The following is a 57,671-nucleotide window of genomic DNA, read 5'->3' as shown; positions in this document are numbered from 1 at the left end:
ATGTCTACTAACGGTGTCGTTATTTGGGGAAGCCAGGTGGAGAATAAAGCGGAACAAGAAGTAATAGCAGGTATTAAAGGAGAATTAATAAATGTCATTCCAGACAGTGTAGTGTCAGATATTTCTTTATCAACTATAGCAGCACAAGGGGCAAACATTTCATGGGAATCCTCACATCCTAATGTTATTTCTACGGAAGGAACTGTACAAAGACCGCCATTCGGATCAGAAAATATCGAAGTAGATTTAACGGCAACTATTACATTAGGAGATATAACAGACCATGTTACTATACAAACGACTGTTCTCGCTGAGGAAGAGGGTGGTTTAGTAGCCTTATATAACTTTAATGAAGGACCAGATGATAACACAGGCAATCAAGCAGATGCCATTATCACAGGAGACCGCATCGATAACACAGGTGGCGACATATCCTTTGTGGAAGGTGTCGAAGGTCAAGCAGCTCAATTTAATGGCGAGTCAGGATTGAAATTGGCAGATGGATTGATTTCGAATGACAGTTACTCGGTTTCTCTATGGGTTTATCCGAAAGAAGTGACAGCATTTACAACAACATTTTTTGGAGCTAGAGAAACAGAAAATTGGATAAGTTTGGTCCCGAATGGAGATGGCGTGACCAAAGTTTGGGCGCATAATGGTACTGATTGGTATGATGCAAATGCGGATACAATGATTCCAGAAGGTGAGTGGACGCATCTAACATTTACAGCCGATCAAGGAAAAGCAACATTGTATATTAACGGGGAAGAGAAGTTTGTTGGGGAAGATTTTCCAAATATTTTCACAACTTCTAAAGCTACCTTCGCATTAGGTGTGAATTACTGGGATATGCCATTTCAAGGGTTAATGGACGAAGTGCGTGTTTATGATGGAATAGCACTGTCATTAGAGAAAGTGCAAGAATTATATGAGAATCCTAGTGAAGAGGATGAAGAACAACCTGGAAAGAGTGAAGATGGTGAAGAAATAAAGGAAGATAAACCAGCGGACGAAGAGGCGGGTGAAGAAGGAACTGAAGATAATGAGGCGCTAGAAAAAGGTGATAATGAAGAGGAAATCATAGATACTGAAGAAGAAACAATTGAAAAAAACAACGAAAACAATCAAGATCAAACAGAAGATGGTAATGTTTTACCTAATACTGCCACTAACCAATTTAATTGGATTTTGCTAGGACTGTTTTTAATTTTGCTAGGTGGAAGTGTATTTATAATAAAGAAAAATAGAAGTTGAATTTTATTAGAAGTAAACCTCTGTTAATTATAAGAAGAGGTTTTTCTTTTTAATTAATATTATTATTAATTAAAAAGAAAATTAACTACTTTTGTTAACAAAAATGTATTGAAAAATGACTTCTAATTGTGTATACTGAAATCAGAAATAACTCATACGTACAAATTTGAAATGCGATTAAGTGAGTATTATAATTAATTTTTTATTTAATTGAAGTCACATACAAAAGGAGAATGAAAATGTAAGCGGTTGATAATATGGTCATTAGTTAATTTCTATTTAAAAAGAAAGATTAAAGGGAGGATTTAAAATGAAAAAGGGTATTGTCTTTGTATTAATTTCATTAGTGTTGCTTTTGACTGCGTGTGGAGAGGATGAAAATACAATTGAATTTTGGACACCATTAACTGGGGATGATGGCGCATACATGGATCAGTTGGTGGATGATTATAATGATACTGATCCGGAATTTCCGGTGAAACATGTTGTTACTTCTGATATGTATACCAAAATGTATACGGTTTTAAACTCTGGAAGTGGTATTCCTGATCTATCTATTATTCATGCTGATCGTGTACCAAGTTTTGTGAATCAAGATTTATTAGAACCGATGACAAACGTAATGGAGCAAGAATCTGGATTAACGGCAGAGAATTATCTTGAAGAGGCTTGGACAGCAGGGGTTGTTGACGATACACAATACACTGTTCCACTAGATATTCATGGGAGTGCCATGTATTATAACGAAGATTTATTAGCAAAGTATGGTGTTGAGCATTGGTTAGATGATAATGTTGTTACATTTGATGAAATGCTTTCTTTACAAGGTGAACTAGATGAAGGTGACTATGTATTAAACGATGCTTTATTAAGTTGGGTTTTATTAGCGCAAATTCAAAACTTGGGTGGAGACATTCAGGAAAATGGCGAACCAGCAGTGAATACAGATGTAATGAAACAATCTATAGAAGCGGTGAAAGAGCTTAACGATGCTGGATTGATGACGCCATATGGTGAGGATGGGTATTTGATGTTTCAATCAGGAAATGTTCTGTTCTCAACAGATGGTACATGGAGTTCTACAGGACATGCTCAAGTAGAAAATTTGAATTTTGGTGTTACCAACATTTATGCATTTGAGCCAAATTCTTTCCATAATAGAGCATCAGCGCATTTATTTTCTATGTTAACAAATGAAGAAAGAACAGATGAGAAAGAATCTGGAATTGCAAGTTTTCTAGAGTATATTCGTGAAAACTCTATAGAATGGGCAGAAGCTGGTCAGATTGTAGCGAGTACAGATGTGATAGAAGAACCAGAATATGATGAATTTATGCAAGCTTTCTTTACTTCTACCCCAGAGGAAGAAGAGTCGCTTTATATTTACACATATGAACATTATCCATATATACAAGAAGCAATGGATTCCTATGTAGCAGATTTGGTGCACGGTGAAATGAATATTGATGAAGGTCTTTCAGAAATGCAAAGTTTTGTAGAGGATAAAGTGGCGGAAGGTTCGTTAGATATTGAAAACGCTGAAGAAGAGGAAGAAGAATAAATATAAAAGGTAATGTATTAATATCTTGTTACTTAGTATATTACCTTTTAAAAGAGGAGGTCAGCTAAATGAAAGACAGAGGTAATTTAACTCCTATTTATTTCGTCGGACCACATATTATATTATTTCTGGTGTTTATTTTGATACCATCTGTATTTGGTATCTATGCTTCTTTTACAAGTTGGAATTTAGTAAGTGATCCCCAATGGATTGGATTAGATAATTATAGAACTATTTTGGCGGATAGTGATTCTACTTTTTATAGTCAGTTTTTTAATGGGATGAAAAACACACTAATATTTGTAGCGCTGAGCGTGCCATTACTTATTATCATTCCTTTGGCGATTGCAGTGGCTTTAGAGCATAAAGAATTAAAATTTGCAAGCTTATTTCAAACGTTAGTTTATATACCTGGACTTGTTTCCATTTCAGCCGCAGCTTTAATCTGGTCGTTAATTTTTAATAAGCAATTAGGTGTTGCTAATAATTTATTAGGGTCCGAAGTTGTGTGGTCTGCAAATCAACCATACGCTTGGATAATCATCATTATCATAACCGTTTGGGCAGGAATCGGAGGGAACATGATCATTTATCGAGCTGGAATTAATGGAGTATCACAAGATTTATATGAATCAGCTGAGATAGATGGTGCTGGTCCAGTAAGGAAATTTTGGAGTATTACATTACCATCGATTAAATTTCCTTTAATCTATACAATGGTTATGACGACAGCTGGAGCATTTAATGTGTTCGCTCAACCATTAATGATGACAGATGGAGGTCCTCGCCAAAGTACAACCGTCCTAATGATGTATATTCGTGATTTAGCATTTAGTCATGGTGAGTCTATAGCAGGGCTAGCATCAGCAATGGCGGTCATGCTTGGTTTAGTTATTCTAGTTATCTCAGCCATCCAATATTATATTATGAATCGAAATGCAACTACGTAATATAAAATAAATGGAAATATAATGGTAGGGGTGAAATGATGAAAAAAAAGATCCACTTTTCTAAATATATAGCCTATATATTCTTAATTTTGGTAAGTGCTATTTGGACCATTCCGGTATTGTTTGGTATCAGTACATCATTTCGTTCACAAACAGATGTAGTGAACGAGGGGTTTAGATTGTTACCTGTTAATTGGATTATCGAAAATTATGTCAATATACTAGAAAATACATCTACAGCTCCAATTTTACAGTGGTTATGGAATTCTGTTTTTATTGCTGTTATGCATACACTTTTAGTAGTTGTTGTAATATCAATAACAGGTTATGGCTATTCACGGATGAAATTTAAAGGGCGAGATTTATTATTCTTTACGTTATTAGGAATTTCTTTCTTTCCTAATGTTGTGAATTTGATCCCTTCTTATAGAATAATTGATGTATTAGGCTGGGTGAATACTCCGTGGGCTATGATCGTTCCTGGGCTCGCTGGGATGGGAAATATTTTTCTGGTACGGCAGTTTATGAAAGGAATTCCCATGGAGTTAGATGAGTCAGCAAGGGTTGATGGGGCAAGTGACTTTAAAATATTTTCTAAAATCATATTACCTTTAATTAAACCAGTATTAATTGTCTGTGGTTTATTCTCTTTTGTAGGGTCTTGGAATGACTTTTTATGGCCTGTCATTGTATATACAGATGTTGAAAAAATGCCAGTAACAGCTGGTTTGTTGCTTCTGCAAGATGTATATGGAAACTATCGTATGATAGGACAATTAATGGGTTCAGCTATTTTAGCAATTATTCCAACTTTACTGTTATTCTTTTTTGCACAGAAGTATTTCGTTTCAGCGATTAATTTAAACTCAGGAATAAAAGGGTAAAAAGAAACGAGGTGAATTCTATGAAAAGAGGTATAGAGCGTAAACTATTAATTGCAGGATCTATTTGGAATCTGGTAACAGCTTTGTTAACTATCTTTAGTTACAATTCTTGGTTTAATAGAGAAGGGGAAAAAGTTTTATTAAATTCAGATTCGAATACGATGATTGCGGGATCTCAAATGGTTAATAATATTTCCAGTATTATCTTTCTTTTTGGATTATTCGTGTTAATTGGAGCATTGGTAAATTTTATAATAGCGGTCAAATTAAAAGATAATGAAATTCAATATAAGCTAATGTCTTGGATTGGCATTTGGTCAGCTATTCAACTTTTGTCGATGGATGTTCTTGGTTTCTTAATATATATGATAGCCTTTGTTATTTATATATCAAAAAATAAAGCTATTAAATTAACAAACAAAGAACTTAAAAGTGCATAAGGCAATAGTCAATTAAAAATTGTTTATGATATAAGGGTTTTCCAATGCATGATTGAATAAAGCAATTCCCTCCATGAATTGTAAAATGAATGAACATTCAAAATAGATGGTGACTAACATCTATAAATATGAAAAAGGGACCATGTAGAATTGAGTGGGATAAAACTATTTATCAATCTGTTCTGCAAGATCTATTTTAAGATGACAGAATAACTATATATTATTTTCAAAAAATTATATTTATCGATTTTGGTTAATGAATATGTATATTAAATTAAATTAAAATAAACAATAATATATTGAAAAACATTATTTCATTCGATATAATGAATTCAAACACTAAACTTATACGGACAAATTAATGAATTTTTTATGTGATGTATGTATAAGTAAATGAAAGGGTGCATCAAATGGTAAAAGAAACCGTAAAAGCAAAAATAGTAGTGGATAAGGAATCTCAAATATCAGAGATTGACAAACGAATCTATGGCTCCTTTATTGAACACTTAGGCAGGGCGGTTTATGGTGGTATCTATGAACCAGAACATCCTAGCGCTGATGAAAACGGATTTCGTCAGGATGTACTAGATTTAGTTAAAGAATTACAAGTGCCGATTGTTCGATATCCAGGTGGAAATATGGTATCTGCTTATAACTGGGAAGATGGAGTAGGACCTAGAGAAGAGCGTCCAAGTCGTTTGGAATTGGCTTGGCGTGTAACGGAGACCAATCAAATGGGAACTAATGAGTTTGTGGATTGGGCAAAAGCAGCAAATTCGGATGTGATGATGGCTGTCAACTTGGGGACAAGAGGGATAGACGCTGCCCGTAATTTATTAGAGTATTGTAATCATCCAGGTGGAACTTATTGGAGTGATCTGCGAAAATCGCATGGTTATGAGCAGCCACACCAAATTAAGACATGGTGTCTAGGAAATGAAATGGATGGTCCTTGGCAAGTCGGACAGAAAACGGCTCATGAATATGGACGTTTGGCTTATGAAACGGCGAAAGCCATGCGATTAGTGGATCCAGAGATTGAATTGGTGACATGTGGTAGTTCAAATTCAGATATGCCAACGTTCCCAAGCTGGGAAGCAGAAACATTGGAACATACTTATGAAGTAGCGGATTATATTTCATTGCACCAGTATTATGGTAACCGTAGTGGAGACACCGCTAATTATTTAGCGAAATCAATGGATATGGAAAACTTTATTGAAACGGTTGTTGCGACTTGTGATTATATCAAGGCAAAAAAACGTAGTAAGAAGAAAATGCACTTAAGTTTTGACGAATGGAATGTTTGGTTTCACTCGAATGAACAAGATAAAGAAATTGAGCCATGGACAGTTGCACCACCTCAACTGGAAGATGTATACACCTTTGAGGATGCCCTTCTAGTTGGTAGTATGTTGAACACTATGCTTCGTCATTCAGATCGTGTCAAGGTTGCTTGTATGGCGCAATTAGTAAACGTAATTGCTCCAATCATGACGGAAAATGGTGGCGCAGTATGGAAGCAAACTATCTTTTATCCATACTATTATACGTCGGTATATGGCCGTGGCGTTGCGCTTCAACCGCTGGTAAGTTCTCCAAAGTATGATAGTAAAGATTTTACGGACGTACCTTACCTAGACACAGCAGTAGTGCACAACGAAGAGAAAGAAGAAGTGGTTGTATTTGCGACCAACCGGCATCTAAGCCTTCCTCTTGAAGTAAATATCGATGCTCGTTCCTTTGAAGGATATGAGGTAGTAGAGCATGTCGTATTGGAAAACGAAGATGTCAAGGCAATCAATATCGCTGGGCAAGAAAATGTGAAGCCGCATGCTAATGGAGAATCCAAAATGGACAATGGCAACCTCGTATCTATTTTCCCGAAATGCTCTTGGAACATGGTACGCTTGCAGAAAAAATAGAATCTATGTACTTAGATGGAGAAATACTTATATATTTCTCCATCTGCCTTATAATTAATGATTGAATTCCTCCTTAATAAAAGGCATGATAATAATTAGCTAGTCAAATTTATGAGTAGGAGGAGTTCAAACCTTGGAAAAACAGAAGAACTGGGCAGGAAACCTTATCTATCAAGCAAGGCAATGGCATGAGCCTGCTAGTATAGAAGAAATACAAGCAATTGTTCGTCAAGCAAATAAAGTTAGAGTAGTCGGATCGCGTCATTCCTTTAATGAGATTGCCGATTCTGAAGACGCCATTATTTCATTGGTTCGATTCAACCGCATACTTTCCTTGGATAGACAACAACAAACGGTCACGATAGAAGGTGGAGTCAGATATGGCGAGTTAAGCGCCTTTTTGCAGGATCAGGGGTTTGCCTTATCTAATATGGCTTCACTGCCGCATATTTCTGTAGTCGGAGCGTGTGCAACGGCTACGCATGGATCAGGTGATCGGAATCAGTGTTTGTCTAGTAGTGTGAAGGCGATGAGTGTGATTACGGCGGATGGTGAATTGGTGAACTTCTTCAGAGATAAGCATAAAGAGGAATGGAATGGTGTTGTTGTCAGCCTTGGAGCTCTTGGCGTAGTTACGGAATTGACACTGGATATTGTCCCAAGTTATCAAGTCAGTCAGTATGTATTTGAGCATTTGTCTTTTTCTGAATTAGAGCAGCATGTTGATGATATATTTTCAAGCGCTTACAGTGTGAGTTTGTTTACTACTTGGCAAGAGGATGAGATCAACCAGGTGTGGCTTAAACAAATATGCAGCGAAGACGAATCTTCAGATGTACGTACAGATTTATATGGCGCTTCCTCTGCAAAAAAGAATTCTCATCCAATTATGGGGGTAAATGCTGTTAATTGCACCGAGCAAATGGGGGTGCCAGGACCTTGGTTTGATCGGCTTCCACATTTTCGTCTTGATTTTATGCCGAGCAGTGGGAGTGAGCTACAGTCGGAATATTTGATTCCGCGAGAATATGCGTTAGAAGCCATACAAGCGCTTCGTACCATGCGGCATGAGATTGCCCCTTTGCTACATACGAATGAGTTTCGGACTGTGGCTAAGGATGATCTATGGTTAAGCCCGAGTTATCAACAAGATGTAATGGGGATTCATCTGACTTGGAAAGACAAATGGGAAGACGTACAGCGAGTTCTTCCACAAATCGAAGCAGTGTTGAAACCTTTTCAGGCACGACCGCACTGGGGTAAGTTATTTACGATGCCAAAAGAGCGAGTGCAGTCTTTTTATGAAAAGTTACCAGCATTTAGACAATTATTGCAAGCGTATGATCCAAAAGGAAAATTCAGAAATGCATTTATAAACACCTATATTTTTTAATGAAGCATAGGAGGCTAAATATGTCTAACAAAGTTATCATTAATACAGACGCAGCGAAAGGAAAGATTAATAAAAATATTTATGGTCATTTTGCCGAGCACTTAGGACGCTGTATCTATGAAGGGTTCTGGGTAGGTGAAGATTCGGATATTCCGAATACAAACGGGATTCGGAATGATGTGGTAGAGGCACTGCGTCAATTGCATATTCCTGTTCTACGCTGGCCAGGGGGCTGTTTTGCCGACGAATATCATTGGAAAGATGGTATCGGCCCTCGCGAGAATAGAAAAAAGATGGTGAACACGCATTGGGGTGGTGTCACGGAAAATAATCATTTCGGTACCCATGAGTTTATGATGTTGTGTGATATGCTTGGTGCCGAGCCCTACATCAATGGAAATGTTGGTAGTGGCACTGTACAGGAGATGTCGGAGTGGGTCGAATATTTAACCTTTGATGGTGACTCACCAATGGCCAATCTTCGCCGGGAAAATGGCAGAGATGATGCATGGCAGGTAAAATATTTTGGTGTTGGTAATGAGAATTGGGGTTGTGGCGGAAATATGCGTCCAGAGTATTACGCCGATTTATACCGCCAGTTTCAAACGTATGTTAGAAATTATGGAGACAATCGTATCTTCCGGATAGCCGGAGGAGCTAATGTAGACGATTACTACTGGACCGAAGTATTGATGCGTGAGGCGTCCCATATGATGGATGGTCTTAGCTTACACTATTATGTTCATCCTGGTGGGTTCTGGGGCAAAGGACCGGCGACAGGTTTTGATGAAGCTGCTTGGGATATTACGATGCAGAAGACCTTATTTATGGAAGAATTGATTGAAAAGCATAGTACGATTATGGATAAATATGATCCGGAACAGCGAATTGCCATGATTATTGATGAGTGGGGAGCTTGGTATGATGTCGAGCCTGGCACTAATCCTGGATTCCTTTATCAGCAGAATACGATTCGCGATGCGCTGGTAGCAGGGGTGCACTTGAATATTTTTAATCAGCATAGCGATCGTGTGCAAATGACGAATATTGCCCAAACGATCAATGTAATTCAGTCCGTAATTTTAACGGATAAAGAGAAATTGCTCTTGACACCGACGTATCATGTCTTTGAAATGTATAAGGCGCATCAGGATGCCGAGCGTTTAGATCTCCATTTGGAGTCTGATTCTATTTCGTTAGGGGATCAGAACATACCGCAATTGTCAGCGTCTGCTTCTAAGGCAGAGGATGGGACTATTACAATCACCCTTTGTAACTTGGATAAGCGTGAGCCAGCAGATATCGTACTTGATTTACGCGGAGAAATGTTGTCAGATGTGTCAGGTCGAATTATTACGGCAGATGAAATAGATGCTCATAATACCTTTGATCAGCCGGATAAGGTGAAGCCGAAGATGTTTGAGCAGGTGGAGTTAAAGGAAAATAAACTCTCGCTTGTACTGCCAGCTAAATCAGTCGTGGCGTTGACGGTTAGCTAGAGATATATAAATAAAAAAGGATAGAGGCTGGACATGCAGGGCTTCTATCCTTTTTTTGCATCGTATTATTCCACCATAGACAATAATATCTTTTCCATTTCTTCCTTCGTTAAGATACCAGCATGAATGATCACTTCGTACTCTAGTTCTGGAATAACTACTTTCATTCCTTGTACATTTCCGGTGTCCATTTCTTGGTCATCATATCCATGAGTGAATGTGTAGCCATGAAGCACATAGATATCTATATGTTCATACCATGTTAGTTCATCTTCTTTCTTTGGATCGGTCTTCTCTGTACGTGTATAAAATCCCATTTCTCCATCTGTTTGTAAATAATCCAAAAATACGGTAGGATCTTCGTCAAAGTGTGCTTCCTCTGTATAGATCTCTTCTCGTATCAACTCATAACCTTTTGGTACATAGGTGGGATGGTGAAGGGGATAATCAACCATCGACTGCGCTTCTTCCAATGTATAAGTTGTTAAATCAGCTAGCCCATATGGAATTTCAATTTCAAGATATCGACAATCGTATTTTCTTCATCACTCTCATCGTTTTGAATTTTGCAGCTCCTCTCCTCATTATTTATTTCATGTATTAGACCATTGACTCGAATATTTGGCTTTAAAAAATAAAGAATATTGTTGTTCAAAAAGAACGCTTGTAGACTAAAGTCACCATATTTAAGAAATTGGTAGTACGCAACTATTGCATGGTCAGGATCTTTCTGCCATTATCATAGTCTCTATTTTTGTAACACCGTCAGAAAATGTAGTATGATAAGATTAAATCGGATCACGAAAGGAAGCGATTACAATGTCATTAAAAGTAGGCGTTCAATTATTCTCTGTGCGTCAGTCGCTGCAAGAATCCCCATTACAAACGTTAGAAGACATTGCGAAGGCAGGCTATAAGTATATCGAGGCTGCGAATCATAATGCCCAAACGGATGATGGGGTCGGTTTTAATTTAACGGCAAAGGAAATGAGGCAGGCGCTGGATCAGTTTGGTTTAGAAATCGTCGGCTGTCATGTGAACCCGCTGGACTTAGACAGGCTGCCGGCGGTATTGGATTACCATCAGGAATTAGGAAATACACAGATCGGCTGTGATATTGAGTTCTTCCCTTATCAGGATAAGGATTATGTGCTCCGCCGCTGTGAATTGTTCAATAAGGTTGGCGAGATGTGTAAGCAACGAGGTATGCGTTATTATTACCATAATCATTATCAAGAATTTCAACAGTTTGGTGATCAGACCGTCTATGATATCATTATGGAAAATACCAATCCGGAACTGGTTTTTGCGGAAATGGATACCTACTGGATTGCTAGGGCAGGACAAGATCCATTGGAGCTCATTCAGAAGTATAAGGATCGTTTGGTGCTTTTACATCAAAAAGATTTCCCTGAACGTGCTTCACAACCGCTCAATATGTATGATGGGGTGATAGATCCTAATCAGGAAATTAACTTTGGCCTATTCGATGAAACGGTGGATCCGCAATGTTTTACCGAGATCGGGACAGGTGTGCTTCCCATTCAAGCTATTATTGATACGGCTAATACAGCGCCAAACCTTGATTATATTTTGTTGGAGCAAGATCATACCAGTCTGGATGAGATCGAATCGATTCAGAAGAGTATGAAGGCTTTTCAAAAATATACGGGGGTAACCTGGAAATAACAAAGTGAATAAACGAGGTGGAAACATGAAAAAGATTATATATTTTGATTGCTTTTCTGGTATCAGTGGGGACATGACGATTGCTGCCCTATTAGATACTGGCTGGTCGTTGGAGTGGCTGGAAGAGCAATTACAGGCCCTTTCCTTAGATGGAGAGTACCAATTGACGCTGGAAACCGTAGTCAAGAATGGGATCAGCAGTAAGAAGTTTGAGGTGCATTATCATGATCACTCGCATGCACACGATCATACGGAACAGCACTCGCATGCGCACGATCATGAACACGATCATCACTCACATACTCATGCAGATGGACACAGCCATACACATCATCATCACGGCCACCATCATCGTACATACAAAGACATTGTTAAATTGATAAAGGAAAGTGAACTAAATGATAACGTCAAAGCCTTATCGTTGGAAATGTTTCGCCTGATTGGTGAGGCAGAGGCAAAAATTCATGGCGTGAGCTTAGATACAGTCCATTTCCATGAAGTGGGTGCGATCGATTCGATTATCGATATTGTCGGTACAGCGATTATTATTGACGCCCTTGAAATAGAAAAGATAGTGTTTTCTTCGATACCAGTTGGTTCTGGGAGCATTCATATTGATCATGGTATTTATCCAGTGCCTGCGCCAGCCACATTAGAGGTGTTGAAAGGGGTGCCGTTAGCGGAATCTTCGGTTAAGGGTGAACTAACGACACCAACCGGCGCGGCAATTGTCCAGGCCTTGGTCGATGAATTTGCTGAGACACCTGTTATGAAAGTAGACAAGATTGGTTACGGAGCAGGTACGAAGACATTTAAGGATCATCCGAATGTGTTGCGGGTGTTGATTGGGGAAATGACAGAAGGATGAGAAGCCTTGAATAAGGAGTTACAGCAATTTTATTTGGAGCTGACTGGCAAGATAATACTAATGCCAAATTTACGTGAATTAGCGATGGAAAGCTAGTGTATAAAAAGTGATTCTTTGCTGTGCCATTAGTTAGAAAAACAACGAGGTGATCAACATGCATCCACCAAACCATGAGCATACCGATAGGAATATGGTAAAAGTAGAAGTGAATTTAGATGACACGCCTGGAGAGTGGCTTGGTTATGTAATGGACAGGCTGTTTGCGTCTGGAGCAAATGACGTGTATTACACACCGATTTATATGAAAAAAAATCGACCAGCTGTACAATTACAACTGCTTTGCGATAAGGAATTACTAGAGACAATGAAAGAAATCCTACTGAAAGAGACAACCACTCTGGGTATTCGTTATTATCCGCTAAGTGTTTATCGTATGGAAAGAGAGACAAGACAGGTAGAGACCAAATGGGGAGTGGTTCGGGTAAAGCAGGGACTGTATAATGGGGAATTATTAAAGGAATCTCCGGAATATGAAGATTGCCGCAAATTGGCAGAAATAAATCAAATTCCATTAAAAATGGTCTATCAAGCTGTATGGAGTCAGCTCCATTAAACACCTTTGATCGTGAGCGGATTCGTAACATCCCGCAAGAAGCGGGGGATAACAAATCGTAACCATAAATGGAGGGATAAAGACAGCTCTCATTTATAGAAGTCTCGCTTTATCACAGCGTTAAGAGACAGTAAGTTTCCCGATGTGTTGAGAGGTAGGGACGTAGCTATGCGGGAAACCAACAGTCTCTAAACCTCCTGATAAGTCTTGCTATCGTACAGAAGGCAAAAACCGCCTAACTGTACGAAGTCTCGCTTTATCTGACAGCAGCTGTACTGTTACGTTCCACTAATTCAGGGTGGAGTACAGGGGTTTTAATAGGCTGATCAGACTCTATTCGTTGAATGATCGCCTCGACGATTTCTTCTGCTAATACGTCGACAGGTACACCAATGCAAGTCATAGGCACCTCCATCGTTTCCATCTGCGGGATATTATCATAACTAATTAAGGAAACTTTTTCGGGAACCTGCATATCTTTTTCCTGCAGGGCACGTAAAATACCACCACTGATATCATAACTACCTCCTATAATAGCAGTAGGGGGTTTTTTCCATTTTTCAAAACGATTAACGGCTGTATAACCGTTTACCCAATCCAATCCTTGGGTATCTATGCAGGTCGGTTGAAGTTGCATGGATGTCATAGCTTTGCGATAACCAGCTGTCTTTTCTAACTGTAAGGTATCACTGGTTTTGACATGTCCGATATAGGCAATATCACGATGCCCTAATTGGTACAAGTAATGAACAGCTTCTTGCATAGCTTGTTCGTGATTAGCATCAATGACAGGATAGCTGACACTGTTTTTCTTTTCCACGCCATAGGCGACAAGCGGAATGTCATCCTCAGGGATGGTATGCTCCGATTCTGCAAATAAGATCATTCCATCCACTTGAAATTTTTTAAAGGTTTCTTTGGCCACTTCAAGTGGATCGACGGAAAGGATCATCGAGTAGCGAGTAGCTGCAAATGCCTGACTAATATTGGTTACTAATGTAGCAAGGACGATTCGTTCAATCGTTGGCCAGATTAATCCTACCACATCTGTTTTTTTGCGCACCAATTGTTTGGCAGCCAGATTTGGTTTATATCCCATTTGTTCAGCAGTGCGCAAAATTTTTTGTTTGGTTATTTCCTTTACCAGCGGACTGTCATTCAACGCCTTGGATACTGTGGAATAACTCACATTCGCCTGTTTGGCAATATCTTTGATTGTTACATTCATCATACATCACCTTTAGCTTTCATTTCCGTTATCATTTTATGGTTGAGTTCTATTGATAAATAGTATATCATAAAAATAACAACGTTGTTATAAAAAAGTACAACGTAATTGAAAACGGTAACAAGAAAGGGGAGTAAGATGGAAAACTTTCAATCTATTGTTGAGTTATTAACAGCAGGCAAACGCCCAGCTACTACGGAAGAAGTGCAAGTATACGAACGATCACTGGAAAAGGTAGGGAACACCTCAGTCGTTATGGTAAAAAAAGACATTGAGAAGTATTTGGTGGCTGCTGGGAGTGGTGATTTATTGAAGGCATTGCAAGGAGACTCTGTTGGAGAGGGGAAGGTATGCCCGTTAACCCATGAAAATGCACAGGTATTAAATCAATTTTTCACTTATACTAAACCACAGGCATTTGGTACGGAGGTTGCTACGATGGGGTTAGGTGACCGTTTAGGAGTAGCTTCGCCTGGTCATATCGAGACGGTACAAGGACATCAGGTGAAACCGATTTTGGCCCAGCAGAGTATTCGAGAATTAACCTTATTACACCGTACAATGGCAGACATTTTAGATGCAGCGACATTTGCTGTGTTTCAAGAGGGCTATAAAAACGGATATGGAGCTGATGCCGACCATATTAAAAAAGAAGAGGATATTACCTATGCTTTGGAATTAGGGTTCTCTTTCCTTACCTTGGATTGTTCCGAACAAATCCGTAATGACGTGGAAGACATGGTTTTAGAAGATATTCATAAGGAATTTGCCAATCTGCCCGTTGATCGCAAAGAGTATTTTACCAGCCACTATTTAAATAAATCGTTTGCGGTACAAGGGATAGACATTTCCTTTGATGAAGATCGTTTGTATAAGAATATGTTAGTATACGGTGCAGCCATTGATTTTATGGAGCATGTATTTCATCAATACATAGCTACGGCAGATCAGACGATTGACTTTGAGATTTCGATTGATGAGACAGAAACTGTTACGTCACCAGAAGCTCACTTTTTTGTCGCCGAAGAATTACGTAGACGAGGGGTCACCGTGCAAAGTCTGGCACCAAGATTTTGTGGAGAATTCCAAAAAGGTATCGATTATATTGGAGATTTAGAGCAGTTTGAGAAAGAATTGCAAGAGCATGCAGCGATTGCGAAACATTTCGGTTACAAGTTGAGTATTCATTCTGGCAGCGACAAATTCAGCGCGTTCCCGATCATTGGCAAGTATACCGAAGGCTTGTTGCATATCAAGACGGCAGGAACGAACTGGTTAGAGGCGGTAAGAGTCATTGCACAGTTGAATCCTGAGTTATACCGTCGTATGCACCGTTATGCAGAAGACCATTTTGAAGAAACATTGCAATACTACCATGTCACACCAGACTTAAGCAGCATCGCAGATTTAGATAGTACGTCAGATCAAGATCTGTCTGCCTATATGGATCACGATGCCGCCAGACAGTTGTTTCATGTGACATATGGCATCCTGTTAACAGCCAAAGACCACTCAGGAGAGGATCTGTTTCGCGAAGAATTTTTTACGACGTTAATGAAAAATGAAGATGCCTATCGTCAAGGATTAGTTCGTCACATTGGACGACATCTTGATTTGTTAAATATATAATTTTTATAGAAAGCAGGGATACAATGAAGGCATTTATGGACGAAAATTTTGTATTGCACAACGCAACCGCAGAGCACCTATATCATCAATACGCAAAAGATTTACCGATTATTGACTATCATTGTCATTTGAGTCCGCAAGAAATATATGAAAATACCCAATTTGAGAATATCACTCAGGTTTGGTTATATGGCGATCATTATAAATGGCGGGCGATGCGTGCCAATGGTGTGGAAGAAAAATATGTGACGGGTGACGCTTCGGATTATGATAAATTTCTAGCTTGGGCTAGGACGGTGCCACAATTAATAGGTAACCCACTTTATCATTGGACCCACTTGGAGTTGAAGCGTTACTTTGGCGTGGAGGAGTCTTTAAATGAAAGCACGGCGCCGAGTATTTGGAAGAAGGTGAATGAACAACTAACCAGCGGAGACTGGAATGTCCGCGATTTTATCGTGAATTCAGGGGTAGAAGTAGTTTGTACAACCGATGACCCCACGGATTCTTTAGCGTATCACCAGAAGATTGCCGATGATCCGTCGTTCCAAGTCAAGGTATTACCAAGTTATCGTCCGGATAAAGGTTTAGAGATCAACCAGGATGGATTCCAAGATTGGGTGAAAGAGCTGGAAGCAGCAGCAAACTTATCGATTACACAATTCACTGACTTGCTCCAGGCGTTGCAACAACGGATTGATTTCTTCCATGAACACGGCGGACGTGTCTCGGACCATGCCTTAAATACCGTCGTATACGAAGAGGCAACAGAAGAGGAAGTAGCGGTTATTTTTGCTAAAGCATGGAATGGTGAAAAAGTTTCCGAGCAAGAGGAAAAACAATATAAGTCGTATTTGCTCACCTTTTTAGGCAAAGCATACCATGAAAAAGGCTGGGTAATGCAATATCATATGAATGCTCACCGGAATAATAACCAGCGTATGTTTGAAAAGATTGGTCCGGATACAGGCTTCGATTCGATGAATGATCAGTTATTGGCTCAGTCGTTAGTAAGATTACTAGATTCACTAGAACGGTCTGATTCGTTACCAAAAACCATTCTATATTCCTTAAACCCTCGGGATAATGTGACGATTGCTACGATTATTGGTAGTTTCCAAGGCGGCGGAATACCAGGGAAAATACAGCTAGGTACTGCTTGGTGGTTTAACGACACTAGATTAGGGATGATAAACCAAATGGAGACGTTGGCTGATATTGGTGTGTTTAGTCAGTTTGTTGGAATGCTGACTGATTCCAGAAGCTTTTTATCGTATACACGCCATGAATATTTCCGCCGGATTATGTGTAATTTGGTCGGTGAATGGGTGGAAAATGGTGAATATCCGAATGATGAGGAGACATTGGCCAAGATTGTCAGGGATATTTCGTATTATAACGCAAAAGAATATTTTCCTTTTTAAAATTTGGTGAGAAGCTGTCCTAGCCACAATGAGGCTAGGACAGCTTTTAAGTTTTACCCTTCGATAACGTTAAGATGAAACTTACGCTGGCGTGGTCCATCAAATTCACAAAAGTAGATTCCTTGCCAAGTGCCTAGCAATAACTGTCCATCAGTTATGATGATGGTTTGGTTATGTCCCACTGTGCTTACTTTTAAATGGGCTGCTGTATTGCCTTCCATGTGTAAATCTTCTGGATGCTCCCATGGATAGACTTCACGCAATCGTCTGAGAAAATCGGTTTTGACATCGGGATCGGCATTTTCATTAACGGTGATTCCAGCAGTGGTGTGAAGGGAAGAGACAATCACTATCCCATCATTGATCTCTTGCTCACGTACATAACGTTGCACTTCTGCTGTGATATCAATCATCTCATCATGATGTTTGGTGCGTAACGGAAAAGTTTGTTCCATATCTATCATCCTTTGTAAAAAGTAGTGTTATTATTATTCTACTAGAAATCAAAAGTATGTTAAAATTTTATGGAGTACTTTTTAAGAGAGGATGCGATAGATATGGTAAAGGCAATTCATACAGATAGGGCACCGCAAGCAATTGGTCCTTATTCACAGGCAATAGACGCGGGAGATTTGTTATTTGTTTCTGGACAGATTCCGCTCGATCCCGAAACGATGGAAGTAGTGGAGGGTGATATTGCGACTCAAACCGATCAAGTGATGAAAAACTTAGAAGCCATCTTAACCGAGGCGGGAGCTTCTTTCTCACAAGTGGTGAAGTTCACGATTTATATCACCAATATGGCGGATTTTGCAACTATTAATGAGGCGTATGCCAAATTTCTGCAAGAACCATACCCAGCTCGTGCGACTGTAGAAGTAAGCCAGCTGCCAAAAGGTGTGGGCGTGGAAATGGATGCCATTGTGAAAAAATAATAGATCCATTGTGTGTACTAGCCCTTGCCAGTTGATGGATGGTTGAAGGGCTAGTTTTTGTTTCGCTCATTATCTAGTTCTTGTTGGAGCATGCTAATCTCGGTAATAGATAACCCTGTGCTTTCGGAAATGAGGCCGATTTCTAGACCTTGTCGAAGCAATTGGCGGGCAATTTCAGAGACAGTAGCTTTTTGTGTTTGTTGCTCCAGTTTGTTTCTTTGGTCAGTTACCGTCTCTTGTTTCTGATCTATCAATTCTTGCTTCTGTTTTAATGCTTCTTGCTTTTGTTTAAGCCGGTCTTCTCTTTGTACAATCTTATCTTCTCTTTGTTCGATCCTATCTTCTTTTTGTACGATCTTATCTTCTCTTTGTTCAATCCTATCTTCTCTTTGCACGACCTTCTTTTCTCTTTGTTTAATCTGCTCTTCTCTTTGGCGGATCTGTTCGGCTTTTCGCTCCATGCTGCGTTGACGCGATTGTTCATCGAGGAGGTTCTTGAGTCTGGCTTCATACCTTAACCTTTGCTCCTCCGTCTGGCTTAACTCATTCCAGTTGTCCATGGCGTCTTGTAATGTTTGATCATTCATTGCCAATTCCTCCAATTCTTGAAAGATATCTTCATGAAATTTATTACGCCGCTTATCTACGGACCCAAGCAATAACAGCCACCGTGTTAGGGGATCTTCTTTCGGGTCCAGTGCTTTTTCTTCCCAAGCTTTGATTAATTTCGGCATTTCAACAAAATGACATTCGATTAAATCGGTTAATGGTATGTGCATGCGACGTTCGAGTAGCTGATATACAGTATGATAATCAGGTACATCTTCAAATAAGTTGAAATTCATAATGTTAATGGTGAGGACTGGTTGCAATACATCATATTCCTGCGCTTTCGTTAGAGGTTGTTCGTAGATTCGAGCCCAATAATATAACGTACGTTTAACCATATTATACTGATTAGCAAACTGTATTTCTACATTAATCTTCTCATTATTTGCGGTTTCAATCAATAAATCGAGGCGTGCTGCTTTATCATTTTCATATTCTCGGGAAATTTCTACGTTTTTAAATGTTAGACTTTGAATCGGGCCTTTACCTGATTTCAACAAAAAACCATTCAAAAAACTGCGAGTGATTTCTTTATTTTTCTCGCTGCCAAAAAGTTGTTTGAAGGCGTAATCAACCTTTAGGTCCATTAATTCATGTTCACCCATCTGATAGAGCGATTGATAATATTGCCTTTCTTCATAATTGTCAAGGTCTTCAGTTATCATTTGATTAGTGGTTGAGAGTAAATGATAAGAAGTCGTTTGCGAGGTAGAAAGCATGGGAGCACTCCTTTTCATGTAATGGGGTAAGTTACTAAGGTGAAATTCTAATAACATAATACCAAACATTTGTTCTTTAGTCAAGTCTATCGACGCTAAAAGGTAAAATAATATGTAGCCTATATAAGTTCAACTTATATATTATGTAATCATACCGCTTCTTTTCAAAATAAATATGTGGAAAAACGAAAGAAAATAACGAATAATCCTTTCCTTTGAACATAAAATCAAGCATAATGTATCTGTAAGTATCATGACGAAAAGGAGAAAAACAATGAAGAAAATAACATGGATGCTTATTGCCATAATGTTTATTGGACTAGTCTTCTCCCCAGCTGTGTTAGCAAGTACAGGAAACAATGGGGATGTAATTGATGAGAAAAATGGTAAACCAAAGCTGGTTCTTGGTGAAGCTTTATCAGATCAGGATAAGGACAAGGTCAGAACAACCTTAAATGCAACTGATCCAGAACAAGTGGATGAATATATCGTAACAGCGCAAGACTTAGTGAACTTTATTGGTGGAGATCCAAGCTCTAATATGTATTCCTCTGCCCTGATTACTCGGAAAAATGAAGGGCATGGAGTAGTGGTTAATATCGTCACACCAGATAATATCACTCAGGTGACCAATGAAATGTATGCCAATGCTTTATTAACCGCTGGAGTGGAGAATGCCCTTGTCGAGGTAGCTTCACCGCTTAGGGTGACAGGTCATTCCGCACTTACAGGTATCTATAAGGCATTTAATGTGGAAGGGGAAGCATTAGATGAAGAGCGCATGGAAGTGGCCAATGAAGAATTAGATGTGGCAACCGATTTGTCAGAAGAGTCGGGCATCGACCAAGAAAAGGTCACCCAGCTATTAAGTGAGATTAAGCAGCAAATAGCGGAACAAAACCCAGCGACAAAAGAAGATGTGGAGCGAATCGTAAGTGAACAGTTGGAACAACTAAATATCGAATTGAGTCCGGAAGACCGCGAGATGTTGACCAATCTTTTTGAAAAAATGCGTAATCTGGATATTGATTTCGGAAAGGTTAGCGAACAACTAGAAGGTATTATTGGTGACATAAAAGGCAAGCTGGATGAAGTGACAGGAACTGATACAGAAGGATTCTGGCAAGAAGTAAAGAATTTCTTTGAGGGATTATTGGATTCGATTAAGGGACTGTTTAACTAATTTAGCTGGAAGGACCCGTCAATGTTACGCTGATGGGTCCTTCGCTATTGTTGTTGTTCTTTTTCTTCTTTTTGTTCCTCATTTATAATCTCTCCTCGTTCATTCCGATCCGCTTCGGCATTCTTCTTCATTCGTTCTACCTCTTGTTTTAACTCATCTTCTACCGTTGTATCCGACATCTTTACTTGGGCACGATAAGCTGCACGAATAATAACATGACCTGCGACAGGAGCGGTTAAGAAAACAAAGACGATTCCTAGTAACAGTCTCACACTATAGAAACCTTGTTCCGCTGCAATATGAATAAATGCTCCAAGCAATGTGAGTAATACTGCTAAAGTAGAACTTTTGGTTCCAGCATGGGATCTGGTGTAAACGTCCGGAAAACGAATAATCCCAATAGCACTAATCAGAGCCATGATCGCACCAGCTAAAACAAGAAAGGCAGCAATAAACTCAATCGTTCCTCCGATAGTCAATGATCGTCCCCCTCTCAATATATTTGGAGAAGGCAATCGTACTAATAAATGCCAGAATAGCCAATATCAGAATGACCTCAAGGAAGGCGGTTGTTCCGTACATAACGGACACAATCGCAATACAAGAGACAAGCATCACACCAATCATATCCAAGGCCACAATCCGATCAGGCAGGCTGGGGCCGATAATAATGCGGACTGTACTGATAGCAATAGCCAATCCATAGATGGTAAGAGCAGCAGTAAGCATCCATTCGATCATTATCTTGTCACCTCCAGAATCGCTTTTTCAAAGTTTTTTAGCGAGCGAATCAACATTTCTTTTGATTGTTCCACGTCCATGGCATGAATATAAAAACCATCCCCCTCATGGGTTACCTCTACTACTACAGAACCTGGTGTCAGCATCAGGAGCAGGGCCAAGGCCGTTATTTCCCAGTCTCCTCTTAAGTCTGTTTCGTATTTGAACAGTCCAGGTTTGATATTAATTTTCGGGCGTAAAATATGACCAACTACCAGTTTTGTTGACAGTATTAATTCACGACTATAAATGAGAAGCAGCTTCACAAGAGCAAAGAATTTTGCTAAATAAAAACGTTGGCCAAAAAAGCGATGCATTAAAAAGACAATCACAATCCCTACTAGGTACCCTGCAACGAAGGTAGTAAAACGTAATTCTTCTTCATCGCTAATTAAAGTCCATAATAAGGCGATAAACATATTGATTAGAAATTGAGCAGGCATAGGTTATTCACATCCTTTACTTGTCCGTTAAAATAGCGTCGATGTACCGTTGCGGTTCTGTTAACACTTCTGCGGCATCCTGAATATATAGCGATATACTCTCACTGCCTAATCCAAGGGCAATCGTACCAACCGTCAGGATTGCACAAGGAATCAGCCACCCTTTTTTCATGGGTATTTCTTCGTCGGTACTGATCATGGTTTCTCCCCAAAAACTGGTGAGGAACACTCGCATTAGTGAATACAAGACGAAAATACTGGAAAGGAAGGCTAGAGCTAGTAAAATGTAAGATTCTGCTTGTAATGTCCCTTCGCCAATTAATACTTTCCCGATAAAACCACTTAACGGGGGGATTCCGGCAAGAGACAGAGTAACAATGAAGAACATCCAGCCCATCACGGGGTAGTTTCTGATCAAGCCACTCATTTGATCGATCTTGGTTTCTTTGGTAACGGCAATCATCATCCCAGCTAAAAGAAATAATAAAGCCTTGACCAGCATATCGTGTACCAAATAGTACAATGCTCCCTCGATTGCCACTTGAGTTGAGATAGATAAACCGACGAGAATAAATCCAACCGCAATGACCACGTTATAGGAAGCAATAAGGCGGATGTCCTTATAAGCAATTGCCCCAACGCTGCCACCGATCAATGTAAGAGCAGCTAATACGCCGATGATAGTATGGGTGATCGCTGGCTCATGATAAAATAATAATGTAAACGTACGGAACATGGCGTAGATACCGACTTTTGTTAACAATGCCCCGAATAAGGCAGCGATAGCAGGAGACGGGATGGCATAAGAGCCGGGTAACCAGAAATAAAGAAATAATCCAGCCTTAAGGGCAAACACCGTAAGAAATACTGTGGCAATCACCGTAATAATAGGTGTTTGTCCCTGCTCTGCTATACGCTCTGATAGATGTGCAAAGTTGAGTGTCCCCATGCTTCCATAGAGATAACCAATCGCTATTAAGAAAATCCAAGAGGAAATCACGTTAATGATCACATATTTCATCGACTCCCTTAATTGTCCTTTTCTACCACCAAAGGCTATCAATACATAGGAGGCTAACAGCATAATTTCAAAACAGACAAATAAATTAAATAAATCGCCAGTTAAAAAAGACCCATTAATTCCAGCTGTAAGTAATTGGATAAAGGAATAGAAAAACATGCGTTCAAACGCTGGCTCTATTGAAGAAAAGGCATAAATAAGACAGACCACTGTAACGATACTGGCTGTTAACACCAATATCATAGAAAAGGAATCAGCAACAAATAAAATACCAAAGGGAGGTTCCCAGCCGCCAAAATCAAGCCGCAGAATACCTTGATCTTGAATTTGTTGTAATAAGTACAGGCTGATGCCGATATTTGCTGCCATGATTAGCAAGCTAATTCCACGTTGCAGGCGAATATATCGACGTACAAATAGAAAGATGATCGCTGCCAAGATGGGGAGCATCATTGGCATTGCAATTAAATTATTCATTAGGGTCCCCCCGTAACTCATCTAGTTTGTCCGTTCCATTCTCTTGATAAGTTCGATAAGCTAATACGAGTGCGACTGCTGTGACGGCAAAGCCAATCACGATCGAGGTTAGAATCAGTGCTTGCGGCAGAGCATCTACAGGGCTTCCTTCTCCTTCACCAAGTATAGGAATACTGCCATTTTTTAACCCTGATACAGAAATAATCAGTAAGTGCGCTGCATGGGTAAGCATAGCAGTACCGATAATAACCCGTATCAAACTTTTCGATAATAATAAATAGGTGGCGACGGTGACTAAGACGCCTGCGAGGATGGTTACTAATGTTTCCATGATTGTTCATCCTTACTAATGTTTAATATAATCGTAACAACAACACCGACTACGACGAGGGCAACGCCTGCTTCAAACAGCATCACTGTTGAAAGTTCCGTTTCTCCGAAAAAAGGGAGTTGAAAATAACCAAAGGTTTGACTAAGAAAGTTTTTGCCAAATAATAAGGAACCAAACCCTGTCCCAACCGAAAGCAGAGCACCAAAGGCTGCTACCAGTTTAAAATCAACGGGGATCGCTTTGCGAATGGTTTCGATATCAAATGAAATAAACATGAGGACAAAGGCGGAGGCCAGCACGAGTCCTCCAACAAATCCTCCACCAGGATTATGGTGTCCGGCTAAGAATAAATAAACTGACAAGGTAAGGATAATAAAGGTGACCAGCTTGGTAACAGTACGCAAAATAACATTATTAATGCGGTATCTAGTCATTATCCTCACTCTCCTTCTTTTGTTTTAATTGAATAAATACGTATACACCAATGCCTGCGATAAGTAATACAATGATTTCCAGCATCGTATCTAAGGCTCGAAAGTCTCCTAGGATGGCATTGACAATATTGTTGGCACCAGCGAGCTCATAAGCATCCTCGAAGTAGGTAGATATCGAAGCAAATGAAGCATTTCCTTGAACGGCTAAGGCAACCACAGTAAATACGGCGCCGACACCGATAGAAATGATCAGGTGAGCTATGTTTGTACGCCGTTTATTGTTCTCTTTCTCCCATTCGGGCAAAAAGAAGTAAGCTACTAAAAACAAGACTGTAGTGATGGTTTCTACTACCGTTTGCGTCAATGCCAAATCAGGTGCGCGAAACAGAACGAACAGGATGACAACACCGAAACCGAGCGTGCTGTTTAAAGCGATAGCGGTTAAGCGTGATTTAGCAAACAAAATCGACACAGCAGCGGCCATCATTGCCAAGGAGACAATCCATTCAAAAGTCGAAATAGGGGCGTTGGCAGGCAAAGTAAAGCTATAAGCCCCTGTATAGATCATCGTTCCCCCAATCGCCAACACAAAAAATAAGAAAATGTATAGCAAATAATCACGTAAATATCGAGTCATATACAAATTGGTTAGCGAAGTCGAGGTGTTTTCCGCCTGTTCTAAAAGTTTTCCATACAGCACACTCAAGGATAGATGTTTGGGTAGTAAGTTGTATATACCAGCCCAATGTTTTTTAGTGGAAAATAGTAGCAGCCCCAACACGATCACACCGATTGTCATCCAGAGCTCTGTTCCAAATCCATGCCAAGCCGAAATTTCCTCCCCTAGTGGCTCTCCCTGAATGGCTAAATTAGGAAAAAGCCCGTGCATAGCAGGGGTTAATAAATATTCTCCCAGCACGTTAGGGAAGAAGAAGATTGCAATCACAAGGCTTACCAATAGAAGTGGCGAAAGAAGCATACCCATTTTTGGTTCGTGGGCAGGGTTTTCCAATCGTTCTTCTCGATATGGCCCACAGAATGTCTTCGTAATCAAAATCGCTGAATAAATAAACGTAAATATACTAGCGATCCAGGCGATAATCGGCAGCCAAATCCCCCATGTGTCTAAAGAAAAGAAAGAAGCGTCCTGAATATCTAACACAGCAGTGAAAAACATCTCTTTACTTAAGAAGCCGTTAAACGGTGGCAGTCCAGCCATCGATAAGCTTCCGATTAGGGCAATCGTAAAGGTAATGGGCATGAGGGGCATCAGCCCACCTAATCGACGAATATCACGTGTGCCAACACTGTGGTCCACAATGCCCACCATCATAAACAAGGCTCCTTTGAAGGTGGAATGGTTGACTAAATGAAACAGAGCAGCAAAAGAAGCACTGGTATAAACAACAGACTCTGTTCCAAAACCCAAATAGAGAGCAGCTGAGCCGATTCCAAACATGCTCATAATCATCCCGAGCTGACTGATGGTTGAATAAGCAAGTAATGCCTTGAGATCGGTCTGTCTAACGGCATTGAACGAACCCCAGAATAGTGTGAACAGCCCTACTGAGGTAACCATCCAAAACCAAATTGCTTCACCTCCAAATAGTGGCGTAAAACGAGCTACTAAGTAAATTCCTGCCTTGACCATTGTCGCGGAATGGAGATAGGCACTGACAGGTGTTGGTGCTTCCATCGCATCCGGGAGCCAAATATGAAAGGGAAATTGAGCGGATTTGGTAAAGGCTCCTAAGAGAATAAGGAGCATGGCCGGGATAAATAAAGGTTGCTCATTCAATATAGGAGCCATATCGATCATTTCACGAATGCGCCAGGTTTCTGCGATAAAACCAAGCATTAAGAACCCTACTAACATGGAAATACCACCGGTCACGGTAATCAGCAGTGACTTCCTTGCTCCATCTCTTGAGCGTTTACGTTGATACCAGAAGGCAATCAGCAGGAAGGAGGAGATACTGGTTAATTCCCAAAAAACATAGAGGCCAAGAATATTATCAGATACAACGACACCAAGCATCGCTCCCATAAAAAGCATGAGATACGTATAGAAATGCCCTAGTGACTCTTTCGGAGATAAATAATAGATAGAGTACAGAATAACTAATGCTCCAACTCCCGATATCAACAGGGCAAAGGTCAAGCTTAACCCATCTATATATGCCGTTATATTAATCCCATAACTAGGAATCCATGTAAGAGTGGCTTCTAGTATAGCACCATTGGCAATATCAGGAACGAGTAGAATAAAAAAGATAAACAAGCAAATAGGTGCAATAATAGCAAACCAGCCTGTATGAATGCGTCTTACATAACGCGAGAGAAAAGGTAATAGAACGGCTGTAATAAAAGGAATAAATATCGCCAATAATAAGATAGACAATATAGGAGAACCTCCAATCAAAAAAACTGCAAATGGTAGCATAATAAAATCGATCTTTTAATTTGAAATTTTCGGATGAATGGTACACAGTTAGTGTAAGGATTACGTGCTTAAGTGTATCTAAAGAGGATGTTCAAGAAGTCCGACAATGGAATAATCCGCTGGCGAAGTTTGAACACGCACTTAAAGGAAACATGAATGGAAACCCTTTTTATATAGTGGAAAAACAACATTACTTTTCAACAACATTTTTCATCTCATCGTAACTGTTCGTAGCTCAGACAAAGGTAGATATGGAGAATAGCTTACCATGGTTTATTATACAAGAAAAAAGATATCAATGCATGTATGACGCAACGATATGGAACGAATTTTATCAAATGTAGGCGATTTCAATTCGGTGAAGGGAAAGGGTTGCAACAATTTCCAAAAAGGTACTATACTTAATATAAAATACGTGTTAGAATAATACAGTTTTCAGCATAAATGAAATTGGTTTACTAGACAGTCGAAAATACCTCGGCATCGCTCAGATAAGATGAGGGGTTACTGTCTTTTGTATATAAACAGTAGAATTTTTTTGGTGAGGTTTCATTATTGGTGGGTGAAATGATCGGAATAGAAAGGTGAGTTGTGGATATGAAAAAGGTAAAAAGCTGTATGGATGAAAGCATATTGGTCTGTGTATACTATGGTCCTAATGGAGAACGTTTGATTAAGCGTGGTCACAAACTAGCACAAATTATGGATTGTCCTTTATATGTATTAACGGTAGACAACCTGCCATACGATGCCTTTGATCCAGATAAGTCAGAGTATGTTGATAAGTGGAAAGAGCTTTGCGATGAGTTAGATGTAGATGCGTTTATTATCCGTGACAACGAAAAACGTTCCTCAGTAAAAGTAATCAAAGAAGTAGCCCATCAGTATAACATTACCCAGATTATATTAGGACAAAGCCCGCAAAGGCGTTGGGAAGAGATTACTAAGGGGTCTTTTGTAAATGTATTGTTGAAAGAATTGACGTTTATCGATCTGCATATTGTCTCCTTAGAAAGGTCTTTAAAGGGAGTGGATAACATACCATATGAAAAAGGGGTGCGAGGTTTCTTACGAGAAGAGGAAGAGACAGGGAGATACCTTTTGAGCTTCACCCGTTCTAAACATAACCTTTATGAAGGAATTTTTTATAAGGAAGTCGGCACCGATTTCAATAATGGTATATTTAAGTTTATTGATGATCATGGTAAAATGAAGAAAGTACACGTGACAGAAGATATATGTACGGGGAAACCAGATGCCCCTCCTAATGTAAAAAATATACGATAGCAGGCTCCCCTTTTGAAAAGCGGGAGCCTTGCTTGTCCAATAAATTCGTTAGGGTTTAATAAATGAAAAAGAAGTCATTTTGTGCTAATCTAGTGGGCAAACAAGAGAAAATAAGGAGTAAGCTTGATGCTTGTTAGGAAATATAAGATCACAACATCTGTAAAGAGCCATGGAGGTGGAATCAATGGCAGAGGAAAGCAATCAACAGGATCGGCAGCAGGAAGAACAGCGAGTAAGTGAAGTAGTTCGTGAAATTTCAAGAAAGATAACGGAATTAGAAGGAAGAAAAAAAGACCTTAAAGAAGATGTCATTGATATTAGACGCGATTTCTGGGAAGATGTCACGGTGAATATCGAAGAAATGGATGATAAAATCGAAACAGAAGCGAGTATCAAACAACAGGCTGAATTTTTGTCAGAGCGAGAGCGCAGCCATGGACAGGTTAGTGAACGCCTGGATATATTAGAACGGTTGAAAAACAAACCATACTTTGGCCGTATTGATTTTAAAGAATCTGGTCAAGAAGAGGGAGAACCAATCTATATTGGTTTGGCCTCCGTGCTTGATAAAGAAGAGAATCATTTCCTAGTGTATGATTGGCGTGCTCCGATTTCGAGTATGTACTATGATTTTCCACCTGGGCCGGCAAATTATGACACAATAGATGATAATATTTCCGGGGAAATAACTCTAAAACGACAATATATGATCCAACAAGGAAAACTAAAGGGAATGTTCGATACAGGATTAACAATTGGTGATCACTTATTACAATCCGTTCTTGGGGACCAAGCCAACACCAAAATGAAAAGCATTGTCTCCACTATTCAACGAGAACAAAATCAGATTATTCGAAATGAGAAGGCAAGAGTGCTGATAGTGCAAGGAGTGGCTGGGAGTGGTAAGACATCCGCTGCCCTGCAACGAGTAGCCTATTTGTTATATCGTTATCGGGAGACACTTACATCGGAGCAAATTGTTTTATTTTCACCCAATCCTTTATTTAATAGCTATGTGGCCACGGTTTTACCGGAGCTTGGTGAGGACAATATGCAGCAAATGACGTTCTATCAATATCTGCATCGTCAGTTAGATAATCACTTTACCTTAGAAACCCCTTTTGAACAAATGGAGTTTTATTTACAGAAAAACAGGGATTATTACCAAGCACGTGTGGAGGCTATGCATTATAAGGCAAGTATGGATTACAAACGTTTAATCGATATTTTTCTGGAACGGCTTTCTCACCATGGTTTGAAATTCCGCAATATTTCCTTTCGTGGTGAGACCATTATTCCAAAGTCGCTGCTTGCCAAATATTTTTATAAGACGGAAGACACACTATCTATTTCCGAACGAATGGAAAAGGTCGCCCATTGGATTCTTGTACAGTTGAAGAAAGTTGAACAGCAAGAACGGGAGAAAGATTGGGTCTTAGAAGAAACGGAACTACTAGAAAAAGAAGATTATATGGATGTCCATCAGACTCTGCAAGAAGAGAACAGTTTCTCGGAAAATAGTTTTGATGATTATGACCGAGAAGAAGCATTGTTGAGAAAACGAGTGGTAGCTGACAAGTTACGTCCTTTACGTAAGAAAATAAAACAGCTTGCTTTTGTGGATACCTTGCAAACTTTCCGCCAATTGTTCACTAATGGAGAGTGGGCCGAGGAAGCCGGCTTGGTGCTGCCTCCTGATTGGAAGGATATTTGTGTCTTAACTGATCAATATTTGCAGAGGAAATATCTCACTTGGGAGGACGCCCCTGCTTTTATTTATTTTCAAAAAAGTATATTAGGGTTTGACGCGCAGCGAACGATTCAACACTTGTTTATTGATGAAGCACAAGACTACACGCCATTTCAATTTGCTTTAATGAAGAAGATGTTTCCGGTCAGCCGGATGACTTTGCTTGGTGATATTAACCAAGCGATCTATGCACATGCACTGCGGGAAGAAACACTTTTGTCGGAGAGATGGCAGGAGAAGCATGAGAGAATTGTGTTAACACGTAGCTATCGCTCAACGGCACCCATTGTTGAGTTTACCAAATCTTTCGTAGAGAACGGGGATTTAATCGAGCCTTTTGAACGAGATGGTGACAAACCTATTTTTATCGAAGTAGAGCAGCAAAAAATGCTGGATCAGAAGTTAATCGAGCAAATCGAAACATATCAAGCAGAAGGTCATGAGACTATTGCCATTATCGGCAAGACGATGGCAGAGTGTGAGAAGTTGTACCAACGTTATCATCGTTTGATAAATGTGCATTTGATGACACAAACGGCACATACTTTTGAAAAGGGTATTGTGATTATTCCAACCTATTTAGCGAAAGGAATCGAATTTGATGCCGTCATTATAGCGGACGCCTCAAATGACAATTATCAAGATGAATTAGAACGTCATCTATTTTATACGGCTTGTACAAGGGCAATGCACCAGTTAGCATTGTTTACTATCAAGGAGCCAACCAAATTCCTCAAGGATGTATCGCACAGATTGTACAGTCACTATAAAATTCATCAAATTGGCGCAAAGGCGGATCGTTAATCATCAATGTTTGATCAAATAGGAAAAAGGGAATGGTGTGGTAGTAGTATTCCACCTGTGAGGTGTTTTCCCAGGTGGTACATAAGAGATGATCAAAAGGAGGAAGGCGTTTTGGCTTTGAATTTACAATCGACAACTACTTTGCATAATGGTGTGAACATGCCATGGTTTGGTTTAGGCGTGTTTAAAGTGCAAGATGGCGAAGAGGTTTACAATTCTGTGAAATGGGCGCTGGAGCATGGCTATAAAAGTATTGATACGGCGGCTATTTATAGAAATGAAGAAGGGGTAGGTAAGGCAATCAAAGATTCGGGTACCCCAAGAGAAGAGTTGTTTATTACCTCAAAGCTGTGGAATGGAGATCAAGGCTATGAGGAAACATTCCAAGCTTATCAAGCGAGTTTAGATCGATTAGGATTAAATTATCTGGACTTATACCTTATTCACTGGCCAGTACCAGAACAAGACAAGTATAGAGAATCATGGCAGGCGATGGAGGAACTATATAATGATGGGAAAATAAGAGCGATCGGTGTAAGTAATTTTAAGGAACACCATCTTGATAGACTGTTGGAAAAAGCAGAAATTACACCAATGGTTAATCAAGTGGAGTATCATCCACATTTACAGCAAAAAAGCCTGCATGACTATTGTAAGAAGCATAACATTCAGTTAGAGGCGTGGTCTCCGTTAAAACAAGGGGAACTATTAACGGATGAAACATTGACGGAGATTGCAGAACGACATGGGAAATCCACGGCACAAATTATTTTACGTTGGGACTTACAGCAAGAAGTAATTACGATTCCGAAGTCGGTGAAACAACAGCGTATTCATGATAATGCGGATGTATTTGATTTTGAGTTAACCAATGCTGAAATGAAATTGATTGCCGACATGAATAAAGACGATCGGGTTGGGGCGGACCCAGATGAAATGAACAACCGGTAGATGAGGCTTCGGGAGGGATTTCTTGATGAACAGGAAATTGAATAAATCTGTGAATGACCGTGTCCTATTTGGTGTTTGTGGGGGAATTGCCGATTTTTTCGGCATCACTCCTTTGCCCGTTCGAATTATTTTCCTTCTTACTTTAGGAGGGTCTTTCTGGGTTTATGTTGTATTGTCCTACATTTTGGACGATGCTCCTACCTTGTAACGAGAAGGTTGATGACTGCTTGCAATCATAGCAGTCATCAACCTTTTTTCTTAGCAGATAAACATAACATTCTTGATATGATAGAATATGGTACGATTTTGATTATAAGCTATGATGAGTACCGATAAGTTAGATTTTAGAAATATTGTCCTCCTATAAGCATGTTGAAGAGCAACATTATATAGAGAAGTAGCGTACATTGTACATAAGTAATCTAATGATGTCATCCAATATCGGACGTTTTATTATCGAAACGGGATCATGCCCTTATCTTATTTATGGATTGTTTATTTCATTACCGAGTTTTTGAAAATATCCCCAAGATATTGCTTTATCTCTATTAAAAAACATCTAAATGATGAAAGTGAGTGAACGCTAATGAACAAGCCGGTAAAAATTCTTGTTACCTTCACGATAGCTGTTGCAATAAATCTAGCACTTACCTTAACGGTATTTGCTGAAAATGAGATGAGTGATCTACATATTGAAGTAGAACTACAGGAAGATGGTTCGGGTATTGTGACCGAACACCGTCAGATGAATATGAATGAGGGTACGGAACTTTTCATTAATATGGCCAATCTTGATGGATCAGAGGTAACGGACTTTTCTGTTGATGGATTTGAAGAAGAAACTAATTGGAATTCCGATGCTTCACAAGAAGAAAAGGCTGGAAAATATGGGGTGCTATCTACAAACGAACGCACGGAATTAGTTTGGGGAATTGGCGAATACGGGGAAAATACATATACGGTGACTTATACCTTATCTGATCTTGTTCGTAATGTAGAAGACGGACAAGCGATGCTTTGGAACTTTGATACCTTTTCAGATATCCCTGCCCAACAGTTGACGGTTGAAATTTCTGGTTTTCAACCATTCACACAGGAAATGGTAGATTTCTGGGGATTTGGGTTTGAGGGGGATATGCACCTTGTAGATGATCGGATTATATGGGAATCACATGGAGAGGTCGATGGAAATGTGATTGTGTTAACCCAATTTCCACCTGGTGTCTTTCAAGTACAACAAACAGAAGACATCACTTTATCCGAACAACGAGAAGAAGCAATGGATGGATCCGTTTATAATGCAAGTGATGAGTCCTCTTCCGCTTTCATCATTGCGGGTATCATTATTGGCTTGTTTCTATTGGTGGCTATCGCTATTATTTTCATGGGCATTAAAACAAATCAAGCGAAAAGAGAGGCTGGTGCCATGAAGTCTCTCCAAAAACGGATCGCAGAAAATAAAAATAAAACTTATGAAAAAGTCCCTTATACCGGAGAAGACTATGCCGGTTTGAGCGTCCTTTTAGGGGATTTGCAACTCGGTCATTTTGAAGATATCGTTCAAGCTTATTTGTTGAAATGGTCGATGAATGAGCAAATCTTGATGGAAGCAGAAGAGGTAAGCAAGTTTTTTGGGGAAAAATATCGCACGACACTTTCTATTCATGATGTGGAAAAGCAACGGAATAAATATCCAATATCCTTTAGGGGAATAGTGGAACAAATAGAAGAAGGAACATACAGTGAAACGTATGAAACAGGTCTGTGGACCATGTTTTTAGATGTTGCGGATGCGAATGGCGTTATTACGGATGATGTCATCCAAAAATGGGGTAAAAAACATGCAGATGAAGTCAGTACGTTTGCTGATTATCTCAAAGACTATTCAGAAGCTTATCTGGAGCGGCAGGGATTATTTTCGTTTGAAGAAATAAAACCGCTTGGAATAAAGCAAGCGGTCATCGTCCCAAGTGATGAAGGAGATAGGCTAGCGAATCGTTTACTACAGTTTGGGAATTATTTGCGTGAATCAGATATCAATCAATTCACAGCTGTTTCTGAGCCACTCTCCTTGCAAGATATGATGTTATGGAGTGTATTATTTGGCAAAAGTGATAATATGTCCAAAAAACTAGAAGGTTTTGTTCTTGAAGACATGTCCCAAGAAGATGGGATGTATCGTTATTACTGGATGTGCACTTACTTGACTCGTACAGGTCTGTCTACAGGACTAGCTCACGGTGGATTCAATGCTAACACCTCATCTGTAGCTGCTTCCGGCGGCGGTGGTGCTACAGGTATCGGTGGCGGTGGTGGTGCCGGTGGAGGAGGCGGTGGCGGAGCACGCTAAGCGAAAACGTTTTGCCTCCACATATACAGTGCAGAAGCTCAAACAAACTGCTGTTTGAGCTTCTTTTCGTGTCTCACTGTTGCGCAATCTAGTGAAGCGAATGTCTGGAAGCCCCTCCGTTTTTAAGCGAACACTCTGCGCTTTTCGTTATTTAGATGGAAGTGTCTGATTGACAAGTGAGGTGTGCTTCACACGTGACAGTAGTAACAGACCAATCAATGCCCCGGTAATACTGCTGACAAGAAAGCCGGGCAGAAAGGCCAGTACTCCCACTGAAGTTCCCATCACAAGCTTGGCAAAAGGGACGCATAATAGCGAGCCAATAATGCCTGTTCCGAACATTTCACCCCCTCCAGCCAGCCACTTCTTATGTCCCCATCGATAAAGATAGCCCGCTAATAAGGCGCCAACCATTCCTCCTGGAAATGCCAATAATGTACCAATACCTAATAGATTTCGTAATAATCCAATCGTAAAGGCAATGACAACAGCTGGTATAGGACCAAGCATGACGGCTGCCATGACATTAACGGCATGCTGTACTGGATAGGCTTTTGCCACCCCTGTTGGGAACCAGAGAAATTGCGACCCCAGTGTGCCAATTGCAATGAGCACCGCCATTATCGTGAGTAAATGTGTTCGATTCATTTCTTTTCCTCCTTTGTTTTTTTGCACGCAAGGAAGGAAAAAGCCAGATTCTTATGATAAAAAGAACCTGGCTAAATAACCTACTTCCCTCCGCTGGTTATCAACCAGATCAGGTTCATAGAGTTAAAAGGCTTGATCGCGCCTTTCTCTCAGCCTATACTGATAGGCACCCCTAGTAGTGCATGCATATGTAATTGTATGTCATTGTACCAAAGATAGCGCAAAAGTCAATTTTTCACAAAGTTATTGTCCATGTATATAGCAACATTCCTTTTCATTATCGCAAAAATAAATTTATATAAAAGGGTTGTAAAACGCTTTCTAATGATTTATACTTTCACTAAATCGATTTACTAAACCGATTTAGTGATTAAAAGCTAGTTAGAGGGGTATGCGTATGAAAAGGATAACCATTGCAGATGTAGCTAAATTAGCCGGGGTATCAAAAAGTACTGTCTCCCAATATCTTAATCACCGTTTTGATTATATGGGAGCGGATACTAAACAAAAAATAGAAAAAGCGATCCAGCAATTAAACTATAAACCGAATATGGTCGCACGTAGTTTGAAACAAAAATCTTCTACGACAATTGGGGTGATTGTGGCTAATATCCTTCATGTATTTTCTACTCAGGTGATTCGGGCGATTGAAGATTTCTGTCAGGAAAAAGGTTTTCATGTGATTGTCTGTAATGCCGATGATCAGCCAGAGAAAGAGAAGAAATATATCGAGATGCTGCGGGCAAAGCAAGTGGACGGTGTGATTGCCTTCCCAACTGGCGATAACGTGGAGCTTTATCAAAAACTGCTGGAAGAAGATTATCCCGTTGTTTTAATGGATCGAATTATTCCATCTCTGGATATTCCATCGATTTTATTGGACAATCGAACAGCTGCCCAGTTGGCTGTCGCTGAAATCGTTCAGCAGGGCTTTCAACGGCCAGCAGTTGTCAGTTCACCACTTACAGCCGCAATTACTCCTCGAATAGAGAGGGTAGAGTCTTTCCAGCGGAGCTTACAGGAACATGGATTGGAGCTATTACCTTCTTACAAGGTAAGTGGAAAAATGGTGGATTTAACCAACAAGTTAGCTGAACTGTTTCAAAATGAACAACCCCCAGATGTTTTGTTTGCGATTAATGACCGTGTGCTACATGAGGTATTAACGTTCATTAAACAGCAAGGATTAAGGATACCAGAGGAGGTAGCGGTGATAAGTATTGACGACGTGTCCTTTGCCAATTTCTATAACCCACCGTTAACCACGATTTCTCAGCCTGCCTTTGACATGGGGAAGAAAGCGGCAGAAATACTGTTTGAATGTATGGTTGATCAAAAGGAGGAAAAGCTGCAAGTTTATCGTTTTCCACCAACCTTAAATAAACGAGAATCCTGTTGAGAAAGGGTGTTACCATGAAAAATATATCAACTACCATTGTAAACGAAGTGCGAGAGGTGCTTGATCATGTCAAGGAAACAGAGATGATCCAATTAGCAGAGGCCATCCAGTCTGCCAAACGAATCTTTATTGCCGGAACAGGTCGATCAGGGTTAGTGGGAAAAATGTTCGGCATGCGTTTAATGCATAGTGAATATCCGGTATTTATTGTAGGAGAAACGATTACGCCGAGCTTAGGTTCCCAAGACTTGTTGTTGGTTATTTCCGGTTCGGGTGGTACCGCTAGTTTACTTCAATATGCACAAAAAGCAAAAGAGATTGACGCCAAAGTAGCCTTGGTCACCACCAATCCAGATTCAACGATTGGACAACGAAGCGATGTAACGGTACAGATCCCAGCGGCAACGAAGAAACGCTTGGCGTCAGAACCTGAAACTATTCAACCATTAGGCAGTTCATTCGATCAGTCCGCTCATCTGTTATTAGATGCGATTATCGTCTATTTATTAGAAACCTATCCAGCTGCTCGTGATGAGGCAAGCTTACGTCAGCAGCACACCAATTTAGAGTAGAGGAGAGAAAATTATGTCTATTATCGAAGGAATTAAGCAAGAGAAGGTGGTTGCCGTCATTAGAAAGACAACGAAAGAAAATATAGTACCTATTTTGGAAGCGTTGGCAGAAGGTGGCGTACATCATGTGGAAATTACGGCAGAAACCCCGCAAGTAAACCAAATTATTGAAAAGGCAGTACGAGAAGCAGATCCAGCCATGAAAGTTGGGGCAGGAACCGTACTAGACCCGGAAACAGCCAGATCTGTCATCATGGCAGGGGCGGCTTTTGTTGTCTCCCCGACGTGGAATGTCGATACACTACGATTATGTCAGCGTTATGGAATCGAACATATCCCAGGGGTGCTGACACCTACAGAAATTTCTGTTGCCTGTGAACATGGGGCACGTATGGTGAAGATATTTCCAGCTGATTCTGTAGGCCCGTCCTATATCAAAAATATCCGTGGGCCTCTGCCGCACGTATCGGCAATGGTTACCGGCGGAATTACACTCAACAATATGAATGACTATTTACAGGCAGGAAGTGCCGCTGTGGGGATAGGAAGCAACTTAGTAAATGCTGTCCAGTTGAAATCAGAAGCCGACTATCAGGAGCTGACGAAACGAGCGGAAGACTATATTCGACGAGCGAATTCATAAGTCGATAAGCCTCAAATAAGGATCAACATGCATAAGGGAGGTAGCCGCATGTCAAAAAATAAAATGGTGTTCCTTTCCCTATTGGCAGGGATTATTACCCTACTTTTTACGGGATGCAATACGGATGAAGTAGAGGTTAACGAAGAAGGAAAGATAAAAATTATTGCCGCGCATAATCAGACATCACCAGATAATCCTTATCAGGCAGGGTTGTTAAAATTTAAAGAAATAGTCGAAGAAAAATCAGGCGGACAAATGGAAGTAGAAGTGCATGCTGGTACAATTGGGACAGAGGAGTCAGAGTTAATTGAGAAGCTACAATTAGGGGCAGCAGATGTTGTCGTGGCCTCACCTGGTCTGATGACGCAAACAGGAATACGGGAAGTGGACTTGTTTTCTGCACCATATTTGTTCAATACGTATGATCATTGGTTAGCAGCTGTAGATGGTGAAGTAGGCAAAGAGATGGCACAAGTCATTAATGATAAATCGAATAATTCGTTTAAGCTCTTAGGCTACTGGTCAGCTGGTGTACGGCATTACTATGGCAAAAAACCGATTGAATCAATAGAAGATTTGAAAGGGTTATCATTACGTACCCAAACATCAGGGGTTATCTCTGATTTCTGGAAGGAGCTTGGTGTAGTACCATCTGGTATTGCTTGGGGCGAACTATACCAAGGGTTACAACAGGATGTAGTCGATTCATCGGAGAATGCTTATCCATTTTTTGTTCAGCAATCTCACCATACAACGCCTAACGGGAAATATATCACGGAAACGGCGCATGATTTTACGACACGATTTTTACTGATCAATGGAGAGAAGTTTGATAACTATACGTCCAAGCAGCAGGAGATTATTCTGCAAGCGGCCGAGGCCTCTGTGGAAACCGAACGGGAAGTGACCTTGCAGCAGGATGAAGAATATAAAGAGAAGGCGATAGAGGAAGGGGCTGAAGTAAACGAGATTGATCGTGAACCGTTTATCGAGATTGCGACCCCAATTATTGAGGCATTTGCCAAAGAGATTGAAGTAGAAGAATTATTGCAGAAAATCCGTTCATTAGAGGAATAACAAGGAGGTAATTGGATGAGAAAGTGGGTAGGCACCTTAGAAAAAATACAGATTTCCATAGGCATAGCCTTTCTCTTTATCTTTTTCGGAGTGATTGTTCTGCAAATTATCACCAGATATTTAGGAGTATCGGTGATTTGGACCGAAGAAGCAGCGAATTATTCGTTTATATGGGCGGTGTTTATGGGTGCGGCAGTGATGGTGAATCGTCGGGAACATTTTAACTTCGATTTTTTGGTGCAAAAACTACAAGGGAAGAAAAAGATATACCTTCAATTGTTTAACGATACGGTGTTAGTCTTGTTCAACCTATGTATTTTTATACTGGGGATTCAAGTGGTACAAGAATTTTGGAGTTATACCTGGTCTTCCATTCCGGAAATGAAGATGGGCTATGTATGGATAGCCATTCCCATTATGGCAGGCACGATGCTGATCTATACGCTAGTGCATATGGCTGGTCATATCCAATCCCTACGAGGGCAGGAGGTGCATGAATAATGGGATTTTTACTGCTTGGTTTGTTCCTTGTATTGATGTTCATTGGGGTACCGATAGCTTTTGTAATTGGGATTGTGGCCTTGATCGGAATAGCTGGTATGCCGTATACACCAGAAGCCACGGTACCAATGAAAATGGTGAATGGGTTAGACTCATTTGTGCTATTGGCCGTGCCTTTATTTATTTTGGCAGCGAATTTAATGAATTCAGGTAAAATATCAGAAAAGATGATCGAATTTGCCTTAGCGATTGTTGGTTCGATTCGTGGCGGGCTAGCGCATGCGAATGTGCTTGTATCGATGATGTTCGCAGGTGTATCTGGCGCTTCACAAGCAGATACAGCCGGAGTTGGAAAAATCCTGATACCAAGCATGTTGCGTAAAGGCTATGATAAAGAGACGGCTGTTGGTGTAACCGCTGCCTCTTCTACCGTTGGTGTGGTCATTCCACCAAGTATCCCGATGATTATCTTTGCAGGACTATCCAACGTATCGATCGGGGCTTTGTTTCTAGGTGGAATCGTTCCAGGGCTTTTAGTCGGTTTGGCGATGATGATCTTGATTTATGTAGTCGCCGTTAAACGAAAGTACCCGAAGGATCAACGGGTAGAAGCAAGCGCGATATTTAAGCTGTTTCGTGAAGCATTTCCGGCATTGCTTACACCAATTATTATTATTGGTGGCATTATCAGCGGGCTCTTTACCGCAACGGAGGCAGCAGCGGTGGCTTGTATTTATACCACGCTGATTTGCATGTTTTACTATAAAACCTTACAGCTAAAGGATTTTCCAAAAATATTATTTGATACCTTGGCATTGAGTTCTTTATCCTTGTTTGCTTTAGCTGCTGCCAGTGCGTTAGGTGAATTAATGAGTTATTATCAGCTAGGTTCTATTGCTCAGACTTTTTTTGAAAATAATATTGGGGCAAAATGGTTGTTTATTTTGATTATTATTGCCTTTTTCCTTTTCATTGGTACGTTCATGGACGCGATTCCAGCGATGATTTTATTTGTACCGATTATTTTACCGACGGCTTTAGAATTTGGAATAGATCCCGTACATTTAGGGATAATGGTAGTCATGACCTTAGCAGTAGGGCTGATTACCCCACCATATGGGTTATGTTTGTTACTTGCTGCAAAAATAGGGAATATGTCAACTGAACGGTCCTTTGTGGCAGTGCTCCCCTATATTGGGATTGTATTGGTGGTCCTTTTGTTTATTGCCTTTTTCCCGGACATTGCCTTTTACATTCCACAATTATTTAGTCCGGAATTATTTGGTTAGGAGTGAATGATAGTGAAAAATGATAAGCAAACGGCTGCAGAGGCAGCCATAGATTATATAAAGGATGGCATGATTGTAGGACTTGGATCGGGATCTACTGTTAATTATATGATAGAAGCGCTGGCGGAGCGTATCCAAAGGGAAGGGCTATCAATTCAAACCATTCCAGCCTCGAAGAAATCCGAACAATTAGCAACCGAGCTGGGCGTTCCGCTTACTTCTTTTTCAGAATATAAAAGAGTGGATATTGCCATTGATGGCGCCGATGAGGTCGATTCTGATTTTCAATTGTTAAAAGGAGGAGGCGGTTCCTTGGTAAGGGAAAAGCTAATTGCTGCTGCCGCCGATTATTTTGTTGTGATTGTCGATCAATCCAAACTGGTGAGACAGTTAGGTGCCTTTCCTCTTCCGGTTGAGGTGGTTCCATTTGCTTGGAAAGTCACCGAACAGCACATCCAACAATTAGGCTGTCGCACAAGCAGACGCTATCAAGGAGATCATGTATTTGTTTCGGATAATGGCAATTATATTATCGATTGTTCATTTGAACAGATTACAGAGCCTTCCGAATTGCATCAACAATTAAAAACATTGACAGGGGTCGTGGATACCGGTCTTTTTCTGAACATGGCCGATGAAGTGATTGCTGCAGAACATGGTAAGCTGCATATCCGCAAATGTAAGCAATAACGAGGGGGAGCATAGATGAAGGATGTTATCACGATAGGAGAGGCAATGATTGTTTTTAATCCCAATGCCACAGGTCCGATGAAGTTTGTTAATGGATTTCATAAGCATATTGCAGGTGCTGAGCTTAACTTAGTAACTGGCTGCGCTCGATTAGGGTTAGAGACAGGCTATATCACTCATTTAGGGAATGATGAGTTCGGTAAGTCGATTCGCACCTTTATTAAAGGCGAGGGTATTGACGCAACCGAAATTAAACTGGTAGATAGATATCCAACCTCACTGAATTTTAAGGAAATCATGGAGGATGGCAGTGTCAAAACCTTTTATTACCGGGATAAATCACCAACCTTAACGATGACGCCAGATGGATTGAATGAAGCGTATATTAAGCAGGCAAAGGTACTGCACGTAACGGGAATATTTCCAGCGATTGGTGGCCAGAACACGAATGTTTTGTTGCGAGCATTGGAAATAGCTAAACAGCATGGTGTGAAAGTTTCCTTTGATCCCAATATACGGCTGAAAATGTGGTCGAAAGAGGAAGCAAGGAAGACATTGTTGGAGATCCTGCCCTATGTGGATATTTTGCTAGCGGGCGATGAAGAAATGGAAATTATTATTGGTGAAAAAGATCCAGCACGTATTATTGAAAAGACAAGGGCTATGGGTGTGTCTTGCATAGCTGTTAAGCAAGGAGAGCATGGCTCTGTGGGCTGCTATCAAGGGAAGATCGTTCATTCCGAAGCAGTGAAGGCAACCAAAGTAGTAGACACTGTGGGGGCAGGGGACGGCTTTAATGCTGGTTTTTTATATGGCTATCTGCGTGACTGGTCATTAGAACGGACATTACACTTTGCTAATACGATAGGCTCAATGGTGGTTGGGGTTATTGGAGACAACGAAGGGTTACCGTACTATGAGGACGTGCAAGAAAGGCTAGGGGAAGTAGAGCGAGTAGAGCGTTAGGAGGGTACCAAAATGAGATTACAATTGGCATTAGATCGTCTCTCACGTGATCGATGTATAGAAATAGTTGGCGCAACGAAAGATATAGTGGATATTATTGAGATTGGCACAGGTGTGATCAAGGAATACGGTGTCTCTATTATTCGAGAAATAAGGGAATTGTTCCCTAGTCGCACGATTTTAGCCGATATGAAGACATGCGATGCCGGTAAACAGGAAGCAAAACAAGCCTTTGCAGCAGGTGCAGATATCACTACAGTGATGGCGTTCTCCGCAGATCAAACGATTCAGGATACCTTGGAGGTTGCCAAAGGAATGGACGGTATCATCATGGTAGACTTATTAGAAATACAAACGCCAGATAGGGTAAAACAGCTTGAACACCTTGGAGTAGAGCTGGTTTGTCTTCATGTAGGTAAAGATCAACAAACGAGTGAGCGTTTTGACAGCAAGTTGTTTTCTCTAACTGCTGGCACAGACTTAGAAGTAGCAGTGGCTGGCGGTATTGATCAAAAGACACTACCGGGGATTGTCACACATCAGCCCGATATTGTGATCGTGGGCAGTGCGATAACTGGTAACGCTGACGTGGCTCAAGCAGCAAAGCAATTAAAGAGGCAGATATCATAGACATTGGAGTGACAGCTCGCTTGATTTAGTTGACATAATGCGAGACCGTCCGGAAAAGGGTGTAAACCGTCCGGAAAGCAGATGAAACCGTCCGGAATACGCGCAAAACCGTCCGGAAAGAAGGTGAAACTGTCTGGGATACTGCCCGATGCTCTAGCACCTGCACAGCCATAGAGTTGCTTGCTTCCCATTATGATCAAAGAACGATACAATAGACGTTAACGAGAAAGGAGGCTTCACCATGGAGTTAAAAGGTATACATCATGTGTCTGCTATTACCGCCGATGCTCAGCGGAATGTCAATTTTTATACGAAAATATTGGGAATGCGGCTGGTGAAGAAAACCGTTAATCAGGATGATCCAAGTATGTATCATTTGTTTTATGCCGATGAGATAGGAAGACCAGGTACTGATCTAACTTTTTTTGAGATAAGTAACGCTGGCCATACGTATCCAGGGAACAACAGTATTTCTGGTACATCATTACGGGTTCCTTCTGATGAGGCATTATCTTATTGGGAACAACGTCTTGATCAATATGATGTTATCCATGATGGGGTATCGGAGCGATGGGGCAGGAAAGTGCTTCCCTTTCAGGATCATGAAGGGCAGCGATTGATATTTGTTTCCGACCAGCATAACCAAGGGATAGCAGCAGGTGTACCGTGGCATAAGAGCCATGTACCGCAAGAATTCAGTATCACCGGTTTAGGGCCTGTTTATATTACTGTGCCAAACTTGACGCCGACGGAAGCAATCCTAGTGAATTTGCTCGGTTTTCGTAAAATAGATGAGCAAGGCTCCCTGCACTTGTATACTGTCGGGGCTGGTGGTACCGGTGCAGAGATTCAGGTCGAGGTAGATCCAAAAGCAGATAAGGAAAGACCAGGAAGAGGCAGCGTGCACCATGTTGCCTTGCGGGTAGACAACCAACAGGAGCTGGAACAATGGCGTGATAAAATCCGAGTAGAACGCCTGCCGAATTCAGGGTTGGTCGATCGTTATTATTTTCATTCTCTCTATTTCCGTGAACCAAATGGGATTTTGATTGAACTAGCAACGGATGGACCCGGTTTTGCGACAGATGAATCGGAGGAGCATCTCGGCGAGAGTATAGCCTTGCCCCCATTTTTGGAAGATAGACGACAAGAAATTGAACAACATTTGAAGCCAATTCAACTCAAATAAGCATACAGCCTTTACGTGAAAAATCGTAAGGGCTGTATTTACGTATAATCCATCTTCTTTTTTTGCTATAATAAAAGGATATTCGAAAAAGGGGGAACATGAAAATGATCGATAAACTACGAGCCATTTGTTTAGATATGGATGGGACCATCTTACGACATGATAATACGATTTCTGATCAGACTTTGCGCATGATTCAAGCATGGAGACAACAAGGGGTACGGGTGTTTATTGTTACCGGCCGCTCCCTGAAAGAATTATATGATGCCGCACCAGCAGATATTGAACTGGATGGCTTCGTTACGTCGAATGGGATGATTAGTTATATTAGCAAAGAAAAGGTGGCAGAATACGAACTAGACCGTGCGATTGTCGAGGATGTGATCGAATTAGCACGAGAGGATCAGATTTATTATGAGGTTCACCCGAATGATCATCATCGTTGGACATTGCAAGAAGACTATGCCTTTATGAAGCAGATGATTGATCGGGACAAACCGGAAGAAGTTGGTATTCATGAATGGCTTGATCGAGAAGCGGCAATGGCTGGCGATATCAACTGGCCGGAAACCTATCCGCCTTATAAGGTAGCAAAATTATATTGTTTTACCAATGAACAGGAGAAAATGCAGGCATGGATCCAAAGATTACAGCAATTAAAGCAAACTGCCGATTTCACTACCTCTTCTTCTTCGCCACATAACGTGGAAGTGATGGCTGAAGGAATTAATAAGGCGACAGGGGTACAGGTACTATTGGAGCATTACCAAATAAGTCCGGAACACACCTTAGCCATGGGAGATAGTAATAATGATATTCCGATGATGCATTATGTCGGCCATCCAGTAGCGATGAAGAATGCCACCGAGGAAATAAAACGGATTTCCAAAGAGATAACAACCGCCACAAATGATGAAGAGGGCGTCTATCATTATTTGCAGCAGTTGTTGCATGGCACGGAAAAAGGACAAGGAGTCAATACTGTACGAGAATAAAACTTGCCATACCCTTATACATATTGATGCAGGGTATGGCATTTATTCACGCTCATTTATCACTGCGTAACCGTGCGTAAATCCCACTGCAAACTGCCAGGAGATCCACGAATAACAGACAAAAAAACGGCCAATCGCAAATTTCTTTCCGTAAGAATGCATCTCGTGGACTGTGGAGAACAAATCCCGTTCTACAGTCCATAAGAACGAATCTCGCGGACTGTAGAGAGAAAATCTCATTCCTGAGTCCATAAGAATGAATCTAACAGACAAAAAAATGACCAATCGCAAATTTTAGTCCGTAAGAACCTGTTCTTACGGACTGAGGAGAGCAAATCATGGAACAACGGGTGCGAAAATCTCACTAATCTAATCATCCCTGGAACGCTCTACTGCTGGAAATCCTAATTATTTGACAATAAGGACGGGACAATCCACTCTTTTCACTACTTTATGGCTGACGCTACCTAACACCATTTCCTGAAATGCATTAAGGCCGCGGCTGCCTATCACCAATAATTCATAATCTCCTTTATTGGTGTATTCCACAATGGTGGGACCGGGTTCGCCATGTAGGATTTTAATTTCATAAGATAAGTGATGCGCGTCCAATAGTTCTGTCGCAGGAAGGAGTGCTTTTCGTCTGGAAATTTCCAATTCTTCTTTCCCGCCACTGTGTAACACTTCATTCTTTGCTTTTGAAAATTCCGCTACAGATACCACTTCGATATGGCTGTCTTTTACCAAGGAAGCGATTTTAACGGTCTCTTCTGTCGCCCGTATCGAATGGTCCGATCCGTCAACTGCCAGGATAATCTGTTTATACATGGTAACACCTCTCCTTTTCCAATCATTATATAATGAAGATCACTATATGTGATGTGCTGCCAACTTATCAACCATCTTTTTACTGGAGGCATTTAGTCCTTCTATGGTAACCTCATTTTGATTTTCGCGAAATTTAAACACAACCTTATCAACGGCTCCTACAGCTGAATCATCCCAGACATGAGCATCCGTGAAATCAATGACAATGGCTGCATTTTTGACACTATAATCAAAATCATTTAAAAAGCTATCGGTGGACGCAAAGAATAACTGCCCCTCTATACGATAGATTATATCATCATCCCTTTGCTGCTTCCTAATCTTTATTTTTGATATTTTAGCAACAAAGAAGATCGCACTTAATATAACCCCAGCTATCACTCCTTTGGATAAGTCATGTGTTGCAACAACAATAGCAACGGTAACCAGCATAACTACTGCATCGCTTTTGGGTGCATTTTTTAAATAGCTGAATGATGACCAGTCGAATGTTCCGATGGATACCATGATCATGATACCTACTAGAACAGGCATTGGTATCTGTACTACTAAACCACCTAGAACAATAATCAAAAAGATAAGAAACACACCAGCAACGAGTGTCGATAATCTTCCTCGTCCCCCTGATTTGACGTTTATGACAGATTGGCCAATCATGGCACAACCAGCCATTCCGCCAAAGAAGCCGGTTATAATATTTGCCATTCCTTGTCCTCTGGCTTCTTTGTTTTTATTGCTTTCTGTTCCTGTCATATCATCTACAATGGAGGATGTTAATAAAGATTCTAACAGCCCTACAATAGCCAAGGCTAATGAATAAGGGAAGATAATTTGTAATGTCTCCCAGTTAAGTGGTATGTTCGGTAATAAAAATTCCGGTAGTGTTCTCGTGATTTCACCTAAATCGCCGACTGTTCGTAAATCCATGTCTGAATAAATCGCGATGGTGGTTAATACGATAATTGCAATCAATGGTGCTGGAATCGACTTTAAAAACCTCGGAAGTGTATAAACAATAATCAGCGTTATCGCTACAAAAATATAGGTTGCATTGGAGATTCCTAAAAAATGTGGCACTTGAGCCATAAATATTAAGATCGCTAAGGCATTAACAAAACCAATCATCACGGCTCTTGGAATAAATTTCATCAGTTTGGCAATCTTGAAGACACCAAATAGTAGTTGTATAATTCCTGTTAAAATGGTTGCAGCCAATAAATAATGGAGACCATAATCTTTCACTAAGGGTGCCATCAATAATGCCATTGCTCCGGTTGCAGCTGAAATCATACCAGGACGGCCACCTACAAACGCGATAATAACAGCAATACAAAAGGATGCATATAACCCAACCATAGGGTCTACTCCCGCTATGATTGAGAAGGCAATTGCTTCTGGAATTAGTGCCAAGGCTACCACAATTCCAGCTAGAATATCCCCCCGAATATTGGAAAACCAATCTCTTTTTATTCTTTCCATCACTTTACTTCTACTCCTTTATATAGTTCCTTTTTAAAAGTCCGATGCGAAATGCAATAAACGTATCTTATCATCATTCGAACTAAAAGGGAACCATTTTGGGAAAACTTTTTCAAATAAATTATGATATAATAATAGGTAGATATTATAAAAACCAAAGGGAGAATAACATGTTGATAGGATATATGAGACCATATCAAAGTGATGTAAATTGCGAGGTCCAATTACAGCAATTAACCGAAAAACATTGTGAAAAGGTGTTTGTGGAGGAACATTCCTCTGCCAAAAAGAGAACGGAACTAGAGCATTTGATAAATAATCTTAAACAAGGTGACAAACTTATCGTAACCAAACTATACATACTAGCAGATTCAACGTTACACTTAGTAGAAGTGTTAGACGCGATTAAAAGGAAGGGCGCTTTTTTTCAATCATTGCAAGAAGAGATTGATACTAGCAGCCCTCACGGATATCCATTTCATGATATGGTTGAAGCACTTGCTGCATTTCAGCGTGATGTCATTAGTGAAAATACCAAAAGGGGGTTATATAAAGCGAAACAAAAAGGTGTTACCACAGGACGACCAAGAAAACCCGATGAAAATGTCCAACAAGCGATCGTAATGTATGAAAGTAAACAATATACGCTTGCTGAAATAAAGGCGGAAACAGGCATTAGTAAATCGACCTTATATCGCTATTTAGAACAATGAGGATTAACTTCTTTCGGTTGCTTTGTGATAAAATAAACACGATAATAAAGAAAAGTAACTAGACCAGGAAGGTAGGAAGGCTTATGCTAGTGGCAGAACGACAACAACGCTTGTTAGAAATGGTTAATCAAAGAAAGAGCGTAAGGGTTACGGAATTGGCTAAGCATTTTTCGGTGACCGATGAAACAATTAGACGAGATTTGGAAAAACTGGAGAAAGAAAAGAAACTTGCTCGCAGTCATGGTGGAGCGGTTAGTATTACTCCAGCTCATCAAGAACCAGAACCTCCTGTGCAGGAGCGTGAAGTGATGTATGTAGAAGAAAAAAAAGAAATCGCTCAGGAAGCGGTCAAACATATTGTGGTAGCGGATAAGATATTATTAGACGCCAGTACAACGGCATGGTATGTCGCAAAAAACTTACCGAACCACTCGATTACTGTATTGACGAACTCATTAAATGTTGAACTGGAATTAAGCAGAAAGGACAAGGTGACCGTTATCTCTACAGGAGGTACATTGCTTGGTCGATCATTATCCTATGTCGGACCACTGACCGAACGGGCATTGGACCTTTTCCATGTGAATAAGGCATTTTTATCATGTAAAGGGCTCCATATGGAACGTGGTATCAGTGAATCCAATGAGCAACAGGCAAGGGTGAAGCAGAAAATGATGGAAATAGCAGATATGACGTATTTGCTGACAGATCATCACAAATTTCATCAACAGGCATTTGCTTATGTGGCACCACTGGAAGACATTGACCGTGTGATTACAGATCGTCAGGCGGCAGCGATAGATATGGAGCATCTGCAAGAAAAAGGGGTGGAAGTAATCAAGGCCATGCAATAAATAGGAGTTTGCTTGTGTTTTTTGTGTAGTAGATAAAACAAACTACAAGCTGGGTTAACTAGTACTTATCACCTGTTCTTGTCCAGGATTCTTCCATCAATAGTAAATCATGCTATAATAGTAGACAACAAGACAGCAATGTGACATAGGAGGTTTTTTCATTGACGGGAGATAAGGATAAAAAGAAACAATCAGGGCTTCAGAAACTTTTTAAATCGTTTGCCCGCCCTGCAAATGATAAAGAATCAACAGAACAAGAAGCGCCTCCCAAAGACGAGCATGAGGAAGCGAAAGTGATAGATTTTGCCGCAGAGAAGGAGAAAAATCGCTCGAATGAAGGAGAGGTTTGGCTTCGCAAAGCTGCGGAAATGGGCGATACGGGATCAATGAATGAGTTAGCATATAGTTATTTGACTGGAAACGGCCTTCCAATCAATAAAGAAGAGGGCGAAAAATGGTTGCGTAGATCAGCGGAAGCCAATGATCTGTGGGCGATTGTTGATTTAGCTGTCCGTTTATTAGATGGGGAAGTGCTCGACAAGAATCCACAGGAAGGTTTGCACTGGCTAGAGATGGCAGTGCAAAGAAATGATGCCATCGCAGTGCGGATTCTGGGTTATCGCTTAGTAACAGGAATGGGCATGGAACAAGATGCAGCAGAAGGGGAACGTTTCCTGCGTCAAGCAGCTGAAGAACTTGGAGAGTTAGTAGCGATGCGTTGTCTGGGGATTTTTCTTATCAAAGGAGAATATCTGGAGAAAAATGTGGAAGACGGTGAGTATTGGCTGAAAAAAGCAGCAGATGCCGGTGAAAAAGTAGCGATGCGCGAATGGGGAAAATATTTGGTTCGAGGATTGAATTAGGGTGAAGCCTAGGTATATTAAACAACCTGATATTCTGTATTAATATCAGGTTGTTTAATATCTATTTTATTACTCTATTGTTAATCAAGTGGAGGCATACTTGAAACATATCTCTATTTGGACGTAAAAAAGAATTACGGCTGCTTATGCTAATAGAGGAGGGATGATTATTTCTATAAGAAGTCTCCGTTTACTACAGCACACAAAATATTGAAACGTTTAAATTTGTGATGTAAAATAAGTTTATTATAGGATTATCATGATCGAGAATGAAGAAAACCTTTAATGAAGGCAGTCTTACTTCCTTCATTAAAAATTATTATGAAAGCGATTTCTTATTGTTTAAAAAAATTTTATTCGCAGTATACGAGGTGCTTGTCAGCTTGTATAAAAATATTATCAACCTGATGCGCTAGTCTGTAAGCATCGTTCTATGGAATGAACACCTCCAATGATTAAGCAGATGGTAAGATATATTCATAAATATTAACCTCAAAAAAACAGTTAAATTGGTGATGAAAATGATACCACAGTTTGTAGACAAAGCATGGAGAACAAGTAAAGATATGATCACTCCTGTTAAGGTGTTAGGTAAGTTATTATGGATATCAAGTCCATGGCTACTTATATTCTTCGGGATGGTAAAATTATTGAGCGCTTTTGTACCAGTGTTCCAATTAGTTGTTATAAAATATTTGATTGATGGAATGGTCCAATTTCAAGAAACAACTAATAACCAAATTTATATGTGGATTGGCATATTTGTATTACTTATGCTTGTCGATTCTATGACTAGTTCTTTGGGGGAATGGTGCAAACAATCACTAGCCGAGAAATCAAAAACATTAATCAATATAGAATTATTAGAAGCAATCGATAAGGAAGCGACACTGAAATTCTATGAATATCCCTCTTACCGAAGTAGTTTAGAAACATTAAGAGATAGTACGGGATGGTTACCGCTACAATTAATTAATTTTACAGCCAATTCTCTTTCCCATTTGATATCAGTTATCGGTATTTTTGTTGTCATAGCTAATCTTTCTATCATACTGGCATTAGCAATAACCATTAGTTATATCCCTTTTATTTATAAATATAATCAGTTTAAGCAGTTAGATTGGGATGAACAATACCAACTGTCACCGCTTAGAAGGCGAATCAATTATTTTAAACAACTAGTTCTTTCAGTTACAACCGTCAAAGAGGTAAAGTTGTTTCAGAATGGGGAATACTTTGAACAACAGTACCTTACTGCTTTTCGAGAGTTATTTCAGAAGGTGTATCATATACAAAAACAGGGTGCTATATCGACTGCCATGACGGGACTTCTTGCTGCAATCCTAACAGGTGGAGGTTATCTTTGGATTGTCTATCGAGCTGGGATAGGGACGCTATCTGCGGGGGATATTGCCTTATTTCTGACGGGTGTTTTTCAATTGTCACACTACCTAAGAGAAACATCGATAGAGAGCGTATTTTCTTTCGATGTGTGGAGAATGGGGAGCGATTTCACGAAATTTATCTCAGATCCGGTGAGCGGGGAGGCTCCTTATGCTGCCTCAACAAAAATAGAAGAAGAACCGATGGCCATTGACTTTGAGCAAGTTTCCTTTTCCTATCCTACCTATGAAAAAAGCATTATTGAAAATATTAGCTTTTCGATTAAGCCTGGAGAGAAGATAGCAATCGTAGGAGAGAATGGCTCAGGGAAGACCACTTTAGTCAAATTAATTTGTGGTTTTTACCGACCAACGAACGGAATCGTTAAGTTAAATGGAGAAGAGATGCAGTTAACGAAAGAAGAAAGAGATAATATATCAGTGGTTTTTCAAGACTTTGGAAAGTATGCTTTTGATATCAAAACCAATGTAGCCCTTGGCTATGATGGAGAAAATCCGGACAACGAAAAGGTAGAAAAAGCAATTACATTTGCTGGATTACAGCAAGACATGAAACAGCTGCCTAAAGGGCTTGATACACTGCTAGGGAGAGAATGGGATGGGGTGGAGCTATCTGGTGGGCAATGGCAAAAGCTGGCGATAAGCAGATCCCATTATAAACCATCTGGAATTTTAATTTTAGACGAACCTACTGCTTCTTTGGATATTCTTTCAGAGTATGGCATATATAGTCGTTTTTCTGAGTATACCCATAACAAAACGACAATTATTATCTCCCATCGCTTTAGTACAGTAAAAATGGCAGATCGAATTCTTGTATTAAAGCATGGAAAAATTATTGAATCAGGAAGCCATATAGAATTGCTAAATCACAATGGAGAATATGCACACATGTATCAGTTACAGGCTTCTCTATTTAGAAATCAAAAGGAATGAGCAAAATGAAGCATACCTGGAAAAAAGCCTATAACATAAAATATATCATAAGCGGTCTCACGTTATTGTGGAAAGCAGATAAGAAAAGGTTTCTCCTGGTTTTCTTTATTAGTTTATGTGAAGCACTGATGGCGCCTGCACTATTGGTCATTAGTAAGGTAATTATAGATGAATTAACCTTATCCGGTCAAAATGCCACAAATGATTTATTTTATATCTTGATGGTGGCGATCCTGTTTGTTTTTTTAAACCTATTAATTGAAACGTTTAAGCCGCTCTTGGAGATGCAGACTAAGTTGTTGACTGCTAATTTCACTGGATATATAGATCAATTATTAATGCAAAAAGCAAATGAATTGACTACCATTGAACCATTTGAGCAGTCGCGTTTTCATTCCCAATTGAAGGTGTTTAGAAATCATGCTAGTTCTACTTCTTTGTGGATGGACTTGATTATTCAAATATTTAGCTCTGTCATTTCCATTATCACCATTAGTCTTTTGATATGGAATATTATCCCTTGGATACCTGCAGTATTAGTTATTATTAGCCTCCCTAAGTTATTTATAGAAGCGAAATTAAATAATGTTCTTTATGAGGGGAGGGAAGAGGTGCAGGAGAAAAGGAGAAGGGCAGAATATCTAATGGATCAACCATTAAACCCTAGCCTTGCTCATGAAATGAAATTATTCCATTTAACACCCTTTTTTCAAAGGAGATACTACAAAGCTTCTCATAATTTAATTCGTTTATTGGCGACCGATCAGAAAAAATGGGCAAATCACCGCCTGATTTGGGGAATCGCAGAAGCAGCTGTCATTGGCTTATTATTACTATTTTTACTGTATAGGAGCGTTGATACCAACGAGATAACGCCAGGAGATGTTGCCTTATTCATCACTGCCTTATTTCATTTGAACGGTGGTATCAATAATATGTTTGGTGTATTTGCTATTGGCGTAAGAGAATTGCTGCAGATGAAACAGCTTATTTTATTTCTTCAACATCAAGCGGATCATAGTAAACTCTCAAAACAGCCAACAACAGATTCATGGAAGGAAGGGTTTGAGATAAAAAATCTGCAATTCTCCTATGATCAGGCGTTACAAGTACTCGATATTAAAAATATGAAAATTCCTAAAGGAAAGATTACTGCCTTGGTAGGAGAAAATGGAGCAGGAAAGACGTCACTGGTTCATTTGTTATGTAAATTTTATAAGCCTGATCACGGAGCCATTTTTTTAAACGGAGTCAAACTGGAAGACTATGATACCGTAGAATTAAGAAAAAAATTCACTGCTGTGTTTCAAAATTTTAACCGATATGAATTATCACTAAAAGAAAATATTGCATTAGGTAATACGGATTTTGCAGATGATCAAGTGATCCAAGAGGCAATCAAAGCTAGTGGGGCAGATAGCATTGTCCAACATTTTAATGGTGATATAGATACTCCGCTTGGGAAATTGTTTGGCGGTCAAGAAATATCACAAGGTCAATGGCAAAGGATTGCCCTTGCCAGAGCATTCACAAGGCTGAAGCAAGCAGAAATTGTTATTTTGGATGAACCGACTTCCGCATTAGATGCGAAAATGGAGCGAGAGATATACACGAAGATGGAAAAACTTGCGGTAGGGAAAACCGTGATATTAATATCTCATCGTCTGACAACGGTTAGTATGGCAGATAATATTATATTTTTAGAGAAAGGGAGAGTAGTTGAACAAGGAACCCACCTAGATTTGCTAAAACTAGGTGGGAAGTATGCAGAGGTATTTCATTTACAGTCAAGTAGCTATCAAGAGGAGTAAGTTCTACTGTGCCGTCGTTTCCGCTTCTTTTTCAGCCCATTGCTCCTGTTTCATCGCCACGCGTTTAAAGGCCTGATAACAGGTGCTCATAATAATCAAGGCGACGGCACTGCCCGAAAAGAAGACCAATGTCGCCGGGAAACGAAACATAATAAAAATGGCAGCGGCAGATCCAACTAGTAGAGCGATATTATGAAGCGGGTGAATCAACATAATCAGAAAGGCATTCTTCCACATCTGCAGGAATTTCAAATCATAATGCACATAGGTTGGAATCACATAGATCATAATTAAGGCTAAGGCAATCATCGCAACATATAAAGGAATCTTAATCGTATTAAAGAAACTGCCTGCATCTACATTTAGTAGAAACGATGTGTTGACAAAGAAGACAAATCCAATCGCATAGAAAATCAAACCTAATAGATTTCCTTTAAGAAATTCCTTTTTGTAGGTTTGCCAAAAGGTAGAAAAGACCGGAATATCGGTATTGCCCATAACCCACTGTCTGGTCAAAGAAAACATGGCAATAGTAGCCGGAAATAGTCCAAAAATGATCAAGCCTAATAAGGTGAAGCCGATCCAAAGTATATTAATATAAGCCAGTCTGGTTATCCATTCTGTCAGTCCAAATAATTTATTTCGCATGATTTTCTCTCCTAGATAACAGTTTATATATTTATTTTAGCACACTTACGCTTATATTAAAACGCTATCATATGTGGAATCAAAAAATCGGACAGAAACTAACCGATCTTTTATTACTAATCAAAAGAAGATGCTTACTACCGATAAGATGTATTATGTAAAGACATTCGAGTTGTTATGTTGAGAGAAAAGGTGTGCATAACAACGCTCCAGTCAAATCCTTCGTTTTTACTCGCGGGGCATAAGTACAACCATCGATTCAGGCAAAAGACGCCTTCATCGTGTTTCCTATCCTCTGGCACGGCTTCAGCTAACTCTACACTTCTAGCAAGAAATAGCATGCTGGTGCTCTGACACGAAAGTCCGTTTTTATGCTTGATTTTTGCTGAAGCTAAGTAATAAACCTCCTTTCATCATAGACTATCTCGTCGCAAGAATGATTTGATAAGTTAGCTTTTTTCTTATGGTAGGAGGAACACATTTATGCATACTCCAGTACTTTCAATTAAAAAATCACACAGTGGGAATATTTTTTAGAACCTAGCACTCTTCATCCTTGCAGTAATAACCATTGTTGTACTACTCCCAGCGGAGGAAATAGGTGTAGACTCCTATAGGACAGGACGAGCTGAAGATCCACTAAAAAGTGCTCTTCTTTTTAGTTAGCTGAAGCAGGCCCCATGGTATAGGAAACACGGCGAGAGTGATCTTTGCTCGAGTCGCTTGTTGACTTATGCCCCGTGGGTGAAAGCGGAATCTATTTCCGCAGCGCCTATTAGCACAAACAAACAATCAACTTTACTACATGGACCGCTAATTTACATCATCCATCTTATCGACACACTGGTTTAAAACCTTCTCCTATCTTATTACTCAGAATTCAATCTTTTCCTATCATATAACAAAAAAACACCTGGTGACCTCACCAAGTGTTTCCTTCATTATCCCTTGACCGATCCCATCATCCCAGCAACAAAGTGACGTTGCATAAGGAAAAAGATAAGCGCTGTCGGCAAAGTGGCAATTACAATCGCTGTCATAATCACACCATAGTCAGGTGTGTAGCCAGAGCCTAGGTTGGAAATCAATAACGGAATCGTTTGCTTATTCGGTGATTGTAAGACAACCAACGGCCATAAATAATTATTCCAGCTGTTCATAAAGGCAATAATTGCTGCTGCCGCATACGTGGTTTTCATCGTTGGTACATAAATGCGGAAGAAGATACCGAGTTCTCCTAAACCATCGATTCGCCCGGCTTCCACTAATTCCTTGGCAAACATTTTTGTATTCTGTCTGAAAAGAAAGATGAAAAAGGCCGTAATGATCGTTGGCAATAGCGCCGCTGCCAAGGTATCAAGTCCGATAAGCGGTGCATGGTCAGAGACTTGACCAAACAAACGATACAGTGGAATCATAATCGCCGCAAAAGGAATCATCATCGACAAAAGCAAGAAATTAAATACCATGTCTTTTCCTTTACTGCGATAAATTTCAAAACCATATCCAGCTAGTGAGCCAATTAATAGCGTAAGAAAGGTAGTGATAACGGCAATAATCAAGGAATTCCACAACGCAGTACCAATATTCACTGTCTCAAACAATTTCTGAATATTATCCAGAAAATGCGTACCAGGTAGTAATCTCCCCTGCGTGACATCGACCGATAGATTTGTAGTGCTGACGATCATCCAAAGAAACGGGAAAATACTGATAAATGATGCCATACTAAGAAATGCATAGGTGAGAATCCTTTTTGTTTTTTTCAATCTCGATCACCTGCCACTCTGAATTGAATAATAGATAAGATAACCACCAAAAATACAATCACATAAGAAACGGTAGCTGCATACCCGAAGTCTGGTGTATACTCAAACGATAGGTTATAAATGTACATCGATATGGATAATGTAGCATTACCAGGACCGCCGCTTGTGATATTCATAACCTCGTCAAACAACTGCAGGGTCCCAATCGTTGAAATAATCGATGTGAACAAGATAATCGGTTTTAATAACGGGATCGTGATGAAGAAGAATTGCTGCAGTGCAGAAGCACCGTCAATTCGGGCAGCTTCGTACATCGCCTTATCCACATTCTGCAAGGCCGACAAATAAAAAATCATATTATAACCCGTCCAGCGCCAGGTGATCGCAATGATAATCGTGATTTTCGCCAATGTTGGGTCATTCAGCCATTGCAACGGCTGATCGATAAGGTTCATATTTAATAAAAATCGATTCGCGAGCCCATCGGTAGTAAATAAATATTTAAAGACAACGGCATAAGCAACCAAAGAGGTTACGGCCGGTAAAAAGATTGCTGTCCGGAAAAAGCCTCTAAATTTCAGTGTAGGATCATTCAGCAACACTGAAAAGAAAAGGGCAAGCAAAATCATGACCGGTACCTGTACTAGCAGATAGATAAAAGTATTGGTTAAAGCAGCAATAAAAGTAGGGTCATTAAACAACCGAATGTAATTATCCAGTCCTACAAATTCTAGGTTTGCTCCCATGCCAGATTGTAAGGAAAGGATCAAGGCCTGCACCATTGGATAAAAGTAGAATATACCTATCCCTAACACGGATAATAGAATAAACGCCCATCCGATTTGGTTAACCTTGCGCCGCCGAGATTTGATCTTGGTTGGATGATTGATCGAATCCAATGTAAGCACCTCCTTGAAAAAGCGGATTCCCAAATAGAACACGCACTATAAGGGAACCCAATCTATTATTTGAACTGATTTTCCGCTTGTGTCTGTGCATCAGACAGCACAGCGTCAACATCTTTTCCATTTAGCATTTGTTGAAATTGTTCAATTAATATATCGGATAAGCCGTAAGTGTTTAATCCATAATTAACGGCAGGCACTTCTTCCATCCATCCTGATAGCTCCGAAATGAGTTGTTGATTACCGAAAAATTCATTTTCAAACTGATAGCCTTCACTTTCTGCAGCGGGGATATAAGTTCCTAATGCCCCTACCTCTTGTACTAGTGCTTCATAGAATCCCGTGTTCGATCCGAAAGTTTCTGCCAAGAATTCTGCGGCTGCTTCTTTTCCATCGATATTTAATACATAAAAGGAACTGCCGCCATTGTTAGTCGCGTTCACCGATCCTTCTATTTCCAGACGAGGAATAGGTGCCATTCGCCATTGTCCAGATTGTGATTCTTCTGCCTCAATACTAGGAACAATCCAGTTACCAGTAGGAACGGACGCTGCTTCTCCACTGTTAAAGGAAGCAAGAAAACCGCTCCAGTCATTATGCAAATCAACGACATCCTGATCGATTAATTGGTATAATACATTTAAACTTTCCTTAAGTGCTTCATTATTTTCTAAATTAATCTCGCCTTCTTCCGTGGTAAACCAACTGCCAGCGGATTGAATCATCATACGAATAATACCAAAGTCACTTGGATCAAAGGAAAAAATCGGGTGTCCAGTTTCTTCTCTGACGGTTTTGCCAATTTCAATAAATTCCTCCCAAGTAATATCCACCAGATCTTCATGACTGTAGCCTGCCTCTTCTAGATAGTCGGCACGGTAAAAGAGTCCTGTTACCCCGGTATCGAAAGGTAGTCCATATTGTTCGCCGTCTAAACTAGTTGGTGGAATCTTATACTCGGCAAAATCTTCTGTATCAAAGTAATCACC

At 40.1% G+C, this 57,671-nt stretch carries 54 protein-coding genes and 1 riboswitch (2 of these 55 only partly in view); of the genes, 36 read left to right on the top strand and 18 right to left on the bottom strand.

The features are described from left to right. The 8 genes from BN6556_RS06385 to BN6556_RS06350 form a co-directional block, all read left to right on the top strand. Positions 1-1,254, top strand: partial view of a LamG-like jellyroll fold domain-containing protein gene (locus BN6556_RS06385; protein WP_066188504.1) — the 3' end only. It extends 1,611 nt beyond the left edge of the window; only the last 1,254 of its 2,865 coding nucleotides appear in the window; its start codon lies beyond the left edge, outside the window; the stop codon is at positions 1,252-1,254. A 310-nt stretch (positions 1,255-1,564) separates the two neighbouring features. Further along, the gene (locus tag BN6556_RS06380; RefSeq protein ID WP_066188501.1) at positions 1,565-2,815 is read left to right on the top strand and encodes an extracellular solute-binding protein; all 1,251 of its coding nucleotides are present in this window, start codon (positions 1,565-1,567) and stop codon (positions 2,813-2,815) included. Between the two features lie 68 nt (positions 2,816-2,883). Further along, positions 2,884-3,765 (top strand): carbohydrate ABC transporter permease, encoded by an 882-nt coding sequence (locus BN6556_RS06375; RefSeq protein ID WP_066188497.1) that lies wholly within the window; start codon positions 2,884-2,886, stop codon positions 3,763-3,765. Between the two features lie 38 nt (positions 3,766-3,803). After that, on the top strand, positions 3,804-4,649 hold the full coding sequence (locus BN6556_RS06370; protein ID WP_066188494.1) for a carbohydrate ABC transporter permease: 846 nt from the start codon (positions 3,804-3,806) through the stop codon (positions 4,647-4,649). A 20-nt stretch (positions 4,650-4,669) separates the two neighbouring features. Further along, positions 4,670-5,089, top strand: coding sequence for a DUF4064 domain-containing protein (locus BN6556_RS06365; RefSeq protein ID WP_066188491.1), 420 nt, complete (start codon positions 4,670-4,672; stop codon positions 5,087-5,089). A 410-nt stretch (positions 5,090-5,499) separates the two neighbouring features. After that, the gene (gene arfA, locus BN6556_RS06360; RefSeq protein WP_066188490.1) at positions 5,500-7,014 is read left to right on the top strand and encodes an arabinosylfuranosidase ArfA; all 1,515 of its coding nucleotides are present in this window, start codon (positions 5,500-5,502) and stop codon (positions 7,012-7,014) included. A gap of 133 nt (positions 7,015-7,147) precedes the next feature. Continuing rightward, entirely contained in the window at positions 7,148-8,407 is a 1,260-nt protein-coding gene (locus BN6556_RS06355) for an FAD-binding protein (protein ID WP_066188488.1), read from the top strand. Between the two features lie 20 nt (positions 8,408-8,427). Then, positions 8,428-9,906, top strand: a complete 1,479-nt coding sequence (locus BN6556_RS06350) for an alpha-N-arabinofuranosidase (protein WP_066188487.1) — start codon at positions 8,428-8,430, stop codon at positions 9,904-9,906. A 65-nt stretch (positions 9,907-9,971) separates the two neighbouring features. Here the strand turns inward: BN6556_RS06350 and BN6556_RS06345 are convergent, their stop codons facing one another. Then, complete coding sequence (locus tag BN6556_RS06345) at positions 9,972-10,361, bottom strand: DUF4367 domain-containing protein (protein WP_066188486.1); 390 nt, start codon at positions 10,359-10,361, stop codon at positions 9,972-9,974. Between the two features lie 364 nt (positions 10,362-10,725). On the opposite strand from BN6556_RS06345, the gene BN6556_RS06340 reads away from it, so the two are divergent. From BN6556_RS06340 to larC2, 3 genes are all read left to right on the top strand, one after another. Continuing rightward, complete coding sequence (locus BN6556_RS06340; protein WP_066188482.1) at positions 10,726-11,595, top strand: sugar phosphate isomerase/epimerase family protein; 870 nt, start codon at positions 10,726-10,728, stop codon at positions 11,593-11,595. 25 nt (positions 11,596-11,620) lie between these two features. Continuing rightward, positions 11,621-12,463 (top strand): nickel pincer cofactor biosynthesis protein LarC, encoded by an 843-nt coding sequence (gene larC, locus BN6556_RS06335; protein ID WP_066188480.1) that lies wholly within the window; start codon positions 11,621-11,623, stop codon positions 12,461-12,463. Between the two features lie 148 nt (positions 12,464-12,611). Beyond that, positions 12,612-13,076 (top strand): nickel pincer cofactor biosynthesis protein LarC2, encoded by a 465-nt coding sequence (gene larC2, locus BN6556_RS06330; protein ID WP_148436695.1) that lies wholly within the window; start codon positions 12,612-12,614, stop codon positions 13,074-13,076. Between the two features lie 256 nt (positions 13,077-13,332). Here the strand turns inward: larC2 and BN6556_RS06325 are convergent, their stop codons facing one another. Then, positions 13,333-14,307 carry a LacI family DNA-binding transcriptional regulator gene (locus BN6556_RS06325; protein ID WP_235817461.1) on the bottom strand — a complete coding sequence of 325 codons (975 nt, stop codon included), beginning with the start codon at positions 14,305-14,307 and terminating at the stop codon, positions 13,333-13,335. Positions 14,308-14,442: 135 nt separating this feature from the next. Here BN6556_RS06325 and BN6556_RS06320 point away from each other — a divergent pair, with 135 nt between their 5' ends. Continuing rightward, positions 14,443-15,933, top strand: coding sequence for a tagaturonate epimerase family protein (locus tag BN6556_RS06320; RefSeq protein WP_066188474.1), 1,491 nt, complete (start codon positions 14,443-14,445; stop codon positions 15,931-15,933). A 23-nt stretch (positions 15,934-15,956) separates the two neighbouring features. Then, positions 15,957-17,357, top strand: a complete 1,401-nt coding sequence (uxaC, locus tag BN6556_RS06315; protein ID WP_066188471.1) for a glucuronate isomerase — start codon at positions 15,957-15,959, stop codon at positions 17,355-17,357. A 53-nt stretch (positions 17,358-17,410) separates the two neighbouring features. Here the strand turns inward: uxaC and BN6556_RS06310 are convergent, their stop codons facing one another. Then, positions 17,411-17,812: a secondary thiamine-phosphate synthase enzyme YjbQ gene (locus tag BN6556_RS06310; RefSeq protein ID WP_066188468.1), complete on the bottom strand. Its 402-nt coding sequence runs from the start codon at positions 17,810-17,812 to the stop codon at positions 17,411-17,413. Positions 17,813-17,914: 102 nt separating this feature from the next. On the opposite strand from BN6556_RS06310, the gene BN6556_RS06305 reads away from it, so the two are divergent. Continuing rightward, complete coding sequence (locus BN6556_RS06305; RefSeq protein ID WP_066188466.1) at positions 17,915-18,292, top strand: RidA family protein; 378 nt, start codon at positions 17,915-17,917, stop codon at positions 18,290-18,292. Between the two features lie 50 nt (positions 18,293-18,342). Here the strand turns inward: BN6556_RS06305 and BN6556_RS06300 are convergent, their stop codons facing one another. Continuing rightward, positions 18,343-19,620 (bottom strand): Rpn family recombination-promoting nuclease/putative transposase, encoded by a 1,278-nt coding sequence (locus BN6556_RS06300; protein ID WP_161485674.1) that lies wholly within the window; start codon positions 19,618-19,620, stop codon positions 18,343-18,345. Positions 19,621-19,894: 274 nt separating this feature from the next. Between BN6556_RS06300 and BN6556_RS06295 the strand changes: the two genes are divergently transcribed. After that, positions 19,895-20,803: a DUF1002 domain-containing protein gene (locus BN6556_RS06295; RefSeq protein WP_066188464.1), complete on the top strand. Its 909-nt coding sequence runs from the start codon at positions 19,895-19,897 to the stop codon at positions 20,801-20,803. Between the two features lie 44 nt (positions 20,804-20,847). Here the strand turns inward: BN6556_RS06295 and BN6556_RS06290 are convergent, their stop codons facing one another. Genes BN6556_RS06290 through BN6556_RS06260 form a run of 7 tightly spaced genes read right to left on the bottom strand, consistent with a single transcriptional unit; the run spans position 20,848 to position 26,690 of the window. Beyond that, a complete protein-coding gene (locus tag BN6556_RS06290; RefSeq protein ID WP_078059949.1) occupies positions 20,848-21,282 on the bottom strand; it encodes a Na+/H+ antiporter subunit G in 435 nt (144 codons plus the stop codon). Next, positions 21,260-21,544, bottom strand: a complete 285-nt coding sequence (locus BN6556_RS06285; RefSeq protein ID WP_066188462.1) for a Na(+)/H(+) antiporter subunit F1 — start codon at positions 21,542-21,544, stop codon at positions 21,260-21,262. The genes BN6556_RS06290 and BN6556_RS06285 overlap by 23 nt, the downstream gene beginning before the upstream one ends. Then, positions 21,544-22,026, bottom strand: a complete 483-nt coding sequence (locus tag BN6556_RS06280) for a Na+/H+ antiporter subunit E (RefSeq protein WP_066188460.1) — start codon at positions 22,024-22,026, stop codon at positions 21,544-21,546. The genes BN6556_RS06285 and BN6556_RS06280 overlap by 1 nt, the downstream gene beginning before the upstream one ends. Positions 22,027-22,042: 16 nt before the next feature. After that, the gene (locus BN6556_RS06275) at positions 22,043-23,524 is read right to left on the bottom strand and encodes a Na+/H+ antiporter subunit D (RefSeq protein WP_066188458.1); all 1,482 of its coding nucleotides are present in this window, start codon (positions 23,522-23,524) and stop codon (positions 22,043-22,045) included. Continuing rightward, a complete protein-coding gene (locus BN6556_RS06270) occupies positions 23,517-23,855 on the bottom strand; it encodes a Na(+)/H(+) antiporter subunit C (RefSeq protein ID WP_066188457.1) in 339 nt (112 codons plus the stop codon). Before BN6556_RS06270 ends, BN6556_RS06275 begins: the two co-directional genes overlap by 8 nt. Beyond that, positions 23,843-24,289 carry a Na(+)/H(+) antiporter subunit B gene (locus tag BN6556_RS06265; RefSeq protein WP_066188453.1) on the bottom strand — a complete coding sequence of 149 codons (447 nt, stop codon included), beginning with the start codon at positions 24,287-24,289 and terminating at the stop codon, positions 23,843-23,845. Before BN6556_RS06265 ends, BN6556_RS06270 begins: the two co-directional genes overlap by 13 nt. Continuing rightward, positions 24,282-26,690, bottom strand: a complete 2,409-nt coding sequence (locus BN6556_RS06260; protein ID WP_066188452.1) for a Na+/H+ antiporter subunit A — start codon at positions 26,688-26,690, stop codon at positions 24,282-24,284. Before BN6556_RS06260 ends, BN6556_RS06265 begins: the two co-directional genes overlap by 8 nt. 639 nt (positions 26,691-27,329) lie before the next feature. On the opposite strand from BN6556_RS06260, the gene BN6556_RS06255 reads away from it, so the two are divergent. The 5 genes from BN6556_RS06255 (at position 27,330) to BN6556_RS06235 (ending at position 33,874) form a co-directional block, all read left to right on the top strand. Next, positions 27,330-28,019, top strand: a complete 690-nt coding sequence (locus BN6556_RS06255) for an adenine nucleotide alpha hydrolase family protein (RefSeq protein ID WP_066188450.1) — start codon at positions 27,330-27,332, stop codon at positions 28,017-28,019. 184 nt (positions 28,020-28,203) lie between these two features. Next, complete coding sequence (gene helD / locus BN6556_RS06250; RefSeq protein WP_066188448.1) at positions 28,204-30,573, top strand: RNA polymerase recycling motor HelD; 2,370 nt, start codon at positions 28,204-28,206, stop codon at positions 30,571-30,573. 159 nt (positions 30,574-30,732) lie between these two features. Continuing rightward, positions 30,733-31,524 (top strand): aldo/keto reductase, encoded by a 792-nt coding sequence (locus BN6556_RS06245; protein WP_066189042.1) that lies wholly within the window; start codon positions 30,733-30,735, stop codon positions 31,522-31,524. A 25-nt stretch (positions 31,525-31,549) separates the two neighbouring features. Beyond that, positions 31,550-31,732 (top strand): PspC domain-containing protein, encoded by a 183-nt coding sequence (locus BN6556_RS06240; RefSeq protein WP_066188446.1) that lies wholly within the window; start codon positions 31,550-31,552, stop codon positions 31,730-31,732. A gap of 378 nt (positions 31,733-32,110) precedes the next feature. Then, positions 32,111-33,874 carry a DUF2207 domain-containing protein gene (locus BN6556_RS06235; protein WP_066188443.1) on the top strand — a complete coding sequence of 588 codons (1,764 nt, stop codon included), beginning with the start codon at positions 32,111-32,113 and terminating at the stop codon, positions 33,872-33,874. Positions 33,875-34,021: 147 nt separating this feature from the next. On the opposite strand, the gene thiW is transcribed toward BN6556_RS06235, so the two are convergent. Further along, a complete protein-coding gene (gene thiW / locus BN6556_RS06230; RefSeq protein WP_066188439.1) occupies positions 34,022-34,522 on the bottom strand; it encodes an energy coupling factor transporter S component ThiW in 501 nt (166 codons plus the stop codon). A gap of 68 nt (positions 34,523-34,590) precedes the next feature. Then, a riboswitch (TPP riboswitch) is annotated at positions 34,591-34,706 on the bottom strand. 213 nt (positions 34,707-34,919) lie between these two features. On the opposite strand from thiW, the gene BN6556_RS06225 reads away from it, so the two are divergent. The 11 genes from BN6556_RS06225 to BN6556_RS06175 all read left to right on the top strand — a co-directional run bounded on the left by BN6556_RS06225 (position 34,920) and on the right by BN6556_RS06175 (position 44,473). Next, positions 34,920-35,921 (top strand): LacI family DNA-binding transcriptional regulator, encoded by a 1,002-nt coding sequence (locus tag BN6556_RS06225; RefSeq protein WP_066188437.1) that lies wholly within the window; start codon positions 34,920-34,922, stop codon positions 35,919-35,921. A 14-nt stretch (positions 35,922-35,935) separates the two neighbouring features. Continuing rightward, positions 35,936-36,493, top strand: a complete 558-nt coding sequence (gene hxlB / locus BN6556_RS06220) for a 6-phospho-3-hexuloisomerase (protein ID WP_066188435.1) — start codon at positions 35,936-35,938, stop codon at positions 36,491-36,493. A 13-nt stretch (positions 36,494-36,506) separates the two neighbouring features. After that, positions 36,507-37,136: a bifunctional 4-hydroxy-2-oxoglutarate aldolase/2-dehydro-3-deoxy-phosphogluconate aldolase gene (locus BN6556_RS06215; protein WP_066188433.1), complete on the top strand. Its 630-nt coding sequence runs from the start codon at positions 36,507-36,509 to the stop codon at positions 37,134-37,136. Positions 37,137-37,184: 48 nt separating this feature from the next. Beyond that, positions 37,185-38,213 carry a TRAP transporter substrate-binding protein gene (locus tag BN6556_RS06210; protein ID WP_066188431.1) on the top strand — a complete coding sequence of 343 codons (1,029 nt, stop codon included), beginning with the start codon at positions 37,185-37,187 and terminating at the stop codon, positions 38,211-38,213. A gap of 15 nt (positions 38,214-38,228) precedes the next feature. Further along, the gene (locus BN6556_RS06205) at positions 38,229-38,714 is read left to right on the top strand and encodes a TRAP transporter small permease (protein WP_066188430.1); all 486 of its coding nucleotides are present in this window, start codon (positions 38,229-38,231) and stop codon (positions 38,712-38,714) included. Continuing rightward, the gene (locus tag BN6556_RS06200; protein WP_066188427.1) at positions 38,714-40,003 is read left to right on the top strand and encodes a TRAP transporter large permease; all 1,290 of its coding nucleotides are present in this window, start codon (positions 38,714-38,716) and stop codon (positions 40,001-40,003) included. The genes BN6556_RS06205 and BN6556_RS06200 overlap by 1 nt, the downstream gene beginning before the upstream one ends. A 6-nt stretch (positions 40,004-40,009) precedes the next feature. Beyond that, the gene (gene rpiA, locus BN6556_RS06195) at positions 40,010-40,693 is read left to right on the top strand and encodes a ribose-5-phosphate isomerase RpiA (RefSeq protein WP_066188425.1); all 684 of its coding nucleotides are present in this window, start codon (positions 40,010-40,012) and stop codon (positions 40,691-40,693) included. Positions 40,694-40,708: 15 nt separating this feature from the next. Further along, entirely contained in the window at positions 40,709-41,659 is a 951-nt protein-coding gene (locus BN6556_RS06190; protein ID WP_066188423.1) for a sugar kinase, read from the top strand. A 12-nt stretch (positions 41,660-41,671) separates the two neighbouring features. Beyond that, a complete protein-coding gene (gene hxlA / locus BN6556_RS06185) occupies positions 41,672-42,289 on the top strand; it encodes a 3-hexulose-6-phosphate synthase (RefSeq protein ID WP_066188421.1) in 618 nt (205 codons plus the stop codon). A 241-nt stretch (positions 42,290-42,530) separates the two neighbouring features. Next, positions 42,531-43,478, top strand: coding sequence for a ring-cleaving dioxygenase (locus BN6556_RS06180; RefSeq protein ID WP_066188419.1), 948 nt, complete (start codon positions 42,531-42,533; stop codon positions 43,476-43,478). A gap of 104 nt (positions 43,479-43,582) precedes the next feature. Continuing rightward, on the top strand, positions 43,583-44,473 hold the full coding sequence (locus BN6556_RS06175; RefSeq protein ID WP_066188417.1) for a Cof-type HAD-IIB family hydrolase: 891 nt from the start codon (positions 43,583-43,585) through the stop codon (positions 44,471-44,473). Between the two features lie 408 nt (positions 44,474-44,881). On the opposite strand, the gene BN6556_RS06170 is transcribed toward BN6556_RS06175, so the two are convergent. Further along, entirely contained in the window at positions 44,882-45,301 is a 420-nt protein-coding gene (locus BN6556_RS06170; protein WP_066188415.1) for a universal stress protein, read from the bottom strand. Between the two features lie 42 nt (positions 45,302-45,343). Further along, positions 45,344-46,780 carry a SulP family inorganic anion transporter gene (locus BN6556_RS06165; RefSeq protein WP_066189035.1) on the bottom strand — a complete coding sequence of 479 codons (1,437 nt, stop codon included), beginning with the start codon at positions 46,778-46,780 and terminating at the stop codon, positions 45,344-45,346. Between the two features lie 170 nt (positions 46,781-46,950). Here BN6556_RS06165 and BN6556_RS06160 point away from each other — a divergent pair, with 170 nt between their 5' ends. From BN6556_RS06160 to BN6556_RS06140, 5 genes are all read left to right on the top strand, one after another. Next, a complete protein-coding gene (locus BN6556_RS06160) occupies positions 46,951-47,493 on the top strand; it encodes a recombinase family protein (RefSeq protein ID WP_066188413.1) in 543 nt (180 codons plus the stop codon). 83 nt (positions 47,494-47,576) lie between these two features. Further along, entirely contained in the window at positions 47,577-48,347 is a 771-nt protein-coding gene (locus BN6556_RS06155; RefSeq protein WP_066188411.1) for a DeoR/GlpR family DNA-binding transcription regulator, read from the top strand. A gap of 161 nt (positions 48,348-48,508) precedes the next feature. Then, positions 48,509-49,210, top strand: coding sequence for a tetratricopeptide repeat protein (locus BN6556_RS06150; protein ID WP_066188409.1), 702 nt, complete (start codon positions 48,509-48,511; stop codon positions 49,208-49,210). A 515-nt stretch (positions 49,211-49,725) separates the two neighbouring features. Further along, the gene (locus BN6556_RS06145; protein ID WP_078059947.1) at positions 49,726-51,549 is read left to right on the top strand and encodes an ABC transporter ATP-binding protein; all 1,824 of its coding nucleotides are present in this window, start codon (positions 49,726-49,728) and stop codon (positions 51,547-51,549) included. Between the two features lie 5 nt (positions 51,550-51,554). Then, on the top strand, positions 51,555-53,360 hold the full coding sequence (locus BN6556_RS06140) for an ABC transporter ATP-binding protein (RefSeq protein WP_161485673.1): 1,806 nt from the start codon (positions 51,555-51,557) through the stop codon (positions 53,358-53,360). 3 nt (positions 53,361-53,363) lie between these two features. Here the strand turns inward: BN6556_RS06140 and BN6556_RS06135 are convergent, their stop codons facing one another. The 4 genes from BN6556_RS06135 to BN6556_RS06120 form a co-directional block, all read right to left on the bottom strand. Beyond that, entirely contained in the window at positions 53,364-54,008 is a 645-nt protein-coding gene (locus BN6556_RS06135) for a YesL family protein (RefSeq protein ID WP_066188403.1), read from the bottom strand. A gap of 941 nt (positions 54,009-54,949) precedes the next feature. After that, on the bottom strand, positions 54,950-55,777 hold the full coding sequence (locus BN6556_RS06130; RefSeq protein ID WP_066188401.1) for a carbohydrate ABC transporter permease: 828 nt from the start codon (positions 55,775-55,777) through the stop codon (positions 54,950-54,952). Beyond that, positions 55,774-56,676: a carbohydrate ABC transporter permease gene (locus BN6556_RS06125; protein ID WP_066188399.1), complete on the bottom strand. Its 903-nt coding sequence runs from the start codon at positions 56,674-56,676 to the stop codon at positions 55,774-55,776. Before BN6556_RS06125 ends, BN6556_RS06130 begins: the two co-directional genes overlap by 4 nt. Positions 56,677-56,741: 65 nt before the next feature. Next, positions 56,742-57,671 carry the 3' portion of an ABC transporter substrate-binding protein gene (locus BN6556_RS06120; protein WP_066188397.1) on the bottom strand. It continues 357 nt past the right edge of the window, so 930 of the gene's 1,287 nt are visible here — the last part of the coding sequence; the start codon falls outside the window, past its right edge; it ends in the stop codon at positions 56,742-56,744.

It is taken from the genome of Gracilibacillus timonensis, assembly GCF_900086715.1.
Classification (GTDB): domain Bacteria; phylum Bacillota; class Bacilli; order Bacillales; family Amphibacillaceae; genus Gracilibacillus; species Gracilibacillus timonensis.
This window is presented reverse-complemented; position numbering and strand designations above follow the sequence as displayed.

Bases quoted from the DNA above. Each gene is read 5' to 3' on its own strand.
- BN6556_RS06380 (WP_066188501.1), top strand. From the start codon at position 1,565: ATGAAAAAGGGTATTGTCTTTGTATTAATTTCATTAGTGTTGCTTTTG.
- BN6556_RS06375 (WP_066188497.1), top strand. From the start codon at position 2,884: ATGAAAGACAGAGGTAATTTAACTCCTATTTATTTCGTCGGACCACAT.
- BN6556_RS06370 (WP_066188494.1), top strand. From the start codon at position 3,804: ATGAAAAAAAAGATCCACTTTTCTAAATATATAGCCTATATATTCTTA.
- BN6556_RS06365 (WP_066188491.1), top strand. From the start codon at position 4,670: ATGAAAAGAGGTATAGAGCGTAAACTATTAATTGCAGGATCTATTTGG.
- arfA (WP_066188490.1), top strand. From the start codon at position 5,500: ATGGTAAAAGAAACCGTAAAAGCAAAAATAGTAGTGGATAAGGAATCT.
- BN6556_RS06350 (WP_066188487.1), top strand. From the start codon at position 8,428: ATGTCTAACAAAGTTATCATTAATACAGACGCAGCGAAAGGAAAGATT.
- BN6556_RS06345 (WP_066188486.1), bottom strand. From the start codon at position 10,361: ATGGTTGATTATCCCCTTCACCATCCCACCTATGTACCAAAAGGTTAT.
- BN6556_RS06340 (WP_066188482.1), top strand. From the start codon at position 10,726: ATGTCATTAAAAGTAGGCGTTCAATTATTCTCTGTGCGTCAGTCGCTG.
- larC (WP_066188480.1), top strand. From the start codon at position 11,621: ATGAAAAAGATTATATATTTTGATTGCTTTTCTGGTATCAGTGGGGAC.
- BN6556_RS06325 (WP_235817461.1), bottom strand. From the start codon at position 14,307: ATGATGAATGTAACAATCAAAGATATTGCCAAACAGGCGAATGTGAGT.
- BN6556_RS06320 (WP_066188474.1), top strand. From the start codon at position 14,443: ATGGAAAACTTTCAATCTATTGTTGAGTTATTAACAGCAGGCAAACGC.
- uxaC (WP_066188471.1), top strand. From the start codon at position 15,957: ATGAAGGCATTTATGGACGAAAATTTTGTATTGCACAACGCAACCGCA.
- BN6556_RS06310 (WP_066188468.1), bottom strand. From the start codon at position 17,812: ATGGAACAAACTTTTCCGTTACGCACCAAACATCATGATGAGATGATT.
- BN6556_RS06305 (WP_066188466.1), top strand. From the start codon at position 17,915: ATGGTAAAGGCAATTCATACAGATAGGGCACCGCAAGCAATTGGTCCT.
- BN6556_RS06300 (WP_161485674.1), bottom strand. From the start codon at position 19,620: ATGCTTTCTACCTCGCAAACGACTTCTTATCATTTACTCTCAACCACT.
- BN6556_RS06295 (WP_066188464.1), top strand. From the start codon at position 19,895: ATGAAGAAAATAACATGGATGCTTATTGCCATAATGTTTATTGGACTA.
- BN6556_RS06285 (WP_066188462.1), bottom strand. From the start codon at position 21,544: ATGATCGAATGGATGCTTACTGCTGCTCTTACCATCTATGGATTGGCT.
- BN6556_RS06280 (WP_066188460.1), bottom strand. From the start codon at position 22,026: ATGCCTGCTCAATTTCTAATCAATATGTTTATCGCCTTATTATGGACT.
- BN6556_RS06275 (WP_066188458.1), bottom strand. From the start codon at position 23,524: ATGAATAATTTAATTGCAATGCCAATGATGCTCCCCATCTTGGCAGCG.
- BN6556_RS06270 (WP_066188457.1), bottom strand. From the start codon at position 23,855: ATGGAAACATTAGTAACCATCCTCGCAGGCGTCTTAGTCACCGTCGCC.
- BN6556_RS06265 (WP_066188453.1), bottom strand. From the start codon at position 24,289: ATGACTAGATACCGCATTAATAATGTTATTTTGCGTACTGTTACCAAG.
- BN6556_RS06255 (WP_066188450.1), top strand. From the start codon at position 27,330: ATGAAAAAGGTAAAAAGCTGTATGGATGAAAGCATATTGGTCTGTGTA.
- helD (WP_066188448.1), top strand. From the start codon at position 28,204: ATGGCAGAGGAAAGCAATCAACAGGATCGGCAGCAGGAAGAACAGCGA.
- BN6556_RS06245 (WP_066189042.1), top strand. From the start codon at position 30,733: ATGCCATGGTTTGGTTTAGGCGTGTTTAAAGTGCAAGATGGCGAAGAG.
- BN6556_RS06240 (WP_066188446.1), top strand. From the start codon at position 31,550: ATGAACAGGAAATTGAATAAATCTGTGAATGACCGTGTCCTATTTGGT.
- BN6556_RS06235 (WP_066188443.1), top strand. From the start codon at position 32,111: ATGAACAAGCCGGTAAAAATTCTTGTTACCTTCACGATAGCTGTTGCA.
- thiW (WP_066188439.1), bottom strand. From the start codon at position 34,522: ATGAATCGAACACATTTACTCACGATAATGGCGGTGCTCATTGCAATT.
- BN6556_RS06225 (WP_066188437.1), top strand. From the start codon at position 34,920: ATGAAAAGGATAACCATTGCAGATGTAGCTAAATTAGCCGGGGTATCA.
- hxlB (WP_066188435.1), top strand. From the start codon at position 35,936: ATGAAAAATATATCAACTACCATTGTAAACGAAGTGCGAGAGGTGCTT.
- BN6556_RS06215 (WP_066188433.1), top strand. From the start codon at position 36,507: ATGTCTATTATCGAAGGAATTAAGCAAGAGAAGGTGGTTGCCGTCATT.
- BN6556_RS06210 (WP_066188431.1), top strand. From the start codon at position 37,185: ATGTCAAAAAATAAAATGGTGTTCCTTTCCCTATTGGCAGGGATTATT.
- BN6556_RS06205 (WP_066188430.1), top strand. From the start codon at position 38,229: ATGAGAAAGTGGGTAGGCACCTTAGAAAAAATACAGATTTCCATAGGC.
- BN6556_RS06200 (WP_066188427.1), top strand. From the start codon at position 38,714: ATGGGATTTTTACTGCTTGGTTTGTTCCTTGTATTGATGTTCATTGGG.
- rpiA (WP_066188425.1), top strand. From the start codon at position 40,010: ATGATAGTGAAAAATGATAAGCAAACGGCTGCAGAGGCAGCCATAGAT.
- BN6556_RS06190 (WP_066188423.1), top strand. From the start codon at position 40,709: ATGAAGGATGTTATCACGATAGGAGAGGCAATGATTGTTTTTAATCCC.
- hxlA (WP_066188421.1), top strand. From the start codon at position 41,672: ATGAGATTACAATTGGCATTAGATCGTCTCTCACGTGATCGATGTATA.
- BN6556_RS06180 (WP_066188419.1), top strand. From the start codon at position 42,531: ATGGAGTTAAAAGGTATACATCATGTGTCTGCTATTACCGCCGATGCT.
- BN6556_RS06175 (WP_066188417.1), top strand. From the start codon at position 43,583: ATGATCGATAAACTACGAGCCATTTGTTTAGATATGGATGGGACCATC.
- BN6556_RS06170 (WP_066188415.1), bottom strand. From the start codon at position 45,301: ATGTATAAACAGATTATCCTGGCAGTTGACGGATCGGACCATTCGATA.
- BN6556_RS06165 (WP_066189035.1), bottom strand. From the start codon at position 46,780: ATGGAAAGAATAAAAAGAGATTGGTTTTCCAATATTCGGGGGGATATT.
- BN6556_RS06160 (WP_066188413.1), top strand. From the start codon at position 46,951: ATGTTGATAGGATATATGAGACCATATCAAAGTGATGTAAATTGCGAG.
- BN6556_RS06155 (WP_066188411.1), top strand. From the start codon at position 47,577: ATGCTAGTGGCAGAACGACAACAACGCTTGTTAGAAATGGTTAATCAA.
- BN6556_RS06145 (WP_078059947.1), top strand. From the start codon at position 49,726: ATGAAAATGATACCACAGTTTGTAGACAAAGCATGGAGAACAAGTAAA.
- BN6556_RS06140 (WP_161485673.1), top strand. From the start codon at position 51,555: ATGAAGCATACCTGGAAAAAAGCCTATAACATAAAATATATCATAAGC.
- BN6556_RS06135 (WP_066188403.1), bottom strand. From the start codon at position 54,008: ATGCGAAATAAATTATTTGGACTGACAGAATGGATAACCAGACTGGCT.